Consider the following 46,746-nt stretch of genomic DNA (forward strand, 5'->3'; position numbering starts at 1 on the left):
GGAATGGAAGTAGTAAAAGAACTTCGAAAAGAATCGCAAATTCCAATTATTATGTTAACAGCAAAAACAACCGATATGGATAAAATCAAAGGCTTAGTTGCTGGTGCAGACGATTATGTCACCAAGCCTTTTAATCCTTTAGAAGTAATGGCTCGGGTAAAGTCTATTTTACGTAGAAGCCAAATGCAATTAACCAAAGAAGAACCCGATGAATTAGAAGTCGGCCCATTAATGATTAATAAGGACTCTCACGAAGTCAAAACAATAGAAGGAAAAGAAATTCAATTAACCGCTCTTGAGTTTGGTATCCTCTATCTATTAGCTAGTCATCCAAATCGTGTGTTTAGTGCGGATGAAATTTTTGAGCGTGTGTGGCAACAAGAAAGTATTGTTTCTGCTAAAACCGTGATGGTTCACGTCAGTCATTTAAGAGATAAGATTGAAGAAGCAACTGGTGGAGAAAAAGTCATTCAAACAGTGTGGGGAGTTGGATATAAGATCGATGCTCGTTAAACCTAAAAAGATTGAAAAACAAAAACGAATTACCTTAACTTCTAAAGAAATCAGCGAGTTACTAGCAGAAGCAATTGTGACAATTGTTTTATTACTACTATTAAATGTGTCAATTATGTTCCTTTTAGGACAACTACTTAGTGAAAACTCGCCCTTAGCTGGTGTCATCTGGGCCACTAAGGATGCGGTCGCTAAAGAATTAAATACTGATTTATTTTGGAGCTGGAATAAATTTGTCTTACCTATTTTCTTTTTAGTAGATGCAGCTGTTCTCTATTGGCGCTTAATTCGTCGCTACCACCAAATGCAATTGCGTCATATTATCAGTGAGTTACATTACATCGCTGATGGTAATTACAATCACCGCATTCCGTTTGAATTAAGTGGTGATTTAGCAAAAGTCGTGACGAGTATTAACGGTCTGGTGGATAGTACTGTCGCAGCCATTGAAGATGAACGGCGAATTGAAAAATCAAAAGATGAATTAATTACGAATGTCAGTCATGATATTCGGACACCGTTAACTTCTATTATTGGTTATCTGGGATTGATTGAAGATCGTCAATTTCATAGCCAAGAAGATTTACTGAAATATACGCATACCGCTTACGTCAAAGCGAAACAAATGAAATTATTAGTTGATGATCTTTTTGAATATACAAAAGTCCGTCAACCAAGTGTACCGATTCATACGACGACTTTTGATATGGCACAATTAATTGAACAGCTTGCTGCCGATTTTGAATTGGAAGCGAAAAAGATTAATATGCAAATCCAAGTAAAAGCCAATCCAGCTTCTTTAATGATGGAAGGCGATACGGAAAAACTAGTCCGAGTCTTTAACAACCTTCTTTCAAACGCTTTGAAATATGGCAAAGGTGGCCATCATATTGTAATGGAAGTAGACAAAGTCGGCACCGAAGCAATTATCGCTGTTCGCAATGATGGACCAGCTATCCCTAAACATTCTTTAGATCAGTTATTTGACCGCTTCTATCGTGTCGAAGAATCCCGATCACAAGAAACGGGGGGTACTGGTTTAGGTCTGGCTATTGCACAAAGTATTGTTGCTTTACATGGTGGATATATTTATGCGAAGTCTGATCAAAAGTGGACTTCCTTTATTATTCATCTACCCTTACAGCGTACCAACAAGAAATCAGAGAGTTAATTGACATCCCTGAACTTTTTCGGTATTCTATAGAAAAGAGAAAACTAAGAGAAAAAGTATTTATGGCACTGAATTCCAGAGAGTTTGCGGGGGTGCGAGCAAACATTCATCTATAAAGAAGTCCGTCTCTTCCAGGTGTCCAGCGAAATAAGTTGGAACGGTCTGCAGCCGTTATCTGCAAATCAAGGGCAGTAACATTACTGAACTTGGGTGGTACCGCGAGATTTCCAGTCATTTCGTCCCAAGAATATTTATTTTTGGGGTGAGATGGCTTTTTTGTTGTTTTCTACAACAGTTATTATTGATTATGTACTAATTTTAAGGAGGAAAAAATATGTTAGATGTAAAAATGATGCGTCAAAATTTTGACGAAGTAAAAGCAAAGCTACAAACCCGTGGCGTGAAAGAAGAAATCTTAGTGGAATTTCTGCGTTTAGATGAAAGTCGCCGTGATTTATTAGTCAAAGTCGAAGAAATGAAAAAATACCGGAATGATGTGTCTGCTGAAATTGCTCAATTAAAACGGAACAAAGAAGATGCTACGGCCAAAATCGCGGAAATGAAAGAAGTCGGCGGTAATATTAAAGCGTTAGATGCAGAAATTAATGCTATTGACGAAGAGCTACGTGGGATCACAACTACTTTACCGAACTTGCCAGATGATTCTGTGCCTGTTGGTGCTGGTGAAGAAGAAAATGTAGAAGTACGTCGTTGGAGTGAACCAAGATCTTTTGCTTTTGAACCAAAACCACACTGGGAAGTCGCTGAAAACTTAGGCATTCTAGATTTTGAACGTGGTGCCAAAGTAGCTGGTAGCCGTTTTGTTTATTACAAAGGCTTAGGTGCTCGCTTAGAACGTGCGTTATACAACTTCATGTTAGATTTACATGTTTATGAACATGGCTATACAGAAATGATTACGCCTTATATCGTTAATGACACCGCCATGTTCGGAACTGGCCAATTTCCTAAGTTTAAAGAAGATGTCTTCCAATTACAAGATACGGATTTAACGTTAATCCCAACGGCGGAAGTCCCTTTAACCAATTACTACAACAATGAAATTTTAGATGGCAAGGATTTACCGATTTACTTTACGGCCTTGAGCCCTTCTTTCCGTTCTGAAGCTGGTAGCGCTGGTCGTGACACACGTGGGTTAATTCGTTTACACCAATTTAATAAAGTCGAAATGGTTAAATTTAGTGATGCAGAGCATTCTTATGAGGAATTAGAAAAAATGACGAATAATGCCGAAGAAATTCTGCAAAAACTGGGATTACCTTACCGTGTCATGGCTCTTTCAACAGGTGACATGGGCTTCTCAGCTGCGAAAACTTATGACTTGGAAGTTTGGATTCCCGCTCAAGAGACATACCGTGAAATCAGTTCATGCTCAAACTGTGAAGATTTCCAAGCGCGCCGTGCGATGATTCGTTACCGTGATGAAAATGATAAAGTCCAATATGCGCATACACTCAATGGTTCTGGTTTAGCCGTGGGACGGACAGTCGCTGCTATTTTAGAAAACTACCAAAACGAGGATGGCTCTGTAACTGTACCAGAAGTCCTAGTTCCTTACATGGGTAACCTAACAGTTATTAAATAAGGGGAAGATGAAGGTCGTTGTCTGATATCAGATAACGGCTTTTATTCTACAGAAAAAGGAGCCTGATAAACGGCGGAAACAGAAGCAACTCCTTCATTCTACAGAAAAAGAGGCAGACGTCGAAATGACGTCTGCCTCTTTTAAATTTCAAAAAAATCAGCTTTTATTTTATTGAACAGAATAGTTTGGTGCTTCTTTTGTGATTTGAACGTCATGTGGATGTGATTCTTTCAATCCGTTACCACTCATTTGAACAAATTGTGCTTCTTCACGCAACGCTTTCAGGTCTGCTGCACCGACGTAACCCATCCCTGATTTCAAACCACCGATTAATTGGAAGACAATATCAGAAACGCTTCCTTTGTAAGCAACACGTCCTTCGATTCCTTCTGGCACTAATTTGTTTGCTTCATTGACACTTCCTTGGAAGTAACGATCACTTGATCCTTTTTCCATTGCGCCTAATGAGCCCATGCCACGGTAAGTTTTGAAACGACGGCCTTGATAAATTTCAAATTCGCCTGGAGATTCATCTGTACCTGCTAACATACTTCCTAGCATTACAGCATGTCCACCAGCAGCTAAGGCTTTCACGATATCACCAGAATATTTAATACCGCCATCAGCGATAATTGCTTTACCATATTCTCTAGCTACAGAAGCAGCATCATAAATCGCTGTTAATTGAGGAACACCAACACCAGCAACGACACGTGTTGTACAAATTGAACCAGGTCCAATACCAACTTTGACAACGTCAACGCCGACATCATACAATGCTTTGGTTGCTTCAGCAGTGGCAACATTACCAGCAATTAATGTTGCTTCAGGGAACGTTTCACGAATTTCTTTAATTTTGCGAATAACGCCGGCACTATGGCCATGTGCAGTATCGATAACAATCGCATCGGCACCTGCTTCTAATAATGCTTCCGCACGTTCGAACGTATCACTAGTGACACCGACTGCTGCCGCCACAAGTAAACGACCGTGTTCATCTTTGGCAGCATTTGGGAATTCAATCACTTTTTCAATGTCTTTAATTGTAATTAAGCCACTTAAGCGACCTGCTTCATCAACGATTGGTAATTTTTCGATTTTATGTTTTTGTAAGATTTTTTCTGCATCTTTTAAAGATGTGCCAACTGGCGCAGTGACTAAATGATCTTTTGTCATGACTTCTTCGATTTTGATTTGGTAGTCCGTTACAAAACGCATATCACGGTTTGTAATAATTCCGACTAATTTACGGTTTTCCATTGTTTCTACAATTGGCACACCGCTAATACGGTAACGACTCATTAATTCTTCTGCATCCGCTACTAAGTTTGTTGGTGTTAGAAAGAATGGATCAATGATAACGCCGCTTTCAGAACGTTTGACTTTACGTACTTCGTCTGCTTGTTGGGCGACAGTCATATTTTTATGTACGACACCTAGTCCACCTTGACGAGCCATCGCAATTGCCATATTACTATCTGTAACAGTATCCATACTGGCACTCATCAATGGAATATTTAACTTGATATTTTTAGCTAATTGTACACTCATGTCTACATCATTTGGTAAGACATGGCTTTCTGCAGGGATTAATAGCACATCATCAAATGTAAGACCTTTTTTCGCAAATTTTGTTTCCCAATTTGACATTTTTTTGTCCACTCCTCGACTTAATTTTATATATGAAAATAACAGATAATACTAAGGAAGTCAACTAGATTTGTTTAAATAATCAATGAGGAATAAAGGACAAAATGCCGAAATCGGTTTGTCCTCTATTCAACTCTTCCTAATTAAGGTCCTACTTTCATCGTTGTTCTTTTATCTTGTGTTTCTTTTTTTGTTGTAAAAATCGGCTAAATCCAAAACCGCCGACAGAAAGCAAGGTAATCATTGTCCCTATTTTTTGCACTTTTGTTCTTTGGTAACGGATGTCGACATGTCCTGTACCAGATAAAGAAAGAGCGGCTAAGCCTCCTTGATTGGTTAGGTTCATTTTTTTAGCGCCCGTTTGGTTTTTCATTTGAATCGTGGCTTGATAGCCTAAGTAATAAATAAAAGGAACGGTCACCTTCGCTGATTGCTTCACCACTTGGTAGTCAAATGAAATTTTCCCATAAGGCATTCTAACATTTGTAATGGTTACTTGTTCTGCCGAATAATCAAGTGGTCGTTTTTTCTGTTTCAATAATTCCTGATAATTGATCTCATCTGGCAAATATTCATGGCCCGCACCGATATAAAAAGGCGTTGGTTGCTCATACTCAGCTTTTGTTAACAGGTGGCCTTGTTGTGACTGAATACTTTGATATTGATAAATGCCTAAATTGCTGATGGCAAGGAAAACCAACAAAGCCACGGTCCAAGATTTACGGAAAACGCCCCATTCGTCTTGTGCAATGAAAAAAGCGAGCATTACAGAAAGAATCCCTAAAAACCGCCAAGGAAACTGAATTGTATTTAAAGGCGTGTGGTTCAGCCAGTGCCAAGGAAAAAGCGTGGTAACCATCAATAAGAGTACCAGCGTCAAACCAATAAACCGTTTGTTCTGAATTTTTTTGCTGGCAAGCGAAACCACTGCTACAACAAGCCCCACAAACAAAAGGGTTCCTAGATTCGCTGTTTTCGCGTGAAAAACACTGCTCTTTAAACTATTAATGAAAAGAGAAACAATGGGATAACTTCTTTCGGAAATATAAGTGAGTGGATTGGATGTAACTTTAAACACTTGATTTTTCATTTGTTCAGCAACTGGTAAAAGATAAAAGGCCAGCCAAAGCAGTGTCAGACCTGCAGCCTTCGCTAATGCCCACAGGACCTCCTTTTTAAAAAACTGCTGCCAATAAAACAGAATGTATAACCCAATCCAAATAGAAACCATTTCAATAGAAATAAAGTGAGCCAACCCAATGCCAGTCATCGCCAGCGTTAACAACGGCCAATATTTCGTGGTTCCCTTTCGTAATAAAAACACGCTCGCTAAGACCAACGGAAAAAAGCTTAGCGCCAAAAATTCTCCTAACGCTTGGCGATTAAACAAGTCTTGCATGCGGTAAATAGATAAGCCATACAAAATGGCAAAGAGATAGCTTCTTTTTTTAGAGAGCGCCATTAATCGGCCTGCATAATAAGTAAGACTAAATGTTGCCAAGTTTACCGCAAACACAAAAATCGCCATACTAGCGACAAAGGAAATCCCCAGAACACGCAAAAGCGCAGGTAAATAAAGATACGCATCTGGATAAAACAAACTAGAGGCATAGCCATAGCCTCCCAAGAAAAAATAATTGATTTTAGGAAACCAGTCGTTGTTTTTAATTGCTAATGCGAGACCTTCCACCCGATTTTGATGAAAGCGGAAATCACTTGCTCGTAAAAAATTCTCTTGAAAATAGACAAAATAGAGAGAAAGTCCACTTAATAAGAGAAAACTAATAAAAATGAGTAGCCGCTCGTGTTGACGGCACCAAGACTTCACTTGTTGTCCCATAAGAGGCTCCTTTCTTTAGCAAACTTCTGAAAACAGAAGCCTGGGACACTAGTTTTTTCGACTAATCCCCCAGGCTTTAACTGTTAAAACGCTCTATTGAGAGAGCGACTTTGCTTGTTGCAGTTTCTGCGTCAGCCGAGCGCATTCACAATTGAGCGCGCGCCGTTTATTGACGTGTCATGAAACTACCTTGAATATTGTATTTTTTCTTGAAGAAATAGCGTGCTACAAAGGCTAACGCACCGATTACTAAAGCAATCATCGGATCTAAAATGGGATTGATCACTGGTGGCAGCATCGCTGAACCGGCAAAAACTGCAATCCACAAGAACATCCCACCAAATAGAATGGCGGTCGTTTTTAACCAACCAGGACGTTTGCTTTTGTCGCCACCTTGACGATCAAAACGGTAAACATATTTGTGCATTAGATAGAAAACATAACCCCCAGCCATCGCACCTAAGATATATGTGGTTAATCCGAGAGGTTGTGCGGTTCCTTTTGAAAATAGAGACATCGCCGCTAACATGATTGTTAATAAACCAAGCAATAGTAAGGTATTGTCGAGCCAAATCATCCAGCCCGCTGGTTCTTTGACTTCTGCTGGTTTATTTAAAATTGCTTCCGTCCGTTCTGAAACAGTGCCAAATAACTGACGGGCTGTTTTGCCTGTTTTTTGACCGGCTACTAATTCTGGTAAAATACCGTGTAGAGCCAATGCTAGCTCCTCTTCAGATAAATTAGCCGCTTTTAATGATTTTTTTAAGTCAAAAATGTATTGTTCATTTCTTTTAGTCAAATTCTGTTCTAATTGACGATTCTCAGCCACGATTGCTCGTAATGCTTCTGCTTCCATAGTTGTATCCTCCTCACCCTCATGTAGAGGGAACCTCTTTCTAAACGGCTGAATGGCCTTAAATATGTGGGCTTACCCCAAAACAAATTGCTTGTTGGGCATGGGCCTTTTCTTAAACGTTAAAACGGAACAACATAACATCGCCATCTTGAACGACGTAGTCTTTTCCTTCTAAACGAACACGGCCCGCTTCTTTGGCAGCTTGCATATTGCCATATTTATCTAGGTCTTCATAAGAAACTGTTTCCGCACGAATGAAGCCTCGTTCAAAGTCACTGTGGATAATCCCAGCTGCTTGAGGTGCCTTGATTCCCTTACGGAACGTCCACGCACGAACTTCTTGTTCACCAGCTGTAAAGTAGGTAGCTAAGCCTAACAAATCGTACGCCGCACGAATCAATTGATCTAAGCCAGATTGTTCAATGCCCATTGCTTCTAAAAATTCAGCCTTGTCTTCTTCAGAATCCAATTCAGCAATTTCTTCTTCTGCTCGCGCACTAACCACGATTACTTCCGCATTTTCACTGGTTGCAAAATTACGAACTTGTTGTACATACTCATTGTTGTCTGGATCCGCCACTTCATCTTCTGAAACATTTGCTACATAAAGGACCGGCTTTGTGGTTAATAAGAAAAGAGATTTAACAATTTTCTCTTCTTCTGGCGTAAATTCAATCGTACGAGCAGATAAACCTTCTTCTAAAACTGGTTTAATTTTGTCTAAAACAGCTAATTCTTCCACCGCTTCTTTATCTTTTGCTTTCGCCATTTTAGCCACGCGAGTATAGCGCTTATTGATTGAATCTAAATCTGCTAAAATTAGCTCTAAATTAATTGTATCAATGTCTGCTAAAGGATCAACGAAATCCGCATCTCGATTTTGTTCACGCATGATATTTTCGTCATCAAAACAACGAACCACGTGACAGATTGCATCTACTTGACGAATGTGACTTAAAAACTGATTTCCCAGCCCTTCTCCTTTGCTGGCACCTTTAACAATTCCGGCGATGTCTGTAAATTCAAACGTTGTGGGAACTGTTTTTTTCGGTTTTACTAGTTCTGTCAAGCGTTGTAAACGGGCATCTGGTACTTCAACCATGCCGACGTTCGGATCAATCGTTGCAAAGGGATAATTTGCAGCTTCTGCTCCTGCTTTTGTAATTGCGTTAAATAGGGTCGATTTACCAACGTTTGGTAAGCCGACAATTCCAGCTGTTAGTGCCATTTGTTTTCCACTCTTTCTCTCAGTCTATTCTCTTTTCTATTAGAGGCATCAAAGCATTAGTCTGCTTTTTTCTCGATTACTTTTTTTAATTTTTTAGTAAAATCACGACGCGGCATCATGACAATATGCCCGCAATTCGTGCACTTGATTTTGATATCAGCGCCCATGCGAATGATTTGCCAACGATTTGCTTGGCAAGCATGCGGCTTTTTCATTTCGACAATATCGCCTAAATCATACATGTTCCAAGCCTTCTTTCTTCTCTTACTTATATAAAAATACCATGATTACAATACCATTTTTTACCGAAACTAGCAAAAGGATTTGTGACTTTCTGTCTTACTTTCTCACTTTGCTTTTTATTCCTCGTCAAAATGAATATCTAAAATATCTAAAATTCTAGCCAAATCCGAAGAGGACAAGTACTCAATTTCAATTTTTCCTTTGCCTTCTTTTTCTTGAATTGCTACGGTTGTCCCAAATTTATCCATTAAGCGGTCTTCACTTTCACGAATATAAATGGGTTTTTCTTTGATGGCTTTTTTCGCTTTTTTGCCCTTTTTGCCTTGTGTTTCGTTTAATTCAGCGACAAGTTGTTCTAATTGTCGAACCGTTAAATTGTCTTTAATACAACGATTAGCTAATGGCAATAGCTGTTCTTTGTTCTTCAAGCCTAATAACGTCCGTGCTTGACCCATTGACATGCTTTGTTTTTGAACCATTGCTTTGACCGCATCTGGTAAGGTTAGCAATCGTAAATAATTGGCAATATACGGGCGACTTTTGCCCAAACGTTCTGCGACTTCCGCTTGTGTTAATTTCAAATTTTTCATTAGCATTTCATAGGCTTCTGCTTCTTCTAGCGGATTTAAATCTTCCCTTTGTAAGTTTTCCAAAACAGCAACTTGCATCATGGATTCTTCATCAAATTCGCGAATAATTGCGGGAATTTTTTCTTTGCCGGCTAATTTAGAAGCCCGGAACCGACGCTCACCTGCAATAATTTCATAGCCTTTAACTGCCGATTTACGAACAATAATCGGTTGAAACACACCGGAATGTAGAATCGAGTTTGCAAGTTCTTGTAAAGAGGTTTCATCAAATGTTTTCCGCGGTTGGTAAGGATTGGGACGAAGTTCGTTTAATAGAATTTCTGTCACTTGTTCGTTCTTAACGTCGACATCTTCTAGCTTTGCGATATCTTGAAACAAGGCATCGATGCCTCTGCCTAAACCTTTGCCTTTATTCATTCTCCAACACTTCCTTTGCTAGTGCTTGATACACTTCGGCACCTTTTGAGCGAATATCATAGTCAATGATTGGTAAACCATGACTTGGTGCTTCGGATAAACGGACATTTCTTGGAATAATCGTGTCATAGACTTTTTCACGGAAATATTTACGGACTTCTTCCACGACTTCGGCACCTAAATTGGTCCGAGCATCGTACATGGTTAACAAGACTCCTTCAATTTTCAATTCAGGGTTAAAATGTTTTTGAACCAAGCGAATCGTATTTAGCAATTGACTCAAGCCTTCTAATGCGTAATATTCACATTGAACAGGAATTAGAATCGAATCACTTGCTGTAAAAGCATTGATTGTTAAATGCCCTAGAGAAGGTGGGCAATCAATTAAAACGAAATCATACATGTCTCTTACTTCATCAATTGCTAATTTCAAGCGCGATTCTCGAGCCATCATTGAAGTTAATTCAATTTCGGCGCCTGCTAATTGAATAGTTGCAGGGACAATATCTAAATTTTCACGGCTGGTATGTTGAACCACGCTAGTGATTGGTTCTTCATTTACAAGGACATCATACACATCGTGTGCGACATCTGGTTTAGGGACACCCATGCCACTGGTAGCATTTCCTTGTGCATCAATGTCGATCAGTAAGACTTTTTTGCCTAAGTTTGCTAAACATGCGCCTAAATTTACAGTGGTCGTTGTTTTACCAACGCCGCCTTTTTGGTTCGCTACAGAAATAATTCGTGTCATGTGTGTGCCTCCATCTTATTTAATCGGTTGTTTATTTGGTAATCCAGGTTTTCTGGGATATTTTTTAGGGGTTTCTTTTTTCTTTTGAATCACGACAATGTGACGTTCGTCTGCCGTAATCGGCAAAGTAAAACCAACTTCTTTTTGAAATTGACCGCCTAATGTAGCGATTGCAGGTTTTGCTTCATTAATTTCTTCTTCACTTTTCGATGCTTTTAAGGCTAAAAAATAGCCTTCTTTTTTAACTAAGGGTAAACACAGTTCACTTAAAACATTTAATCGTGCAACTGCTCGCGCTGTAACGTAATCAAACGCGCCACGAAATTCTGCTTTTTGACCAAATGTTTCTGCACGATCATGATACAAAGAAACATTAGCCAAACCTAGTTGATTCACCAACTCTGTTAGGAAAGTAATTCGTTTATTTAAAGAGTCAACAATTGTGACATTTAATGAAGGAAAAACAATTTTCAAAGGAATACTTGGAAATCCTGCGCCTGCGCCAACATCACAAATGGCTTTATCGCTGGCAAAGTCTTCAAAGAATGCCAACGAAACAGAATCATAGAAATGTTTCAAATAAACTTCTTTTTCTTCTGTAATGGCTGTTAAATTCATTTTTTCATTCCATTCTACTAGTAAATGGAAATATTGGTCAAATTGTGTCATCTGTTGGTCTGTCAATTCAATGCCTTTTGCGGCTAATAGTTGTCTAAATTCTTCGGGTAGCATAAAGACTCCTTCCTTTTTTGTGAAACAGAAAAATGTTTCACAATCATCTTTTCCTACTTTAACGCAAATAGCAATTTCTTGCAATGCTTTTCGGAAGATTTTTGCCTGAATGATAAAAGAAAAATCCGCCTTTTTATGTGGTAAAAAGTCTCTATCCACGGGCCAAAATGTTCAATTGGCGGCAACGAAAACCGCCTTTCTCTAAGAGTAAAACAAGCCAATGTTTCATGTGAAACATTGGCTTGTTTTACTTACTATAATCATCGCACTTTATTTGTCGTTCTCTGCGGTAGTCGTATTCTTGGATACGGGGACTTAACCAACCTTTTTTGGCTGTTTTTCGTAATTGATGATCAAATCTCCCTGGTGGTGAACTATCTAGTAATTCATGGGTACGATTATTCCGATTTGCATAATTAAACGATTCACCATTCAAGACTTTTTCCTGGTATTCATTGTTTTTGGCCGCTTGATAATAAGCTGGATTACTAATTAATCTGCCTCGCCAGTCTTCAACTAACACATCCCACTGGGTTACAAAGGTCCCTTCTTCATTCAAAATAAACTCACTGTGAAAATTAGGCGTCAATCGTTTCTTATTAATTAAAGAATAGGATGCCCCCTCAGGGTATTTATTGTGCAAACGAGCAGAGCTTTTTTTCAGCTTCCGCCCACCCATCCCTTGCGGCTTGGCCGCAAAAACATAGCGTTTTAATGCCTGTTCATCGGTGTCCCCTTCTTGTTTAAAAAAATCGCGGATATACGTGATATTTTGACGATCAATATACATTCTTAATTGATGTATCTTTTTCGCTTTCTCTTGATTAAAGCTCCCAAGAAGACCTAACGGATAGGCTTTTTGAACTGTTTTTGCCAACAAATGCCAAAACGTCGCATGCGGTGCAATCGTCTTCGAGAAACGATAAGGTCCTACTAATTGCAACATGCCATGCTGATCCAACACTGCACCTAATTGCCATAACAGTAACGAGAGCTTTTCTTGCGGACGATAAGCCGAAAAGCGAAATAATCGCTCATACGCTGAAGAGCCCACTTCTTCCACTTCAGAAAACAGTTCCGCGACTGCTGTTTTCGCTTGCTCAAGTGGCAAGAAACGCATGTCTTTTATGGCGCTTTCCACTAATCCATAAACAGCTTGGCGGTCCCAGCCAGCGTCAATCGCCGCCTCTACACCAGCGCTCATTGCTTGTTGTAATTCTTGCCAACGTCCCATCTTCTCGCCGCCTTTTTCTATATACTTCTTCTATAATGATAATCCTTTCCCCACAAAATGCCAACTGCTTTAACGCAAAAAAACAACCCGCCCTTTGGGGAAGGGCGGGCGGAGGAGTTAAAAAATGAAAAAGTGTTTTGTTAGGGTTTTGTTTATCGGGTATGTTTAAATAATAGCCGTTAAATGTGAAGAAACTATGGTAAAAATGCGCCTTCTTTTCAACAAAATTTTGAAAAAGTCTCTTCAGAAATTAAGATTTTTTTGCGAAGTTGCCCACTGGCTACTCCCATTCAACATATTATATATTTAATATCCATAAAATCACAAAAGAAATATACACAATAATGAATATTTATTCAACAGTTAATAAAACAACCAAAAAAGCGAGTGATTTACACTCGCTTTTTCAACTAAATTAAATGATTTTCTCTTAAAATATCACCAATATACGTATCCTCAAATTTCTTCACAAAGTGTTCAACCATTTTGCGTTCCACGAACGGCATATCCATTTCTGTTAATTTTTTCTTGTCAGATAAATAATAAACAGAGTTTGCTAAGACGCGCAAGTCGTATGCAGAAGCAAACACTTCTGGTACTCCGCGTTCAACCTCTAGCAATTGATAAACAGCTTCCATCGCTGTCCGTACAGAATACTCTGTTGTAAACACCGTATCTCGTTCAGTATCTGCGAAGTTCCCAATGAAAGCAAGATTTTTAGAGCCGTTTGGTACAACTAATGGTCGATCGCCTGGTTCTCTTAACATAAAGTAAGAAGTGATAAACGGCATATACACCGGAATAGTGGTAGCCGATTCTTCTGAAATACGTTCAATTTCCCCTTCTGGGACCCCTAAATGATAAAGTAACTCTTGCGTAATTTCTTGGCCTGTACATTGTTCGATTGGTTTTTTAATATAATTTCCTGGTTTATTAGAAAGTAATCCATATACCCAAGTTATAGATTGTTGATCATTTTGTTCTTTGAAATGCGGTTGTCTATGCATAGCAAAACTCATCATCCAATTAGAGTCTTTGATAGTAATAATACCACCTGTGACAATTTTTCCTGTCCGTAATTTACGATGTGTTAACCGAGAAAGATACGGTTCAATATCGAAATTTTCCCACGTAATCGTTGCTGAGACAAACCAACTTTCATCTGGTAAATTTTCACAGAAAACTTCTGGGTGCCCAAATTCTGGGGATTGTTTTGCTAAGTTTTTCCAGAGATTCCAACTTCCCCCTAGTTCATGAGTAATTGGTGCTGGTGTATGATGATCTCCTTGCGTCGAACTTTCAGTAATTGAGCCATTCGTTACGAAGACTAAATCATTTTCAGTTAAAGGAATTTCTTTGGTTTTGCCCGCTTGTGTCAACAATAATCGCCGAGCAACTTTAGTAGCTCCTTTGATGTCGACTTGGATATCATTGATCGTTGTTTCATATTGAAAGTCTACCCCTTGATTGGTTAAAAAGCTTAGTAATGGTTTCACTAACGATTCGTATTGATTGTATTTGGTAAACTTCAAGGCTGTAAAGTCAGGCAAACCTTTGATGTGGTGGATAAAGCGCATGATGTAACGGCGCATTTCAATGGCAGAGTGCCATTTTTCAAAAGCAAACATTGAACACCAATAGATCCAAAAGTTGGATTCAAAAAATTCTTCGCCGAAAACATCTTCAATTTTTTTGCCAATTAATTGATCTTCAGAAGTCATAAATAAATCAACGATTTCTTTTTGTGCTTTTTTGGATAAAGTAAATTGTCCATCATCTGGGACACGTTCGCCACGGTTATGAATAATGCGGCAATTTGAAGAATTCGGATCATCTAAATCTAAACGGTAAAACTCATCTAGGACAGAGGCATCTTCTACTTCTAATGATGGTACCGAACGAAATAGATCCCACAAACACTCGAAATGGTTTTCCATTTCGCGTCCGCCGCGAGTGACAAAGCCATCATGGGGAATAAATTTACCATCTAAAGAACCGCCAGACAGCGTGAGTTCTTCAAAAATGTGAATATTTTCGCCCTTCATTTGACCGTCACGAATTAAGAAAACAGCCGTTGCTAAACCTGCTAGGCCACCACCAACGATATAGGCACTCTTGTCATCTACACCTTTTGGTTTTCTTGGTCGAGCAAATGCTTCATAATTTCCATTTGTGTATCTCATTCTCGTTTCCTCCTATCATTTGATACCCTCATCATACTGCTACCAAAAAAAATACCCAAAAGATAACCCTTTTTTTTAAGAAATTCTTTGACAAATAAAGAAAATTGTCTAATTTTTAAGCAAGTGAATAATCGTAGATGTTTCATGTGAATCAAAAAAAGAACGAGAAGAAAAATGGCCGCTTTTTCTTCTCGTTCTTTTTATGCTAATTCGTTTACCGTTTCTACTCCAAAAACAGCAACCCAATCTTCCTGAAAATCAGTTACTGCTTTTTGAATGGCGGGCATTGCCAAGCCTTGTGTCACGAGTTCTGGTGCGATAGTGACCGCTTGCGCCCCCATTTGACAGGCTTGATTAATTTGTGCCACGTTTTTAAAACTAGCAGCTAAGATCTTACTCTTTGCGTTCGTCCGTTTAATTTCTGCAGCTAAATGCTCAATAACCTTTTGAGAATCAATTGTTAAATTCTCCATCCTATTATAATACGGCGCTAAATAATCTGCACCTGCCGCAATCGCTAGGTAGCCTTGAAATTCTGTATAAATAGCGGTTGCTGTTATCCGATAATTTGCCTGCTTTAGTTGTTTGATGGCTGCCAAGCCTGCTTCATTGACTGGGATTTTAATGAATGTTTCTTGGCCTAATTGTTGTACAATGGTTTGGGCATCTTCTAGCATCTCTTCTGTCGTTTGACCGACCACTTGGACGTGCAAACTCGCTTGTCCAATCGTTTTTTTGATTTCTTTCATCTGCGCAAAGAAGTCAATTTTTCCTGCTTGCTTAACAATACTAGGATTAGACGTTACGCCTGCCAGTGGTAAAATTTTCTGATACTTTCGAATAGCCTCAAGATTAATTGTATCTAGCATAAATTCCATCTTTTACGTTCCTCCCTTAAACGATAATTATAGAATAGTGATTGTTGTACCAACAGTTATTTCAGGAATAGCTTTTTCTTCAACATATAATGTACCTGGTAATTCAGGTGTTGTTGCGCCATCAAATTTAATAGTAATGTGACCCAATGTGTCTAAATTAGTTAATACTATCTCGCCTACAGCGGTAATCTGGTAAGTTTGTTCATCAATCACTAACGTTTGCTTGTCCGTAATCGCTTCTGTGACTGGCTGAACCTCAATGTTATAACAATAATCTGCTAAAGCATCTGGTGCATCTTTTCCAAATAAGATGACCATTTTTTCTTCTTTAAATAATTCGGCTTCTGGTCCAATAGACTGAACCTTTGTTGTAAATACTGACATTTCCCATCCTCCAAAAAAATTTTTTAACTATACAATCCAAAACTTGCTAACCAAGCAACTAGTACTCGAGGGGCACCATTTAAGAAACGAGAATATAAAACAGAAGGAACCCCGACTTCAACGGTTTCAGCTTCAGCTTCTTCCAAGCCTAAACCCACGGGAATAAAGTCGCACGCGTTTTGTGTATTAATAGCAAACAATGCTGGTAGAGCTAGTTGTGGCGGAATGTTGCCTTTCCCAATTTCCACACCAATTAACGTACCAATTACTTGGCTGATTACTGCTCCAGGACCTAATAAAGGAGAAAGAAACGGCAGAGAACAAATAAAACCAATAATTGTTAACCCCACAATGTTTCCTGCCAATGGCGCCATGATATTGGCAAAAAATTCACCAATTCCTGAACCTTGAATCACACCAATTAATAAAGAAACAAATGCCATAAACGGAATCACTGTGTTGATCATCGTTTGTACGCCTTCACGGGCTGATTGGTTGAATGTCGCTACAACTTTTCCTGCACCCATACCAATTTTCGCAACAAAACTTTGTTGTTCCGCTTTTTGTTCAGTAATTTTTTTACTTGTATCATATTTAAATTCTGTTTTTTTCGAGGTGGGCTTTTCTGTATCAGCAGCAGTTTCTTCTGATGTCAATGTAATCTGTTTCGGGCCTACAGCGGAAACATAAATTGTCTCATTAATGTATTGTGCTAAGGGACCACTTTTGCCAGTTGGAACAACGTTAATAGTAGGAATTCCTTTTTTAGGATAAATTCCGCAACGAAGAGTGCCTCCACAATCAATAATGGCTAATGCGATTTCATCATCTGGAATCGATGTCTTAAAACCATTGACCGCTTCCATTCCTGTCAATTCTACGATTTTATCAACAATTGCGGGTTTCTCGCCGCCACCTGTAATGTAAATAAATTTATGTTTTTCTTCTGTCGGTGTAATCACTAAGGGCCCACCATAACCGCCATTTCCTTTAACTACCTTAATACTATTGTACGTCATCTCACCTTGCTCCTTTCTAATCCACAGCAATCTCTACTGTTTTACTAAGGGTAATTCCTTGTTGTTTGCAAACATAGGCGGTAGTGAAATCGGTAACCCAACCGCCAATAAAATTCATTAATATCCCTACAAACATATAGCGAATCGCTAGGTCCATCGAATTTAGTCCTAACGTATCAATCCCTTGCGCAATCCCTAACCAAACGAACAATTCACCAGGATTAATATGAGGAAAAACTCCATTACTGGTATGACAAAATTGCGCTTGTGCAGCATAATAGCTAGGTTTATAGTATTCTGGTAAAAATCGAGCCATCGTAAAGGACATTGGATTGCCTAACATAAAAGCGGATAAAAAAGGCAGAACTAAATATCGCGTAACAGGATTTTTGGCAGAAAGTTTGGCTACTTTGGTTACTCTTTCTTCTCCTAGAAAAGCAATTAAAGTATTCATAGCTACCATTAACATCAAAACAACAGGTACGATGCCTGTCATCCAAGAAATAAATGTTTCTGCTCCTGTTTGGAAAAGGTGCATAAATCCTTCCGCAAATTTTGTAATATAAGACATTACTCGACACTTCCTTTCAATTTTGTTTGTACTTTATTTTTCCATAATTGCCATTGAATTTTGGCTCCATTAAGCGGCGTTAATGGTTGTGTTTCTTGATAATTGCCAAGCTCAACACGTAAGTAAATTTCTCGTGCATTTTCCATCGCTTGTTGGGTTAATTTATTTTCCTTTTGTACGAGTGGATGGTAATGATCCATATAATGAATATCCTCGTTCACGTACTGAGGTAAGGGATGAAATTTAGCTAGAACGGTGACACCTTGCATCTTTCTAGCAGCTAAGATTTTCCCTTGTGAATCCACAGCAAACAAGATAATCGTGCCTGCTTTTAACTTCCCTGCACGTCGACCAATCGCGACTTTCCCTAATTGTCGCAATTCTTGGTAGTTTTGATTAAAGTGTTTAATCTGTTTCATTCCCATAGCTATCTGAACGAAGTAAGCTGTTAAAAAAAGCGCTCCGAATACGTAGATAAAGCTCATATGATAATCCCCTTCCTTTGCATCCACTCTTTAACTGCTAAAACATCTCGTTGCTTCCGTAACTCATTACGTAAACGTTCGTCTCCTGCGATTGTAAACAAGCGGTCATATAGTTGTAGTAACTCTGCTTCAACAGTGGCCGTCAGCTCTTCTGGAATACCCAACAGCAAAATAACATCAACTTTACCTTCTGGTGTAACCAGTGATTCTTCAAAAACCCCAATCGATAAAATAATCGTTGGTAAGGCTTGATTAATTGTATGGGGAAAGGCAATCCCCGATTCAAAAATAGTTGTTTGTTGATCTTCTCTAGTAAAAATTCGTTCGATAAATTGGGGATCTACTAATTTTTCTGCTTCTAAATCAGCAACCATTTTCTGGATATTCGCTCGGTAACCTTGAGTATTCTCTAATAATTGATAGGTCATATGAATATTTTGAGATTCCACGGAACGAATTTCTTTTGCTCTCTGCCACTCATTTCTGAGCCAAGTATCGTTAAATAAATTAGTTAAATGGATCATCGGTGTTTGTGGTCGAATATTTTTTAAGGGAATGGTTGTAAAAATAGCAAAATATTGATTCAATTCTCTTCTCTCTGCCTCTTCTTCAGAAAAATGGGCAATCTGGACGTCTGGACCCAAAACTTTTTCCAATTGCCGCTGAATGATCAAGGCCGTTCCATGACCTGTACTGCAGATTACAGCGATTTCTTTTTTGGCTCCCGCTTCATAGTTCCCTCTCAATGCTAGCTCAAAATACAAAGCGAGATACCCAAATTCAACCGTCGGCACACAACGATTTAACAAACGGCCCAATTCTTGCAAGCCAATCTTGGCTAATTCATAGGCCAAAGGATATTGTCGTTCAATTTCTCCGTAAAATAAATCGTGACACTCCACATGAAAAACGAGTCGATTCATCACGTTTCTTAAATGATCTTTCATTTCTGAAAACAAGAAGTCCTCATCAAATTCAACAACAACTGAATGATGAATTTTTTTCATCATTTTTTGAAAATAGTCAGCTAAGAGTCCTTCATCAGCCAATAAAGAATTACGAATATGGTTTGTGTTGATGTTAAAAGGAAAGCTGATAAAGGAACGTTCCCATTGGCTTAACGTTACATTATAGGTTATTTCCAAGTGATACATCAGTTCTTCAATCTGCTCGTTATGACGAACATAATCAACATATTCTGGTGGTAGTTCCGTAATGAGTTTTCCAGCTAAAACACGCTGCAAAACAATTGAAACCACTCTTCGTAAAAGAAAACTATCTTGTTTCGCTAGTCTTGTTTCTTTGATTATTTTTTGTATCATTTGTTTGGTAGTTTCATGAAGAAACTGTTCTTCAAAATATTCTTGGACGTAATTCACATGAAGTAAACGTAAATCAAACTCTTTTCCTTCTAAATGAATGCCACGGTTTGGCGTGCCTACAACCGCAACCTGCCAAGGAGCAATCAGCTCTTTCATGCGCTTAATGTCTTTATTAACTGTGCCGCGACTAACGGCGAGTTCTTCGGATAAATCATAAGTTGAAATAAATTGATCTTCTTCTATTAATCGTTTGATAATGTAGGAAACACGCTTGCTTGAAGAATTAAAATCAGATTCCCTTTTTAGCCGTCCAGACAAAACCTCTTCAAAACCTTCAAAGTTATTGATTTCTAACTGAAAGAGATTTTCCTTCTGAATAATTTGGGCGATACCGATTAATTCATCATTCAATGTATCAATGTTTTTACGAACTGTTTGAGGACTTGCGGCTAATTTTTCTTGCAATTCCTGTAAGCTCATTCCTTTGTGATCAACTAGTAATTTTATTACTTGGTACCATCTATTTACTAGCGTCATTTAGTTTTCCCACCTCTATCCTCTTGTTTTACCTCCAGCTACGTTTGTGGTGATGCCTGTAATATAGCTTGAACGGTCTGATAAATAATAGCATACTAAGTCAGCGACTTCATGGAGTTTTCCGCTACGACCTAATGGAATCGTACTTGTTTTTGAATAACCTGCTCGCAATTGCTCCACAGAAATGTTTCGTGTATAAGCCAATGCTTCTTCGTATGCTAAAGTGCGCAAGCCCGTTTCTTCCATAATGCCTGGCGCAATCCCCACGACACGGACGTTTGATTTTCCTAACTCTTTAGCCCATGAACGTGTATAACTGCTGACCGCTGCTTTCGTTGCAGCGTAGGCGCTTTGCCCTTCGGAGCCTTCTAATCCAGCTTCTGAAGACATATTAATAATGACACCTGCTTGTTTTTGTACAAGAATCCGGCCCACTGCTTGGCTCATTAGGTAGAGCCCTTTTTGATTGATGGCTACAATTTTGTCGAATACCTCATCCGATAATTCATAAGGCCCATGAGGATGATTTTTATCCACCAATAGACGAGGAATATTGATTCCGGCATTATTTACTAGGCCATCTACGGTTCCAAATTTTTCCACCACTTGAGCGACACCCGCTTCTACTTCTGCTCGAGAAGTTACATCGACTTTCACAAAGAGTAAATGCTCATGTTGCGTTTCTGATGCTGAAATATCAAAATTAGCGACATAGACCTCTTGCGCTAACAAGCTTTCAACAATGCTGCGACCAATACCAGATGAGCCTCCTGTGACAATCACTACTTTTCCTTTAATTCCTAACCAATCTGTCATTTGTTCCACTCCTATCATTTGTTTGCGCTTTCAGTATAGGTCAGTTTGTGAAATTATTTAAGACAGTCTTTTTTTGCAGTTTAGAAAAAAAAGTAGACTAATTCAAAACAAAAAAACAGTTGCTTCTTCACAATCAATCATCCGTGAAGAAGCAACTGCTTCAAATTTTTATTATCCTTGCACTTTCGCGATTTTTCCTTGTTCGATGTAGACCATCAAAATGCTAATGTCAGCGGGGTTCACACCGCTGATACGGCTTGCTTGGGCAATCGTTTCTGGTTGGATTTTTTGTAGTTTTTGTTTTGCTTCTGTCGCCAAGCCGTTAATCGCTTGGTAATCAATGTTTTCTGGAATGCGTTTTGCTTCCATGCGTTTTAGTTTCTCAACTTTTTCCATGGCTTTTTTAATGTAACCTTCGTACTTGATTTGAATTTCTACTTGTTCAATTACTTTCGGATCGAGCGCCTCTTCAGGTGCGGGAATAAATTGAGCGACTTCTTGATAACTGATTTCTGGGCGTTTCAGAAAATCTCTAGCTAAAATACCGTCTTTTAAGCCAGCAGCGCCTTTGGTTTCCAAAAATGCTTGCACTTCTTTGGTTGGTTTAATCCGATGTTTGCCTAAGCGGGCAATTTCCGCTTCAACAGCCGCTTTTTTGACTAGATAGGCGGCATATTGTTCTTCTTTGACTAAGCCAATTTCATGACCCATTTCTGTTAAACGTAAGTCCGCATTGTCATGTCGTAAAATCAAACGATACTCCGCACGTGACGTTAATAAGCGATAAGGTTCGTTAGTGCCTTTTGTAACTAAATCATCAATCATGACGCCAATATAGCCATCACTACGTTTTAATACAAGAGGCTCTTTGCCTTGAATTTTCAATGCAGCATTAATTCCTGCCATCAAGCCTTGACCAGCAGCTTCTTCGTAGCCACTAGTTCCGTTCGTTTGACCTGCTGTATAAAGATTTTCAATGACCTTTGTTTCTAATGTTGGGCGTAATTGGTGAGGGACTACCACATCGTATTCAATGGCGTAACCTGTACGCATCATTTCTACTTTTTCTAATCCTTCAATAGAATGAAGCATTTCTGTTTGGACATCTTCTGGTAAAGAAGTAGATAAGCCTTGGACGTAAACTTCTTCGGTATTCAACCCTTCTGGTTCCAAGAACAATTGGTGTCTTGGTTTGTCTGCAAAACGAACAATTTTGTCCTCGATGGATGGGCAATACCGAGCGCCCACACCTTCCACAATCCCAGTAAACATTGGGGCGCGGTGTAGATTTTTTTGAATAATTTCATGCGTTGTTTCATTCGTATAAGTTAACCAACAAGGTTCTTGGTTTTGATTGTAGGCACTATCTGGCGTGCTGTAACTAAAGTGGTTGGGTTCTTTATCGCCTGGTTGTTCCTCTGTCACAGAATAATCAATCGTACTTGATTTTACTCGCGGCGGCGTTCCTGTTTTAAAGCGATCGATTTCTAAACCTAATTCTTTTAAATGATTGGCTAAACCAACGGAAGGTTGTGAATTGTTTGGTCCTGATGAATATTTTAATTCACCAATAATAATTTCGCCACGCAAGGCAGTACCGGCAGTAATCACCACTGCTTGACTACGGTATGCGGCACCTGTTGAAGTTACAACACCACGACAAACGCCATCTTCCACGATTAATTCTTCAACAATCCCTTGACGAAGGGTTAAATTTTCTTCTTTTTCAATGGTATGTTTCATTTCTGTCGCATAGGCATGTTTGTCAGCTTGCGCGCGCAACGCACGCACTGCTGGACCTTTACCAGTATTTAGCATCCGCATTTGGATGTAGGTTTTATCAATGTTTTTACCCATTTCGCCGCCTAATGCATCAATTTCTCGGACAACGACTCCTTTGGCAGGTCCACCAACAGAAGGGTTACATGGCATAAAAGCAACCATATCTAAATTAATCGTTAAAAGTAACGTTTTAACGCCCATTCGTGCGGCTGCTAAGGCTGCTTCAGAGCCAGCATGTCCAGCACCCACGACAATAACATCATATGATTCTGCTTGATATTGATTCATAAAAAATTCCTCTCTTGTCTTATTTTCCTAAACAAAATTGACTAAATAACTGTGTAATTAATTCATCTTGGACACTATCGCCGACGATTTCCCCTAAATAATCCCAACAACGGGTCATATCAATTTGAACTAAATCGACTGGCATACCTGCTTCGATGCCGTTAATCACTTCTTGTAACGAAATCGCTGCTTGATCCAGCAAAGCAATATGACGTGTATTAGAAATATAAGTAGCATCTTTTTCGCCTGTTTGGCCGCCAAAGAAAAGATCAGCAATTTTCGCTTCTAACTGGTCTAATCCTGTGTTTGACAACACCGAAACGGATAAAATTTCTTCTGCAGGGACTAATTCTTGTAATTCGTTAGGATCCAGTTTTGTCGGTAAGTCCATTTTATTTAAAAGAATAACGCGTTTTAAGCCTTTCGTTGCTTCCAACAGTTGACGATCTTCCTCTGTCAATTCTTCGCTTTGATTTAAGACTAACAAAATTAAATCCGAATCTGCTAACGCTTTGCGGCTGCGTTCGACACCAATTCGTTCCACAATGTCTTCTGTTTCGCGAATCCCCGCTGTATCAATTAATTTTAAAGGAACGCCGCGAACGTTAACGTATTCTTCAATGACATCACGTGTCGTTCCAGCAATATCTGTAACGATAGCTTTTTCTTCTCGTAACAGATGGTTTAACAAACTGGATTTCCCGACATTTGGTCGGCCAATAATTGCTGTACTTAGACCTTCTCGCAAAATTTTTCCTTGTTTAGCGGTCGTTAATAATTGTTGAATCTGCGCTTTCACAAATTCGGCTTTTTCTAAAAGTAATTTCGTGGTTAATTCTTCGACATCATCATACTCTGGATAATCAATATTAACTTCTACTTGCGCTAAAGTATTTAAAATTTCTTGTCTTAATGAACGAATTAACGCCGACAAGTTACCATCCAATTGGTTCAATGCAACATTCATCGCTTTATCTGTTTTAGCACGGATTAAGTCCATCACTGCTTCTGCTTGTGAAAGATCCATTCGGCCATTTAGAAAAGCACGTTTTGTAAATTCCCCAGGTTCGGCCATTCGTGCGCCTTCACGTAACAGTAATTGCAGTAATTGGTTCACCACGACAATGCCGCCATGACAGTTAATTTCTACCACGTCTTCTCGTGTAAATGTTTTCGGTGCCCGCATCACAGAAAGCATGACTTCATCAATCAATTGATCGTTTTGCGGATCAACAATATGACCATAATGAATCGTGTGCGTGGGGACTTTAGCTAAATCTTTAGTGCCTGACCGATAAACTTTGTTTGCAATAGCAACTGCTTGCTCGCCACTTAAGCGAACAATACTAATCGCACCTTCACCTGGCGGCGTAGAAATCGCCGCAATTGTATCAAATTCCATTGTAGCTGATTGCATAATTAGCTTCCTTTCTTCATAACAACAAAAAAAGCGCCCACTCCTCCTGCATTAAAAAATTCAGGTTGGATTTAGCACTTTCACTGCTTGTTCCTTCGATTTTCTGAAAATAGAATAGCACATTTTATTCTATTTGGCAATTTTTCTTCATTAAATGGAACGAGAAAACGTATCATTGAGTGGGGAATTCTCAACAATACGTTTTCTCATCTATAGGAATTAAAGGAGAGAGCTAGTTTTTACGTTTGCGTTTGATGATTCCCATGCTCGCAAGGAGTGCGACAAAGGCGCCAAACAAACTTGTTGTCACGGCTGAAGACTCTTTTTCACCTGTGCTAGGTAAGAAGCCTGTTTTCCCGTGATTTCCAGTGCCATAACTGATGGTGCTTAGTTTAGGGTGGTAGCCACTACCATTTGTACCGAGGCCATTGCCTAGTGAACCTAAGCCAGAACCTGTTGTGCCTAAACCAGAACCTCCATTTGGATTTGAACCTGTGTTTGAACCATTCCCATTATTCCCGCCAGTTGCGCCATTGTTTCCTGTATTGCCGCCTGTATTGCCGTTATTTCCGCCAGTGTTACCATTGCCTCCTCCAGGATTTGTTGGGTCGGCTGGCGTCATGAAGGTTGTAGCCGTACTGTAATGTCCTGCGCCATCGGTAGCTGTCGCAAGTAAACTTTGTTGAGCAGTCGCTTGTCCCGCTGTTAATTGGATAGCGAAGTTGCCTTCAGCATCGGTGGCACCTACAGCAATCACACTTCTTAATAGTCGGTTACTAATTTGAATGATTCGGTTTGGTTCAGCTGTTCCTTTGATAAGGTAGCCGGCTTTAGACGTTCCTAAAACTGAAGAAACAGTTGGTGCCGCAATTTTAATTTCTGGTTCTCCCGTAATATCGGCTGGCGTCATAAATGTGGTTTTAGGACTCACATTTCCTTGTGTATCTGTGGTTAGTGCGGTTAACGTTTCTTTTTCTGTTGCTAACCCTGCTGCAATATGAACGGAGAAGGTGCCTCCAGTAGTTGTACTGCCACTTGCCAATAATTGTTCACTGCTATTGTAAAATTGAACCGTGACATTTGGATCAGCAGTTCCAGTGACTGTATAGCCATTGGCTTTGTTTCCTTCAACCTTCGTAATAGTTGGCGCCGCTAAAACAACATCCGCTGGAATAACGGCTGTAGCTGGTTGACTTTCATTGCCAGCGCCATCTTTGCTAATAATCGTAATCGTTTCTCCTGGTGTCACTACGCCAGCTGGTAGAGTCACCGTATATTGGCCGGTTTCGTTAGCAGTTGTAGCAGCAATGATGGTTCCGTCTGCGTCACGGACATCAATAGTGGTTTTTGGCTCCGCCGTGCCAGTGATTTCGTAACCTTTATTAGAATTTCCGGTAATAGAATCAATGGTTGGTGTGGCTAAGTCGGCTGGTGTAGTTGCTGTAGCCGGCTGACTTTCTTTCCCTGTTGCATTTTTCGCTACGACAGTTATTGTTTCGTTAGCTGAGGCCTTCCCTGGCTCTAAAGTCACTGTGTATTTGCCATCAGTTCCAGTAGTTGCCATGCCAAGGACTGTGCCATCGGCATCACGCACCTCAACTGTTGTACCAACTTCTGCTGCTCCTACTACTTGATAGCCTTTTGTCGTGCTACCAGTGATTTTGTCAACAGTAGGTGTCGCGACTGATGCATCTGGATCAGCAGGTGTTTTGAAAGCAGTCGGATTACTTTCTTTCCCAGCAGCATCTTTCGCAATGGCAATTAAGGCTTCGTTAGCTGTTGCTGTGCCCGTCGGAAGAGTGATTGTAAAGGCGCCAGCACCATCAGTCGTTCCCGTAGCAATAACTAAACCTGCTTCATTGTGAATCTCAATGGTGACATTTGGCTCTGCCGTGCCGGTTACTTGATACCCAGTGGCAGTTGTTCCTGTAACAGTCGTCACAGTTGGTGCTGCTACGGTTGCATCTTCAGGGACCGTCACTTCCGTTGGTTGACTTTCATTGCCGTCACCGTCTTTTCCAACAACTGTTAATGTATCACCAGGATTAGCGGCTCCCGCTGGAAGGTCCACAGTAAAGTTTCCTTGATCATCCGTTGTCGTTGTACCAATAATTGTTCCATCTGGGTTCCGTACTTCAATGGTGGTATTAGGGTCCGCCGTCCCAGTGATTTCATAACCAGTTGTTGAATCTCCAGTAATGTCACCAATTGTTGGTGTGGTAACATCAGCGGGTGTCATAGCTGTAGTTGGTTGACTCTCAAGTCCAGTATCATTTTTAGCAACTACATTCACTGTTTGTTTCGCTGTTGCTTTTCCTGAAGCTAACGTCACAGTATATTGGCCAGTCGGTCCAGTTGTTGCGGTGCCTAAAACTGTTCCGTCTGTTGCACGAACTTCAATGATGGTGCCAAGTTCAGCGGTACCTGTCACTTTATATCCTTGTGTTGTATTCCCAGTAACTTTGTCGACACTTGGCGGTGCCACTACTTCATCTGCTGGTGTTTGGAAGGTTGTCGGTGTACTTGTATTGCCAGCAGGATCTTTGGCTAACGCTGTCAATGTTTCATTCGCATTTGCCGTCCCAGCTGGAAGGTTCACAGCAAAGGAACCAGTCCCATCGGCAGTCCCTGTTGCAATCACGTTCCCATCTGCATCACGAATTTCGATGGTAGCATTCGGATCAGCGGTGCCTGTCACCTGATAACCAGCAACTGAATTACCTGTTACTCCTGTTACAGTTGGTGCTGTAACCGTGGCATCAGCAGGAACAAGGACTTCAGTCGGTTGACTTTCATTTCCTGCGTTATCCTTTCCAATCACTGTTAACGTATCCCCAGGATTTGTCGTTCCCGTTGGTAGCGTTACAGTAAAATCACCATTCGCATCAGAGGTACCTGTACCAATGACTGCCCCAGCTGGATCACGAACTTCGATTGTTGTGTTAGGGTCTGCTGTTCCTGTAATTTCATAACCCGAACCAGAGTTGCCTGTGATGTTATCAACCGTTGGTGCAGTGACATCAGCTGGTGTTGTCGCCGTTGCTGGTTGACTTTCCGTGCCACTAGCGTTTTTCGCTACAACGCTCAGCGTTTGATTTGCTGTTGTTTTTCCTGGATCTAAAGTCACTGTATATTTTCCGTCAGTTCCAGTTGTTGCAGTACCAAGGACCGTGCCAGCTGCATCGCGAACCTCAATGGTGGTGCCAACTTCAGCAGTCCCTTTGACCTCATAGCCTTTTGTTGTACTACCTGTTACAGTCTCAACAATTGGCGTCGCCACGGGCGTATTAGGATCCGCTGGTGTTTGGAACGTTGTTGGCGTACTTTCTGTACCGCTGGCGTTTTTCGCTACGGCGGTTAACGTTTCATTGGCGCCTGCTTCACCTGCGGGAACGGTAACTGTAAATGCCCCTGTCCCATCGGCGGTACCTGTGCCTATTACGGTGCCTCCTGCATTTCGGATTTCAACCGTGGCATTGGCGTCGGCAGTTCCTTTAACTTCGTAACCTGCCGTTGAATTACCTGTCACTCCTGTGATTGTTGGTGCGGTTACGGTTGCTTCATCCGCTGGCGTTTGGAACGTTGTTGGCGTACTTTCTGTACCGCTGGCGTTTTTCGCTACAGCCGTTAATGTTTCATTGGCACCTGCTTCACCTGCTGGAATGGTAACTGTAAATGACCCTGTCCCATCAGCGGTACCTGTACCTATCACGGAACCTCCTGCATTTCGGATTTCAACCGTGGCATTGGCGTCGGCGGTGCCTTTGATCTCGTAACCTGCCGTTGAATTACCTGTCACTCCTGTGATTGTTGGTGCGGTTACGGTTGCTTCATCCGCTGGTGTTTGGAACGTTGTTGGCGTACTTTCTGTACCGCTGGCGTTTTTCGCTACGGCGGTTAATGTTTCATTGGCACCTGCTTCACCTGCGGGAATGGTAACTGTAAATGCCCCTGCCCCATCAGCAGTACCTGTACCTATCACGGAACCTCCTGCATTTCGGATCTCAACCGTGGCATTGGCATCGGCAGTTCCTTTAACTTCGTAACCTGCTGTTGAATTGCCTGTTACTCCTGTTACGGTAGGTGCGGTTACTTCACTAGTAGTACCTGCAGCAAAATAAATGTTGGATACACCGTCTGCTGTTGCTAATAAATTAACGTCTAAAAGATCTGTTTGAACGACTGTTCCTACAAAACGAGCATCTAAATTATTGGATAAATTTTGAGGTGTTGAAACGGTAGTTGGTAAAGTAACCGTAGTTGCGCCTAGTAAAGAAGCATCCACTAACTCATTCACACCTGAACCACCAACCGCTAATAAAGGCAAAGCACCTGAAACAGCCACGTTTACCGTGCCTTTGACAGGAAGCAAGGCTGCATTTATGGCTGTGGCGACAAGATTACTTGGGATACTGGTTCCTTTTGCCTCCAAAGCTTGAACGGCCGCATTCAAATCTTGTAAGATGTTTGAAACATTTTGGGCTAAAACTAACCCTAAACCATCACTAATTGGTGCGCTAATGTATGAGCCGTCAGCTGCTAATGTTTCCGGAGCTGTAAATGAAGCAGCACCTAAGTTTTCAATGTTATTCACTAATTCCAACTGACGATTCACTTCCGTCAAATCAATATCAACACCAGTTAAATTCCCTAACGCTCCACTGGTAATTTGAGTAATGACATTGGTTAAATCATTGGCTGCATTCAAAACGGCGGTCAAAAAAGTAACTTTTGAAAGATCAATCGTGACATTGGTATTGATTGCTGCGCTGCCTGCTGCAGCTACATTTCCTCTTAACTCAGGAGGAACCACTAACACCGCTTGTTTTTGTCCACTAAACACAGCGGAAGCATCTGCTAAAGCGCCACCAGAAACCGTGAAATTAACTGGTTGATTTTGGTTTGCGGCTGTCCAACGATTACTCGTTGAAGTGCCACTGTCATTATTTGACGTAACATTTGATAATAGTTCGATATCCAAGACCGCTGCTGATGCACTGATTGTGCCAGAGGTAACAGCTATACTTACAGGGATTGCTAATGACGTAAATAATAAACCACTTGATATTGCTAAATTAAGCATCTTGCGTTTTGTCCATTTTTTATGCTGACTTTTCCGATTAAAATCCTCAACAATTTTCTTTTTCATCTGATCGTCCCTCTTTTCTTTAAAATAAACGATAAATACCAAGATCATTAGCTTCCCCTAGTTGTTCATCTCCCCCTTTAGCGATTTAAATGGATTTAACACCTGCAGTTTAGTACATTTCCTCAGCTTTTCAAAATATAATGCTGTGAATTTTTATATAAAAATTTATTTGATAACAAACATCCTGAATATGTTAAAAAACTCACTAATTCATTAGTGAGTTATTATACAATGAGAGGAAAATGAGGAAGTTTATACGTTTCTCCCCAATCATTAAAGATAAATAAATTATTTTATTATAACTTATCGTTTGATAAATCGATAATTAAATAACGGAAAATTTTTTTATTTTTTTGAGAAATTCCACTATTATTTTTTCTGCTTCTTTGACTGTTTTTATCAATTTTATGGCTGTAAGTCATAAAAACTTTACATCAAAAAAATGACTCTAATTTATAACAATTTTTTCTGTTTTTAAGATTTTTTTTATGAAATTTTTTATATTAAAAAAATTTCATAAAAAAAGGCGACAGCCGTTTTTGAACGAATGCCGCCTTTTAGACAAACAAAAACCTGATTCTAAAAGAATCAGGTTTAGGAAAAGCAAATCAAGATTCGCTTCAACTGTTTATCATCGTATTTGTATACTCTGATAAGAATGATTTCGTAATAAAATATACTGTGTTTCGTGGTATTTGTCAATCGCTTTCTTGAATTCTCTTGAGACCTTTCCATAGGCATATAAGGTCAAAATAACTGACCAAATCAGCGTTGTAACTATCTTTTTAATTAAGGCGTCAGCCAATTTAATTTCATTAGTTTATCTAAAAACACCACCAAAATTAAAGCATCTGCACTGCCACCAATACTCCAATTTTTTTCTTTGAATAAGTGATTCAATCTTTCTAAGCAAAGGGTTCCTCGTAACGTTTGTGTCCCCCCTAAAGCAAAATATTCCTGGATTAACGGTTGATATATTTCAAAAATTTGGACATTTTGACTTCGTTTAATCAAATTCGTATCCTCAACATAGAGCGATAAATAAAGGAGCGTATCAATGAGTTTTTGTTGTTGTGTGCCTTGATGTTTTTGATAATAAGGCACTCCCTGTTCAAAGACAGCGGGATAGCCTTGTTGCGCCTCACCACGGATTCCAGTCAAGCCATGCTGAACAAATAGTCGTTCACCCCAAGTTAGTTTTTCTAGCTCATTCGTAGCGAGGTTTTCAAAGTCAGCCAATAAGTCTTGCGTCATTGTTTGAAGCGTTTGTTGAAACAATTGTAAGGTGCAAGGGGTCTCCCAAATCATTAGACGACCACAGATAGCTAAAAAAATACCTAGAGAAAAAATTGCTCCTTTATGTGTATTGATACCTTCTGTTGCCTCAAACATCGCTCGTTCTGCTTCTAAACCAACTTGTCGAATCGTGCGAAAGGTTGCCTCAATCGGCAAATGACGTAGCTCTGTCCCAGCTTGAACGAAGGTTTCAAAATAAGGAGTCAAAACCACACTACTTTCTAAAAAAGTGAAAACATCCATATCTTGATGGGCGCCTGCATCGACTGGATCCACCAAGCCTGGTTTATTTAAACAGGTCACTTCATAGAGTAGTGCCAATTGTGCTTGCTGCGCTAATTTACTCCTTGCTTGCTTTGTCATTGCCTTTTACGTCCCTTCTTCTGCCGTGGCCTTTTCTTGTTTTATATAGTCTAGTACAGCATTAAAAACCGTGTCAACTACGCCGCCATCAAATACATTAGGTATGAATTTTTCTGCTGTGGGTTCTGAAATCAAAGCGGCCAAGCTTCGTGCTACTGTCATTTGCAAACCGACATCGACTTTTCTGCCTTTCGCTGCCAATAACCCTTTAAAAAGACCTGGAAAAGCTAAAATGTTGTTCACTTGATTCGGATATTTGGAAGAACCAGTTGCTAATAAACGGACACCATTGGCTTGGGCGAGGGCTGGTTCAATTTCTGGTTTAGGATTTGCTAAAGCAAAGATAATTGGGTCTTGGTTCATTGATTTAATCAGGGCTGGCGTTAGCACATCCGCTTCTGATAAGCCTAAAAAAACATCCTGATTGACGACAGCGGTGGCTAAATCTTTGTTTTCTACTGATGGTTTTATTACCTGTCGAAGCAAAGCACGTTGGTAAGGATTCAATGTCGGGTCTTCTTCTCTTAAAACACCTTGGCGATCTACTAAGGTGAGATGCGTAATCCCCGCTTGAATACATAACTTAGCGGTCGCTACACCAGAAGCACCAACTCCGTTAATCACCACACGTAATTGATTTAAAGGTTTTCCTTTAATTTTAGCTGCGTTAATTAGCCCAGCTAAAACGACAATGGCAGTGCCTTCTTGGTCATCATGATACACAGGAATGTTCAAACGTTGTTGAAGTTTTTCTTCAATTTCAAAACATGTTGGTGCAGAAATATCTTCTAAATGGATTCCTGCAAAACTATTTTGTAAATTTTCAATTGTTTGAACCATCTCGTCCACTGATTTTTGTTCCAGTGCTAAAGGAATAGCATCGACCCCCGCCAAATTTTTATAAAGTAAAGCTTTGCCTTCAACAATTGGCAAGCCCGCTTGCGTGCCCATATTGCCGAGACCCAGAACAGCTGACCCATCTGTAATAACCGCAATTAACTTACCACTAATGGTCCACTCGCGCGCTAATTCATGATTTTGGGCAATCATTAAACTCAATTCTGCGACACCAGGTGTATACATTTTGGCTAAATCATGATGGTTTAACACCGCTTCTGTTGCTTCAAGACTTAGCACACCAATATTTTTTTGATGAATTGCTAGAACTTCTTCTAACACATTGTCACTTCCTTTCACGGGCTGCCTTTTTTCTATTTGATGAAGCAAGGGTTTGAACAACCGTTATCGTCGCTCAAACCCTTGCTTCTTTATACATTTTCGGAGCACTTGCCCGTTCTATTCTGGCAAGTCAAGTTTGACTGTCACTTTCTGTAACGGTACATCGTAAAAAGGATCTTCGCGACGTCCTAAAAAGTCTTTTCCTTGTTGTGGGAACATCGCATATAATAGGACATCCTCTTCAGATTTTGCGTATTGTTGGATTTCCTTTTCTAAACTATGCAACTCTGGTTTCAATAAATCCGCTGGTCGACAAGTGATTACCTCTTCATCCCCAATGATTTTTTGCTTAATCTCTTCTGCGATAGGTGCTGGTGATTTGCCGTATTCTCCGCGCACATAATCTTTGATTTCATTCGGTATTAAGGAATATCTTTCCCCAGAAATCACATTCATTAAGGCTTGTGTTCCGACCATTTGTGAAAGCGGCGTAACTAGTGGTGGGTACCCTAAATCCGCTCTTACTTTAGGTACTTCAGCTAAAACTTCTTCATATTTGTCTTGTAAACCTTGCTCCGTTAATTGACTTAATAAGTTTGATAACATACCACCAGGCACTTGATAAATCAAGGTTTTCGGTTCCGTATCTTTAACTTTAGGGTTTAAAATGCCTTCACTTCTAAAGCGATCACGAATCGGATTGAAATAGTCAGCAATCTCTGTTACTTTTTCCATATTTAAACCTGTTTCAAAGCCTAAATCTTCTAACGCAATGGCTACAGATTCTGTGGCTGGTTGACTCGTACCACCAGCGAAAGAAGAGATAGCTGTATCGATGATATCCGCACCTGCTTCAGCAACTTTTAAATAGGTCATCTCAGAAATACCACTAGTCGCATGCGTATGCACCTCTAAAGGTAAATCAATGGCATCTTTCATTTTGCTCACTAATTCAAAACCCGTTTGTGGCGTCAAAACGCCTGCCATATCCTTAATACAAATGGAATCCGCTCCTGTTTGACTTAATTCTTTGGCTAATTTTACAAAGTAATCGATGGTATGAATTTCACTCGTAGTATAAGAAATCGCTGCTTGACAGTGTCCGCCAGCTTCTTTTGTTGTTTGAATTGCTGTTTGTAAATTACGGACATCATTCAAGGCATCGAAAATACGAATAATATCAATCCCATTTTCAACTGATTTTTCGACAAAGGCCCGCACCACATCATCAGCGTAATGACGATATCCTAGTAAATTTTGTCCTCGTAATAACATTTGAAGTTTGGTATTTTTAACTTCTTTGCGAATTTGGCGAAGACGTTCCCAAGGATCCTCGTTTAAATAGCGGACACAGGAATCAAACGTTGCCCCGCCCCACATTTCTAATGCATGAAATCCTGCCTCGTCCATTGTTTTAATAATCGGCAGCATATCTGAGGTTGGCATCCGTGTTGCAATTAAACTTTGTTGTCCATCCCGTAGCACCGTTTCTGTAAAACGAATTTTTTTACTCACTTGGCTGCTCCTTTCGTGTCAAAATTATTTCTGTTATTTTTTCTTGCATTGCTTCAAGACTGTGACGTCGATTTCGTCCACAGACTTTCGCCTCTTCTTGGCAAATAAAACAGCGCCGTGGTGGCAAGCCTAAATCTCCTCGATGAAGGCTTTTTAGTTCTTCATTTCCCCATAAAACATCTAGGTCCACTAAACGACCATAAGGATGTGTTTCTTCAATTTTGACCATTCTTTGTTTTAATTCTTGTGGGGCTAACGAAACCGCCAAATAATATTCAGGACCTGTTTTTTCATTCCGGTAAAAATTAACAATCGGTACTTGATCCAGCAATTGTTGCTCGACTTCGTCAATTACTTCTAAAAAAACAGCCGTTAAAGTGGGCGAATTTTTTACTTCTCCAGGAATATTCATTGTGGCAGATAAGAGACTAGCTTCTGGTGCTGTTTCTAACAACTCCTTCTGTGTGGCAGCTCTTTGTTCGCGAGCATCCAACATCTCTAAAAGTGTTACTTTTTCCCCATTAAACATTGCGTACCACATCAATTAGACTACCATCTCGGTATTCAATTAACGCAACAACTTTGTCTCCATATTTAATTGGTTCCGGGGTGCCAACAATGTTGTAGGCTTTGTCTTTCAACTCTTCTAACGTAAACTGAGGAACATCTAAGGTTTTAAAACAATCAATTAAGTCTGTTCTTTTTGGATTGATTGCAATGCCGACTTCTGTTACTACGACATCGACACTCGTACCTGGTGTAACGACTGTATTTACTTGCTCGACGATTGTTGGAATCCGTCCACGAACAAGTGGTGCAATCACTAGACTCATTTTACAAGCCATACTTGTATCGGAATGTCCGCCAGAAGCACCACGGATGACACCATCTGAACCAGTAATGACATTTACATTAAAATCTGTGTCCACTTCTAAAGCAGATAAAATAGCTGTATCTAATTGATTAATAACCGCCCCTTTGCTAAGCGGTGAAGCATACATATTGGCATCAATTTCATAATGATTGGCATTTTCTCCTAAAGAAATAGCTGATGGATGATCAAAGTCTTGGACGTCAATAATTTTTTCTACTAAACCTTCTTCCAAAAGTTCCACCATTGCATTCGTAATTCCGCCTAAAGCGAAACTTGCTTTAATGCCATCTTTAAGCATTTGTTCTCTCATGAACCGCGTAACTGCTAGTGAAGAGCCACCTGTTCCTGTTTGGAATGAGAAGCCTTCTTTGTAGTAAGGAGAATGTGTAATTATTTTTGCGGCATATTCAGCAATCAATAATTCTTTAGGATTCTTTGTAAAACGTGTCGCGCCTTTGGCAATTCCATCTGGATCACCAATTGCATCAATTTCTACCACATAATCAACATCTGTTTGTGGAATACTAATAGGGGTATTAGGATATGGTACTAATGTGTCAGTAATGATGACCACTTGATCCGCATATTTTGCATCGACCATCGCATATCCAAGAGAACCACAGGTAGCTTTTCCTTTGGTTCCATTCGCATTTCCATAAGCGTCTGAACTTGGTGCACCTAAGAAAGCTACATCAATATGGATATCACCTGCTGCTACTGCCCGTGCCCGGCCACCATGTGAACGAATCACCACAGGATTTTCCATGATACCTGCTGAAATAGCGGCGCCTACTTTATCTCTCAAACCTGAAGAAGTAATGTTGGTGACTACTCCATTTTTAATGTGTTCGATCAAAGGTTCATGAACATTTGCAATTGAACTAGGTGCAATCGAAATGTTTTTCAGCCCCATGGCGGCAATCTCGGCTAAAACTAAATTCATCACATAGTCTCCTTCACGGAAATGGTGATGGAAAGAGATGGTCATGCCATCTTTTAAACCTGTTTTTTCAATTGCTTCACGAATACTTCCTAAAAGTTTTGTCTCCCGAGGTTTCACTGGTTTAATTGCTCGGCTCGCTTCTTGATAAGCATCAATGTGTGCTAATTCTCCTTCATAAATGCCGTATTGCTCTGCATAAGATTGAGGAATGTCTTTGCCTACTTTATTTACTACCATGTCTATATTTCCTCCTCGGTAATTAATTTAGCCGCCAATGCTAACGCAATGACCCGTTCAGCTCGTTCAACAATTGGTTTATCAACCATTTTTCCATTTACGGAGATAACACCGGAACCTTTTGCTTCGGCTTCCCGAATGCCCCAGATTACTTCCTTAGCATTCTGGATTTCTTTTTCTGTTGGCGCATAAATAGTATTAACTAATGGGATTTGACGAGGGTTAATCACCGATTTCCCATCGAAACCTAGCTGTTTAATCAAACGAACTTCGGCTTCAAAGCCTTCCGTATTGTCTACATCTGAATAGACCGTATCAATAGCTGCAATCCCAGCTGCTCGAGCGGCATGTAAAATCATGCTACGAGCAAAGAATAGTTCTTGGCCATCTGGATGGCGCCGTGTTTTCATATTGGTAACATAGTCTTCGGCGCCTAACGCGATGCCAATCAAGCGAGTTGAACTTTTGGCAATCGCGGGCGCATTTAGAACACCTTCAGCCGATTCGATAGCAGCCATCATTTTCGTTGTTCCTACGGGAATGTCATTTTGCTGTTCTACTTCTGTAATGACTGCCTCAACATCAATGATATCTTGGGCTGTTTCTGTTTTTGGTAAACGAATCACATCGACACCAGCTAAGACCATTGCTTCAATATCTTCTGCGCCACCAGCATCTAAAGCATTGATCCGAACAACAATTTCAATATTGCCATAATCGAAAGTTTTCAAAGCAGAATGGACTAAAACACGGGCAGAGTCTTTTTCTTTTAATGAAACTGCATCTTCTAAATCAAACATGATTGAATCTGCCCCATACAAAGGTGCATCTCTTAGCATTGCTGCGTTCGCTCCAGGGACAAACATCATTGTTCTTCTTAAACGTTCCATGAGTCCAACTCCTTCCAATCATACGTTTCTTTTTCAGCGCCTCGATGTAAAACTGTAATCATCCGAGCTTTGATTGTACAATCTAATGCCCCTTTATCAATCGCCTTGACCGCAACGCCTTGGACATCTAAATGTTCCAAAGTTGTCGTAATCACCTGACGAATTTGATTGCCAAATTGTTTTTCGACACTACTTTCTAATTCAATGGTATTTTCTGTTGATTCAATGGGTTGGACGGTAATCATAATATCACTTGATTCTACTGTCCCTGCAGTAGCATTTTTGATAATCTTCACTTTCTTCACCTCATTAGTTTCTTGTGTTCTACTAAGTATTGATAACTTGTTGCTGGTAAAAACTTCTTGAGTGTCTCTTTGTCGCCTTCAGCCATCGCTTTGCGAACTTTCGTCGCACTAATCAGCTCTCCATCACTCGCTAATCGCGGGACAATGGTTAGCGTTATCGTTTGTCCGAAAACTTGTTGCATTGCTTGATTGTAGACATCGGTCACTTCTGAATAAGGCTCTTCTCCCACATAACGTTGCTGAATTTCAAGTATTGGCGCAATTCTTTCTTTAAATAACGTTGCATCAAGCGTTGCTTGAATTGCAGCTACCTCTAATGGCGCTTTTTCTTTCAAAAAATAGGTAGGAAAAGTCGCAGACGAAACTAAGTAATCTTCTGTAGATAGGACTGTCACATTGGGTAAATGGGCGACCCCTTTTTGCACCATTGCGAAACGTGCTTCTTTTGAAAATAGCGATTTATCTTCAGATAAAACAAACACATAAACGTGCGGACTTTCTTTGGCTGCTTTTTCGACTAAGTACTGATGGCCTTTCGTAAAAGGATTTGCATTCATGACAATGCTACTGGCTGGCCCTGCTTTTTTATGCTGTGTCAGGTAATCAAGATAATCGGCAAAATCTGGTTTGCCTTGCTCCATAAATAGCACCTCTTGATTCGCAACCACTTTTTGAAAGCCTAGCGACTGAAAAATTTGTTCATTTTTTGGTTTTGTATACAAAAAACTGTGTAATTGGTTTTCTTCTCTCAGTTTTTCAAGTAGATGAACCACCAATTGGGTTAACAAATTTTCAGATTGATATTTTTTACAAACGGCCACGCACTTAATCGTTTTGCCTGAAAGCGAGCCAGAGGCGATTAATGCTGTGTCATCATATATGCCAACGGTGTAATCAAGTGCTTCTGTCGTTTGCAATGCGGCTTTTTCCATTAATTCGCGCCAAGCTTGATAAGCTTTTTTATCTTTTTGCAACCAGATTCTTTTCATTGTATATACGCTGCTCACAGCAATAACCTCCTTTATTTTTTAATTGGAAATAATTTTGTTAGTAATTTAGATGCTAGATAAATGATAAATAAAACAACGAAAACGCCGCCCCAACCAAAACCTAACAGTTCAAAAGCAATTTTTAAATCTTCCATGTTAACAGACATGTATTCGTTCTCCTTTCCGTCCTATGTTAAAAAGGCTAATAGTAAGCCACCAGCAATTACAGAAGCGATTTGTCCTGAAACGTTGGCACCAGCAGCATGCATTAAAATAAAGTTTTGTGGGTCTTCATCCGTAGCCATTTTTTGAATAACCCGACTAGACATTGGGAAAGCGGAAATACCCGCAGCACCAATCATTGGATTGATTTTTTCTTTTCTAAATAAATTCAAGAATTTAGCAAAAAGCACGCCGCCGACTGAGTCCATAATAAAGGCGACTAACCCTAAGCCAATAACCATCAACGTATCGACTTTTAAGAACTCTGCATAGTTCATGCTAACGGAAATAGATAGTCCTAGCAAGATACTAATAATATTTACCAATTCATTTTGAGCTGTAATGGATAAACGATCCAAAACGCCACATTCTCTTAATAAGTTCCCAAACATTAAGAAACCAACTAATGGTAATGACACCGGCGCAATTAACCCTGCGACAATCGTAATAACAACCGGGAAAAGAATTTTCGCTGTTTGAGAAACTTCACCGGCCCGATAAGTCATACGGATACGACGTTCGGCTTTCGTCGTCACTGCTTTAATCGCTACTGGTTGAATAATCGGAACTAACGCCATGTAGGAGTAAGCGGCAACCATTATGGCCCCCATGTATTTTGAATGTAAGGTATTTGCTACGAAAATAGACGTTGGGCCATCAGCGGCACCAATAATCCCAATCGAAGCAGCATCGTTTAAATCAAAACCTAATAAAACAGCCATAATAACTGTAAAGAAAATCCCAAACTGTGCAGCGGCACCAAACATCAACATAAATGGATTTTGTAACAATGGCCCGAAATCAATCATTGCCCCAATCCCAATAAATAATAATAACGGGAATAATTCTGTTTTTATTCCAAAATCAAAAAGAACATTAAACGGACCTGGCTCGCCGCCAGCGCTCAATACGCCGGAATTAGGAAAGTTCACTAAAATCGTTCCTAAACCCATCGGCACTAAAAGTGTTGGTTCATACTCTTTTTTTATTCCTAAATACATTAATAGTCCACCAATCAGCATCATCACAATGCGTCCTGGTTCTTGGCCCATTCCTATAACACCTTGAATCAGTGTCTCCACACAAATCACTTCCTCTTCTTAAATTAATTCTAGTTAATTGTTATTAATGGTTCCCCTGGATTCACAATTTGGCCTTGGGTAACATGAATTCCTGTTACCGTACCTGCTTTTCCTGCAACGATTTCATTTTCCATCTTCATTGCTTCTAAAATTAACAATGGTTGGTTCTCGGACACCGTATCACCAACATTGACTAATACTTTTAACACAGTTCCTGGCATTGGCGCAGGCATTGCATCTGCTCCTGCTGGGGCGGCTGGCTGTGCTGCTGACGCTGGGGTTTCTTCAACAGCAGGGGCTGGTGTTTCTGTCGTAGCAACTGGCGCTGTTGGTTGTGGCGCAACAGGTGCTGGTTGTGGGACGCCACCGATTTCTTCCATCTCGACTAAATATTCTTTCCCATCAATTGAAATTTTAAATTTGCGTAACATAATGATCCTCCTCAAGGTTTTGTTTTGAAATTCTTTTGACAACTAGCTGAGACTCTTCTGAAAGCTCTGCAGCTATACTGGCTGCAATAATGGCAACTTCTTTTGCTTCTGGATTTCGTTTTGCGATTTTTTTGATAACAAAACGACTTTCTGGAAACTCTCCTGCTGCGATGGCAGTGGCCACAATACTTACCAATTGATATTCTTTTGGTTCAGCAGGAATATATGCTGGTATATCTATCCATCGCTTTTCCAAGTTATCCGCTTCACGTTGGATAACGCTTTCATTAATCTCGGTATCCTGCGTGTGTTGCTCTTTCTTGAATAAGGACTTAAATAGGCCCATATTGTCTCTCCTTTCACTAATTCTTGGTATACGTTCATTATAGAAAAAACCGTTAAAAAACCTAGTGAAAACACTAGCTCAGATTGTTCTTTTATTGTTTATTTTGTGAAAAAAACTCTGTAAACATTGGTATATAAGCATTTATCAGCCGTTAAGATTCTATTAATATTATATTAAGTTATTAATAAGAATTTGATTGTTGAATTGTTTTTTTGATGTTCTTTTTGTTTTAGGCTATTTATTCTCTGCGAAAGTTTGTATATTCTCACACTATAGACAAACACAAAAAATATTTTTTGTTGTAAACCAGAATACTGTGAAACATTTCTCATGGCTATTCTTTTTTATTAACACCGGTTGTTAACGCTTACAAAAAAGTTCTAAAAAAAGAAAGGAAGAAAAACATGTTACTCACTATTTTAGCTTATGGTATGATTATCATCTTTATGTATGTAATCATGAAAAAGAAATTGTCACCGTTTACATCTTTAGTAATTATTCCTCTTATTTTTACTTTGATTGCAATTGCAACTGGAGTAGCGAGTCCGCCACCTGGTGCTGACGGTGTTGTCCCTGAAGTCAACATTGGGAATTTCGTCTTAGATGGGATTTCAACTACTTCAAAAACTGGTATTATGTTATTATTTGCCATTCTTTACTTCTCTATTATGTTGGACGCTGGTTTGTTTGACCCAATCACTAAAAAAATGATTTACTTTGCTAAAGGCGATCCAATGAAAGTCTTGATGGCTACTGCGGTAGTTGCTGCTGCTGTTTCCTTAAACGGAGATGGAACAACCACGACCTTGATTTGCTGTTCTGCGTTTATTCCCATCTACAAAAAACTTAATATGAAATTGATGAATTTAGGTGTGCTTGTTATCTTACAAAACACCATTATGAACTTATTACCTTGGGGCGGTCCAACAGCTCGTGCCATGGCCGTACTAGAAGTTGATGCCGACATTCTTTCTTATTTAGCACCTGGTATGATTTTATCTGTATTGTATGTTATCTTCTTTGTTGCTTATCGCATGGGGAAAAAAGAACGTGCTCGCTTAGGCGTGACAACGCTTACTGATAAAGAATTGGAAGAAATGACTATTGTTAACGATCCAGAATTATTAGAAATTCGTCGTCCAAAGAATTTTGCGTTCAATGGTATTTTAACGATTGTCTTAATCGGTTGGTTAGTCCTAAGTTCATTCGTTGGTCAATTAGGTTTGCCTTCGTGGATTGAAATGCCACCGTTATTATTATTCCTAGTTGGTACTTGTATCGCTTTAATGATTAACTATCCAAAATTAAAAGATCAAAGCAGCCGTATCAGTGCAAATGCTGGTGATGCTGTGCAAGTAGTTATCTTAGTTTTTGCTGCTGGCGTCTTCATGGGCTTATTCCAAGGTTCTGGTATGGCCAATGCCTTAGCAAATAGCTTTGTTAATATTATTCCAAAACAATTAGCCGGCGCTTGGGGCTTAGTGATTGCGTTCATTTCAGCACCAGGAACATTCTTTATTTCAAACGACGGTTTCTATTTCGGTGTCTTACCAGTCCTAGCAGAAGCTGGACGTTCTTATGGATTTGACAATATGTCTATGGCTTTAGCTTCCTTAATGGGGCAAGCGTTCCACTTATTAAGTCCATTAGTGGCATTTATTTACTTGCTATTACGTTTAACTGGTTTAGATATGGGCCAATGGCAAAAAGAATCGGCAAAATATGCCTTAGGAATTTTCGTTATTTTCGTTGTTACAATTGTTGCTTTAGGTCACATGCCTTTATTTATTCCACAAAATTAAACGTCGTCGCTGAAACCGTAGGAGTACCTTTTCTCCTCGGTTTTCTTTTCATTTTGTCTTTTCTTGCGTTATATTTTCATTTTTAATATTATATTTATTATCTATAAAAATAACCTATAGGGAGGTGCCTCATATGAATCCAACGGTTGAAGCAGTAAAACGGAACTTAGATTTAACCAGCAGTAAACCTCTAAAAATTTGTACCTATGAAGCCTTTAAGAAAACCATTATTTTAGGGGATATTCCTGCAGGTGAACGGATTAATGAAAAAGAATTTTCCGAGCAATTAAACATTAGTCGGACGCCCATTCGCTTTGCTTTACAAGAATTGGTTAAAGAACAATTGGTGGAACATATACCTATGGTGGGTATCGTGGTTAAAGGGATTAGTATGAAAGATGCTTATGAAATTTATGATATTCGTAAATCTTTGGACACTTTAGCAACCATTAAAGCCATGGAACTCATGACACCAGAAGATTTTGATGAATTGGAAGCCTTACTTCTCGAAGGAGAACAATACAATAAAAATAACCAAGTAGATGACTTACTACAGAACTTTTCAGATTTTAATTCCTTTATTTATACTAAGAGTCAGATGCTACGTTTAAAAAAAATTGTGACTGATCTCCATGCTTACTTAATCTATTTCAGAGATATTGCGATTCGTGCCTCAGAACGTCGTAGTATTGCCCTAGAAGAACATTGGTTAATTTTCCGCGGAATGAAAACAAAGAATATTGACCAGATCACACTTTTAACCCATGAACATCTAAATCGTTCGCTTCAATTTATTTTGAAAGAAATGGAACGTCGACAAATTGAATAATCAAAAAAGACCCGCAGTCGCTCGTGCAACTGCGGGCCTTTTTTCATTTTTTTTGTACGCAACCATCTGGCGTAAAGGTATAACCAATGCCCCAAACGGTCCGAAGGTAACAAGGTTCTTTCGGGTTTTCTTCTAATTTACTTCGTAAACGATTAATAAAAACCATAATCGTATTCGCATCGACATCCCCAGTACCCCAAACACTGCTGTAAATTTGTTCTTTAGAGAATACTTGCTCGGGATTCTCCAGAAAAAATTGAATTAATTGAACTTCTTTCGAAGACAATGAAATAGGTAAATCCTTTTTAAATAGTTGATAACGACCATAATCAAAACGGAAATCGCCTACCTGTAGCTCTTCTTTTTTATAAACATTCAATTGTTTTCGAATCATTCGAGCTCGATTCAACGAAGCAATCACCTGAGCCTTAAAAACATTCAAGGAAAAAGGTTTCGTTATATAACTATCCACGCCCATTTCCAAGGCTGCAATGATATCCTCTTCTTCTTTTTTGCTACTAAAAAAGATAATTGGCACTAGTGGATATTTCTCTCTAATCATTTGGACTAAGTAGTAACCATCGCTGTCATGTTCCAAGTTATCATCTAAAATGAACAAATCAAAGGTAACTCTGGACACGATATCTTTTGTTTTTTCAATTGATTCACTTTGGTAAATAAGAATACCTGTTGATTGTAATGCTTTCCAAATCAAGCGACGAACTGCTGCATCATCATCTACAACCAGTATTTTCTCCGTACGCATACCTGTTGCTCCCCCTACGTCTCTTTACAAAACTTTTTCATTTGAATTTACTACTGGAGTAATTACTGATTATCATAACATAAAAAAAGAAACGGAGACGGCTAAAAAATCATTTAACAAAGAAACGTTGGCAACTATTCAGTCCCTGCTGAGAGTTGCCAACGTTTCTTTGTTTGTTTAAAAATACTTCTTAACTGGTTCAACCACTAAATACCGATAAGGTTCATCCCCTTCAGAATGGGTTTTGATTTGCTCATCTTTACTTAGCGTGTGATGAATTTGTTTTCTTTCAAAAGCCGGCATTGGTTCCAAGAAGACTGGCCGCCCAGTGCGTTTGGCTTTTTCCGCGGTGCGTTTCGCTAAACGTTCCAAAATTTCATGACGTTTTTCACGATAATTTCCGACATTCACAACAATCGATAGCTTATTGCTTGCAATGCGGTGAATAAAGACTTGCGCTAAATACTGTAACGCATTTAACACTTTTCCGTGTTTTCCAATTAAGATACCTTGTTTTTCTGTTTCTAAATGGAAGATAATATTGCCATTCTCGCGCGCTATGCGAACCATGGCAGGGGCGTTCAGTTCATTTGAAATATTCGTTAAATACATCGCTAATTCAGTAATAGCAGCTTCGTCTTCCAGATTTTCTAAAGAATGTGTTGATTCCTCTGAGAGACTAGGAATTGCTTCGGTTAATTCCTCAACTGCTTCTTCCACTGCTGTTGCTTCATCGGCAACAACAATATCTTCCACTGTTTCTTCGACCGCTTCTGTGACTTGCTCACTAATCGTTGGTTCCATTGAAATTTGGGCAAGTTTTTTTCCTAGACCTAAAAATCCTTTTTTTCCTTCGTCTAACACATCAATTGTAACATCCTCTTTGGTTAAACCAAGTGCTTGTAAGCCTTTCTGCGTTGCTTCTTCGATTGTATTTCCTTCATAAATCGGCATCTGAACGACCTCCTTTATTTTTTCTTCCCTTTTTTCTTAGGACTTTTTGCTCGTTCAAGCGCTCGCTCCCGTGCTTTGGCTTGACGTGCTGCTTCCTCCCGCTCTTTACGGATTTTGAATGGATTGTTTAATAACAATGTTTGCCCTGTTTGGAAGGCATTTGAGACCACCCAGTAAAGAGATAAACTGCTGGCTAATGAAATCCCCATAAAGAAGATCATCGCTGGCATAACGTAATTCATAATTTTCAGTGAGGCATTTGTTTCTAGTTGGCTCATACTTGAAAGATACGTACTAGCAAACGTAAAGACAGCTGCTAAAATCGGTAAAATTAAATACGGATCCGGCTTATCGAGGCTTAACCACAAGAACGTTCCTTCTTTTAACTCAGGCACGCGTGAAATGGCTTGATACAAAGCCATCATGATTGGTAGTTGAACCAACAGTGGTAAACAGCCAATGTAAGGATTCACATTATTCTCTGCATACAAACGTTGCTGTTCTTCTCGGAATAAGCGTTGTGTTTCAGGATCTTTTGAAGAATATTTTTGTTGCAAGGCCTTTAATTGCGGTTGCAACTCTTGTGTTTTACGCATACTCTTCGTTTGGAAATGCATCAACGGCAATAAAATAATCCGGATGACTAACGTAAATAGGATAATCCCAATTCCGACACTGCCGCCTAATGATAGGAACTTAATCGCTTGGGCAAAATAATAAACAATGTATCGATCCCAAATTCCTGTACTACTTTCACTTACGGGCGCGGTTCCGCAGGCGGATAAAACAAAGACTAAGGTCACTAACCCAGCCATTAATAATAAGCGCTTATACTTCTTCACTACTCAATTCCCTCTCTTACATCTAATATTTTAGCTAAATTTAACACATGTGTTAAATTAGCTTTCACTTCTTCAGACGATAACTTTTCCAATCCTGGACGTGCAATCACGATAAAATCAATTTCTGGAGAGATACGGTCTTTTAATTGAAATAAACTCGCGCGGATTTTCCGCTTCACAGCATTTCTTGTGACCGCGTTTCCAATTTTCTTCCCAACAGAAATCCCCACTCGAAAATGGGCTTGTTGTGGTTTCTCTAAAACGTACACCACGAAACGACGATTTGCACAAGATTGTTTTTTATTAAACACCTGTTGAAATTCTTTTTCTTTCTTGACACGGTAGGACTTTTTCATCGGCATCCCTTTGTTTCTATATTTTTTTACTTCTTAATAATAATAGCATATTTCCGCTCTTTTTTAGTAGCCTTTTCTATAGAATCCTGCTTTCTTTTATTGAAAACAGAAAAAGAACCCTTAGTTATCTTCACATCTTCCAAAAAATTATGGAGATAACTAAGGGTTCTTAGAAATTGACTGTTTAAAAGACCAGACCATCATTAAGCAGAAATAACTTTTCTACCTTTACGACGACGGCTTGCTAATACGCGACGGCCATTTTTAGTGCTCATACGTTTACGGAATCCGTGAACTTTTTGGCGTTTACGTTTGTTTGGTTGATACGTTCTTTTCATGCAATTACACCTCCTGAAATTGTAACTATCCATCAATATATAGACATACTTTGATAGTATAACGAGTAATAGGGTCTTTTGTCAATAAAATTTAAGAAATATTTCCTGAGAAAGATTCGTTTCAATTATCCACAAATTAAATTTTCCTGTGAGTAGCTTGTGGATAGTTTTCCACATTTTTTTCTGTTCACAGCCATTTTTCCACTAGTTTTACACAAAAAAACAGCCTGTTAAAAAGTTTTGCACAGGTGTTTTTCCAGCTGTTGATAAGTTCTTGAAACATGATTGTGTCAAGCTTAATTATTCTCAACTTTTTGTGGATAACTCATTAAACAACCACTTTCTTCCGCAAGTGTCGACACCCTGTGGAAAACTTTTTTCACCCTTGTGTACTTTTTTTCCACATTGAACAATTGCTTGTGGAAAAAGTTTTAAAAAAATGCTAAAATCGACTATGCTCATTCTTTTAAGTTATCCACATTTTTTAGATAACCAAAATTTAAACATATAGGAGGTCACTGT

General features: G+C 39.5%; 42 protein-coding genes and 1 other annotated feature (1 of these 43 only partly in view). Of the genes, 5 read left to right on the forward strand and 37 right to left on the reverse strand.

Going from position 1 to position 46,746, the window contains the following annotated elements:
- From IGJ03_RS12460 to serS, 3 genes are all read left to right on the forward strand, one after another.
- Nucleotides 1-513, forward strand: the 3' portion of a protein-coding gene (locus tag IGJ03_RS12460) for a response regulator (protein WP_429861511.1). Its footprint begins 177 nt before the window's first position; 513 of the gene's 690 nt are visible here — the last part of the coding sequence; its start codon lies off the left edge, out of view; its stop codon occupies nucleotides 511-513.
- Nucleotides 503-1,684 (forward strand): sensor histidine kinase, encoded by a 1,182-nt coding sequence (locus IGJ03_RS12465; RefSeq protein ID WP_002363566.1) that lies wholly within the window; start codon nucleotides 503-505, stop codon nucleotides 1,682-1,684. Before IGJ03_RS12460 ends, IGJ03_RS12465 begins: the two co-directional genes overlap by 11 nt.
- A gap of 40 nt (nucleotides 1,685-1,724) precedes the next feature.
- Nucleotides 1,725-1,931: a binding site (T-box leader), on the forward strand.
- Between the two features lie 87 nt (nucleotides 1,932-2,018).
- Nucleotides 2,019-3,290, forward strand: coding sequence for a serine--tRNA ligase (gene serS / locus IGJ03_RS12470; protein WP_016633385.1), 1,272 nt, complete (start codon nucleotides 2,019-2,021; stop codon nucleotides 3,288-3,290).
- A 168-nt stretch (nucleotides 3,291-3,458) separates the two neighbouring features.
- Here serS and guaB read toward each other — a convergent pair whose 3' ends face one another.
- The 32 genes from guaB to IGJ03_RS12630 all read right to left on the reverse strand — a co-directional run bounded on the left by guaB (nucleotide 3,459) and on the right by IGJ03_RS12630 (nucleotide 40,337).
- Nucleotides 3,459-4,940, reverse strand: a complete 1,482-nt coding sequence (gene guaB / locus IGJ03_RS12475; protein ID WP_002355966.1) for an IMP dehydrogenase — start codon at nucleotides 4,938-4,940, stop codon at nucleotides 3,459-3,461.
- A gap of 157 nt (nucleotides 4,941-5,097) precedes the next feature.
- Nucleotides 5,098-6,780, reverse strand: a complete 1,683-nt coding sequence (locus tag IGJ03_RS12480; RefSeq protein WP_375804834.1) for a 6-pyruvoyl-tetrahydropterin synthase-related protein — start codon at nucleotides 6,778-6,780, stop codon at nucleotides 5,098-5,100.
- A gap of 166 nt (nucleotides 6,781-6,946) precedes the next feature.
- Nucleotides 6,947-7,636: a DUF1129 domain-containing protein gene (locus tag IGJ03_RS12485; RefSeq protein ID WP_002363563.1), complete on the reverse strand. Its 690-nt coding sequence runs from the start codon at nucleotides 7,634-7,636 to the stop codon at nucleotides 6,947-6,949.
- Between the two features lie 112 nt (nucleotides 7,637-7,748).
- Complete coding sequence (gene ychF / locus IGJ03_RS12490; RefSeq protein ID WP_002355971.1) at nucleotides 7,749-8,864, reverse strand: redox-regulated ATPase YchF; 1,116 nt, start codon at nucleotides 8,862-8,864, stop codon at nucleotides 7,749-7,751.
- A gap of 56 nt (nucleotides 8,865-8,920) precedes the next feature.
- On the reverse strand, nucleotides 8,921-9,106 hold the full coding sequence (locus IGJ03_RS12495) for a DUF951 domain-containing protein (protein ID WP_002355974.1): 186 nt from the start codon (nucleotides 9,104-9,106) through the stop codon (nucleotides 8,921-8,923).
- Between the two features lie 117 nt (nucleotides 9,107-9,223).
- Complete coding sequence (locus tag IGJ03_RS12500; protein ID WP_002355975.1) at nucleotides 9,224-10,114, reverse strand: ParB/RepB/Spo0J family partition protein; 891 nt, start codon at nucleotides 10,112-10,114, stop codon at nucleotides 9,224-9,226.
- Nucleotides 10,107-10,868, reverse strand: a complete 762-nt coding sequence (locus IGJ03_RS12505; protein WP_002355976.1) for a ParA family protein — start codon at nucleotides 10,866-10,868, stop codon at nucleotides 10,107-10,109. The genes IGJ03_RS12500 and IGJ03_RS12505 overlap by 8 nt, the downstream gene beginning before the upstream one ends.
- A 15-nt stretch (nucleotides 10,869-10,883) precedes the next feature.
- Nucleotides 10,884-11,600, reverse strand: a complete 717-nt coding sequence (rsmG, locus tag IGJ03_RS12510; protein WP_002355977.1) for a 16S rRNA (guanine(527)-N(7))-methyltransferase RsmG — start codon at nucleotides 11,598-11,600, stop codon at nucleotides 10,884-10,886.
- Between the two features lie 247 nt (nucleotides 11,601-11,847).
- Nucleotides 11,848-12,834 carry a DUF3114 domain-containing protein gene (locus tag IGJ03_RS12515; protein WP_425136020.1) on the reverse strand — a complete coding sequence of 329 codons (987 nt, stop codon included), beginning with the start codon at nucleotides 12,832-12,834 and terminating at the stop codon, nucleotides 11,848-11,850.
- Nucleotides 12,835-13,244: 410 nt separating this feature from the next.
- A complete protein-coding gene (locus IGJ03_RS12520; protein WP_002361446.1) occupies nucleotides 13,245-15,017 on the reverse strand; it encodes an oleate hydratase in 1,773 nt (590 codons plus the stop codon).
- A 200-nt stretch (nucleotides 15,018-15,217) separates the two neighbouring features.
- Nucleotides 15,218-15,895 (reverse strand): fructose-6-phosphate aldolase, encoded by a 678-nt coding sequence (locus IGJ03_RS12525; RefSeq protein WP_002355980.1) that lies wholly within the window; start codon nucleotides 15,893-15,895, stop codon nucleotides 15,218-15,220.
- 27 nt (nucleotides 15,896-15,922) lie between these two features.
- Entirely contained in the window at nucleotides 15,923-16,279 is a 357-nt protein-coding gene (locus tag IGJ03_RS12530; RefSeq protein ID WP_429861453.1) for a PTS glucitol/sorbitol transporter subunit IIA, read from the reverse strand.
- A 23-nt stretch (nucleotides 16,280-16,302) separates the two neighbouring features.
- Complete coding sequence (srlE, locus tag IGJ03_RS12535) at nucleotides 16,303-17,298, reverse strand: PTS glucitol/sorbitol transporter subunit IIB (protein ID WP_438711160.1); 996 nt, start codon at nucleotides 17,296-17,298, stop codon at nucleotides 16,303-16,305.
- 16 nt (nucleotides 17,299-17,314) lie between these two features.
- Complete coding sequence (gene srlA, locus IGJ03_RS12540; protein WP_002355983.1) at nucleotides 17,315-17,869, reverse strand: PTS glucitol/sorbitol transporter subunit IIC; 555 nt, start codon at nucleotides 17,867-17,869, stop codon at nucleotides 17,315-17,317.
- The gene (locus tag IGJ03_RS12545; RefSeq protein ID WP_002355985.1) at nucleotides 17,869-18,354 is read right to left on the reverse strand and encodes a transcriptional regulator GutM; all 486 of its coding nucleotides are present in this window, start codon (nucleotides 18,352-18,354) and stop codon (nucleotides 17,869-17,871) included. The genes srlA and IGJ03_RS12545 overlap by 1 nt, the downstream gene beginning before the upstream one ends.
- Entirely contained in the window at nucleotides 18,351-20,213 is a 1,863-nt protein-coding gene (locus IGJ03_RS12550; RefSeq protein WP_002364610.1) for a BglG family transcription antiterminator, read from the reverse strand. The genes IGJ03_RS12545 and IGJ03_RS12550 overlap by 4 nt, the downstream gene beginning before the upstream one ends.
- A 15-nt stretch (nucleotides 20,214-20,228) precedes the next feature.
- A complete protein-coding gene (locus IGJ03_RS12555; protein WP_002355987.1) occupies nucleotides 20,229-21,029 on the reverse strand; it encodes an SDR family oxidoreductase in 801 nt (266 codons plus the stop codon).
- 171 nt (nucleotides 21,030-21,200) lie between these two features.
- The gene (gene mnmG, locus IGJ03_RS12560) at nucleotides 21,201-23,099 is read right to left on the reverse strand and encodes a tRNA uridine-5-carboxymethylaminomethyl(34) synthesis enzyme MnmG (protein WP_002355988.1); all 1,899 of its coding nucleotides are present in this window, start codon (nucleotides 23,097-23,099) and stop codon (nucleotides 21,201-21,203) included.
- Nucleotides 23,100-23,118: 19 nt separating this feature from the next.
- Nucleotides 23,119-24,516, reverse strand: coding sequence for a tRNA uridine-5-carboxymethylaminomethyl(34) synthesis GTPase MnmE (gene mnmE, locus IGJ03_RS12565; protein ID WP_002386434.1), 1,398 nt, complete (start codon nucleotides 24,514-24,516; stop codon nucleotides 23,119-23,121).
- 232 nt (nucleotides 24,517-24,748) lie between these two features.
- Nucleotides 24,749-29,713, reverse strand: coding sequence for an Ig-like domain-containing protein (locus IGJ03_RS12570; RefSeq protein ID WP_425136021.1), 4,965 nt, complete (start codon nucleotides 29,711-29,713; stop codon nucleotides 24,749-24,751).
- Nucleotides 29,714-30,454: 741 nt separating this feature from the next.
- Nucleotides 30,455-31,324, reverse strand: a complete 870-nt coding sequence (gene citG / locus IGJ03_RS12575; RefSeq protein ID WP_002370585.1) for a triphosphoribosyl-dephospho-CoA synthase CitG — start codon at nucleotides 31,322-31,324, stop codon at nucleotides 30,455-30,457.
- 6 nt (nucleotides 31,325-31,330) lie between these two features.
- Nucleotides 31,331-32,503, reverse strand: coding sequence for an NAD(P)-dependent malic enzyme (locus tag IGJ03_RS12580; RefSeq protein WP_375804835.1), 1,173 nt, complete (start codon nucleotides 32,501-32,503; stop codon nucleotides 31,331-31,333).
- Nucleotides 32,504-32,620: 117 nt separating this feature from the next.
- A complete protein-coding gene (locus IGJ03_RS12585; protein ID WP_002355994.1) occupies nucleotides 32,621-34,018 on the reverse strand; it encodes an oxaloacetate decarboxylase subunit alpha in 1,398 nt (465 codons plus the stop codon).
- Complete coding sequence (gene citX, locus IGJ03_RS12590) at nucleotides 34,011-34,547, reverse strand: citrate lyase holo-[acyl-carrier protein] synthase (protein ID WP_002390266.1); 537 nt, start codon at nucleotides 34,545-34,547, stop codon at nucleotides 34,011-34,013. Before citX ends, IGJ03_RS12585 begins: the two co-directional genes overlap by 8 nt.
- The gene (gene citF / locus IGJ03_RS12595; protein ID WP_002355996.1) at nucleotides 34,540-36,072 is read right to left on the reverse strand and encodes a citrate lyase subunit alpha; all 1,533 of its coding nucleotides are present in this window, start codon (nucleotides 36,070-36,072) and stop codon (nucleotides 34,540-34,542) included. Before citF ends, citX begins: the two co-directional genes overlap by 8 nt.
- Nucleotides 36,073-36,074: 2 nt before the next feature.
- The gene (gene citE / locus IGJ03_RS12600; protein ID WP_002355998.1) at nucleotides 36,075-36,962 is read right to left on the reverse strand and encodes a citrate (pro-3S)-lyase subunit beta; all 888 of its coding nucleotides are present in this window, start codon (nucleotides 36,960-36,962) and stop codon (nucleotides 36,075-36,077) included.
- Entirely contained in the window at nucleotides 36,950-37,258 is a 309-nt protein-coding gene (citD, locus tag IGJ03_RS12605) for a citrate lyase acyl carrier protein (protein WP_002355999.1), read from the reverse strand. Before citD ends, citE begins: the two co-directional genes overlap by 13 nt.
- Nucleotides 37,259-37,263: 5 nt before the next feature.
- Nucleotides 37,264-38,256, reverse strand: coding sequence for a [citrate (pro-3S)-lyase] ligase (citC, locus tag IGJ03_RS12610; RefSeq protein WP_002386427.1), 993 nt, complete (start codon nucleotides 38,254-38,256; stop codon nucleotides 37,264-37,266).
- Nucleotides 38,257-38,288: 32 nt separating this feature from the next.
- The gene (locus tag IGJ03_RS12615; protein ID WP_002356001.1) at nucleotides 38,289-38,423 is read right to left on the reverse strand and encodes an OadG-related small transporter subunit; all 135 of its coding nucleotides are present in this window, start codon (nucleotides 38,421-38,423) and stop codon (nucleotides 38,289-38,291) included.
- Nucleotides 38,424-38,444: 21 nt separating this feature from the next.
- Nucleotides 38,445-39,560 (reverse strand): sodium ion-translocating decarboxylase subunit beta, encoded by a 1,116-nt coding sequence (locus IGJ03_RS12620; RefSeq protein ID WP_002383526.1) that lies wholly within the window; start codon nucleotides 39,558-39,560, stop codon nucleotides 38,445-38,447.
- A 29-nt stretch (nucleotides 39,561-39,589) separates the two neighbouring features.
- On the reverse strand, nucleotides 39,590-39,991 hold the full coding sequence (locus IGJ03_RS12625) for an acetyl-CoA carboxylase biotin carboxyl carrier protein subunit (protein WP_002386426.1): 402 nt from the start codon (nucleotides 39,989-39,991) through the stop codon (nucleotides 39,590-39,592).
- Entirely contained in the window at nucleotides 39,975-40,337 is a 363-nt protein-coding gene (locus tag IGJ03_RS12630) for a hypothetical protein (protein ID WP_002356004.1), read from the reverse strand. Before IGJ03_RS12630 ends, IGJ03_RS12625 begins: the two co-directional genes overlap by 17 nt.
- 404 nt (nucleotides 40,338-40,741) lie before the next feature.
- Here IGJ03_RS12630 and IGJ03_RS12635 point away from each other — a divergent pair, with 404 nt between their 5' ends.
- Entirely contained in the window at nucleotides 40,742-42,139 is a 1,398-nt protein-coding gene (locus IGJ03_RS12635) for a CitMHS family transporter (protein WP_002356005.1), read from the forward strand.
- A 133-nt stretch (nucleotides 42,140-42,272) separates the two neighbouring features.
- On the forward strand, nucleotides 42,273-42,968 hold the full coding sequence (locus IGJ03_RS12640; RefSeq protein WP_002356006.1) for a GntR family transcriptional regulator: 696 nt from the start codon (nucleotides 42,273-42,275) through the stop codon (nucleotides 42,966-42,968).
- Nucleotides 42,969-43,011: 43 nt separating this feature from the next.
- On the opposite strand, the gene IGJ03_RS12645 is transcribed toward IGJ03_RS12640, so the two are convergent.
- The 5 genes from IGJ03_RS12645 to rpmH form a co-directional block, all read right to left on the reverse strand.
- The gene (locus IGJ03_RS12645; RefSeq protein ID WP_002363545.1) at nucleotides 43,012-43,734 is read right to left on the reverse strand and encodes a response regulator transcription factor; all 723 of its coding nucleotides are present in this window, start codon (nucleotides 43,732-43,734) and stop codon (nucleotides 43,012-43,014) included.
- 177 nt (nucleotides 43,735-43,911) lie between these two features.
- Nucleotides 43,912-44,688, reverse strand: coding sequence for an RNA-binding cell elongation regulator Jag/EloR (gene jag, locus IGJ03_RS12650; protein WP_002361456.1), 777 nt, complete (start codon nucleotides 44,686-44,688; stop codon nucleotides 43,912-43,914).
- A gap of 14 nt (nucleotides 44,689-44,702) precedes the next feature.
- The gene (locus IGJ03_RS12655) at nucleotides 44,703-45,530 is read right to left on the reverse strand and encodes a YidC/Oxa1 family membrane protein insertase (RefSeq protein ID WP_002356010.1); all 828 of its coding nucleotides are present in this window, start codon (nucleotides 45,528-45,530) and stop codon (nucleotides 44,703-44,705) included.
- Complete coding sequence (gene rnpA / locus IGJ03_RS12660; protein ID WP_002356011.1) at nucleotides 45,530-45,886, reverse strand: ribonuclease P protein component; 357 nt, start codon at nucleotides 45,884-45,886, stop codon at nucleotides 45,530-45,532. Before rnpA ends, IGJ03_RS12655 begins: the two co-directional genes overlap by 1 nt.
- A 203-nt stretch (nucleotides 45,887-46,089) precedes the next feature.
- The gene (gene rpmH / locus IGJ03_RS12665) at nucleotides 46,090-46,224 is read right to left on the reverse strand and encodes a 50S ribosomal protein L34 (protein ID WP_002356012.1); all 135 of its coding nucleotides are present in this window, start codon (nucleotides 46,222-46,224) and stop codon (nucleotides 46,090-46,092) included.
- Nucleotides 46,225-46,746 lie beyond the last annotated feature (522 nt).

The organism is Enterococcus sp. DIV1315a (genome assembly GCF_051712325.1).
Lineage (GTDB): Bacteria > Bacillota > Bacilli > Lactobacillales > Enterococcaceae > Enterococcus > Enterococcus faecalis.

Coding starts and splice junctions, on each gene's coding strand:
- IGJ03_RS12465 (WP_002363566.1), top strand. CDS start 503: ATGCTCGTTAAACCTAAAAAGATTGAAAAACAAAAACGAATTACCTTA.
- serS (WP_016633385.1), top strand. CDS start 2,019: ATGTTAGATGTAAAAATGATGCGTCAAAATTTTGACGAAGTAAAAGCA.
- guaB (WP_002355966.1), bottom strand. CDS start 4,940: ATGTCAAATTGGGAAACAAAATTTGCGAAAAAAGGTCTTACATTTGAT.
- IGJ03_RS12480 (WP_375804834.1), bottom strand. CDS start 6,780: ATGGGACAACAAGTGAAGTCTTGGTGCCGTCAACACGAGCGGCTACTC.
- IGJ03_RS12485 (WP_002363563.1), bottom strand. CDS start 7,636: ATGGAAGCAGAAGCATTACGAGCAATCGTGGCTGAGAATCGTCAATTA.
- ychF (WP_002355971.1), bottom strand. CDS start 8,864: ATGGCACTAACAGCTGGAATTGTCGGCTTACCAAACGTTGGTAAATCG.
- IGJ03_RS12495 (WP_002355974.1), bottom strand. CDS start 9,106: ATGTATGATTTAGGCGATATTGTCGAAATGAAAAAGCCGCATGCTTGC.
- IGJ03_RS12500 (WP_002355975.1), bottom strand. CDS start 10,114: ATGAATAAAGGCAAAGGTTTAGGCAGAGGCATCGATGCCTTGTTTCAA.
- IGJ03_RS12505 (WP_002355976.1), bottom strand. CDS start 10,868: ATGACACGAATTATTTCTGTAGCGAACCAAAAAGGCGGCGTTGGTAAA.
- rsmG (WP_002355977.1), bottom strand. CDS start 11,600: ATGCTACCCGAAGAATTTAGACAACTATTAGCCGCAAAAGGCATTGAA.
- IGJ03_RS12515 (WP_425136020.1), bottom strand. CDS start 12,834: ATGGGACGTTGGCAAGAATTACAACAAGCAATGAGCGCTGGTGTAGAG.
- IGJ03_RS12520 (WP_002361446.1), bottom strand. CDS start 15,017: ATGAGATACACAAATGGAAATTATGAAGCATTTGCTCGACCAAGAAAA.
- IGJ03_RS12525 (WP_002355980.1), bottom strand. CDS start 15,895: ATGGAATTTATGCTAGATACAATTAATCTTGAGGCTATTCGAAAGTAT.
- IGJ03_RS12530 (WP_429861453.1), bottom strand. CDS start 16,279: ATGTCAGTATTTACAACAAAGGTTCAGTCTATTGGACCAGAAGCCGAA.
- srlE (WP_438711160.1), bottom strand. CDS start 17,298: ATGACGTACAATAGTATTAAGGTAGTTAAAGGAAATGGCGGTTATGGT.
- srlA (WP_002355983.1), bottom strand. CDS start 17,869: ATGTCTTATATTACAAAATTTGCGGAAGGATTTATGCACCTTTTCCAA.
- IGJ03_RS12545 (WP_002355985.1), bottom strand. CDS start 18,354: ATGAGCTTTATCTACGTATTCGGAGCGCTTTTTTTAACAGCTTACTTC.
- IGJ03_RS12550 (WP_002364610.1), bottom strand. CDS start 20,213: ATGACGCTAGTAAATAGATGGTACCAAGTAATAAAATTACTAGTTGAT.
- IGJ03_RS12555 (WP_002355987.1), bottom strand. CDS start 21,029: ATGACAGATTGGTTAGGAATTAAAGGAAAAGTAGTGATTGTCACAGGA.
- mnmG (WP_002355988.1), bottom strand. CDS start 23,099: ATGAATCAATATCAAGCAGAATCATATGATGTTATTGTCGTGGGTGCT.
- mnmE (WP_002386434.1), bottom strand. CDS start 24,516: ATGCAATCAGCTACAATGGAATTTGATACAATTGCGGCGATTTCTACG.
- IGJ03_RS12570 (WP_425136021.1), bottom strand. CDS start 29,713: ATGATCTTGGTATTTATCGTTTATTTTAAAGAAAAGAGGGACGATCAG.
- citG (WP_002370585.1), bottom strand. CDS start 31,324: ATGACAAAGCAAGCAAGGAGTAAATTAGCGCAGCAAGCACAATTGGCA.
- citX (WP_002390266.1), bottom strand. CDS start 34,547: ATGTTTAATGGGGAAAAAGTAACACTTTTAGAGATGTTGGATGCTCGC.
- citF (WP_002355996.1), bottom strand. CDS start 36,072: ATGGTAGTAAATAAAGTAGGCAAAGACATTCCTCAATCTTATGCAGAG.
- citE (WP_002355998.1), bottom strand. CDS start 36,962: ATGGAACGTTTAAGAAGAACAATGATGTTTGTCCCTGGAGCGAACGCA.
- citC (WP_002386427.1), bottom strand. CDS start 38,256: ATGAAAAGAATCTGGTTGCAAAAAGATAAAAAAGCTTATCAAGCTTGG.
- IGJ03_RS12615 (WP_002356001.1), bottom strand. CDS start 38,423: ATGTCTGTTAACATGGAAGATTTAAAAATTGCTTTTGAACTGTTAGGT.
- IGJ03_RS12625 (WP_002386426.1), bottom strand. CDS start 39,991: ATGTTACGCAAATTTAAAATTTCAATTGATGGGAAAGAATATTTAGTC.
- IGJ03_RS12630 (WP_002356004.1), bottom strand. CDS start 40,337: ATGGGCCTATTTAAGTCCTTATTCAAGAAAGAGCAACACACGCAGGAT.
- IGJ03_RS12635 (WP_002356005.1), top strand. CDS start 40,742: ATGTTACTCACTATTTTAGCTTATGGTATGATTATCATCTTTATGTAT.
- IGJ03_RS12640 (WP_002356006.1), top strand. CDS start 42,273: ATGAATCCAACGGTTGAAGCAGTAAAACGGAACTTAGATTTAACCAGC.
- IGJ03_RS12645 (WP_002363545.1), bottom strand. CDS start 43,734: ATGCGTACGGAGAAAATACTGGTTGTAGATGATGATGCAGCAGTTCGT.
- jag (WP_002361456.1), bottom strand. CDS start 44,688: ATGCCGATTTATGAAGGAAATACAATCGAAGAAGCAACGCAGAAAGGC.
- rnpA (WP_002356011.1), bottom strand. CDS start 45,886: ATGAAAAAGTCCTACCGTGTCAAGAAAGAAAAAGAATTTCAACAGGTG.
- rpmH (WP_002356012.1), bottom strand. CDS start 46,224: ATGAAAAGAACGTATCAACCAAACAAACGTAAACGCCAAAAAGTTCAC.